General features: G+C 34.3%; 59 protein-coding genes, 2 tRNA genes and 1 pseudogene (1 of these 62 only partly in view). 38 read left to right on the top strand and 24 right to left on the bottom strand.

The features are described from left to right. The first annotated feature begins 74 nt into the window (after nt 1-74). Together ACMV0E_RS03760 and ACMV0E_RS03765 are read left to right on the top strand one after the other, a co-directional pair. Nucleotides 75-785 (top strand): hypothetical protein, encoded by a 711-nt coding sequence (locus tag ACMV0E_RS03760; RefSeq protein ID WP_416085036.1) that lies wholly within the window; start codon nt 75-77, stop codon nt 783-785. A gap of 59 nt (nt 786-844) precedes the next feature. Further along, nucleotides 845-997 carry a helix-turn-helix domain-containing protein gene (locus ACMV0E_RS03765; RefSeq protein ID WP_416085153.1) on the top strand — a complete coding sequence of 51 codons (153 nt, stop codon included), beginning with the start codon at nt 845-847 and terminating at the stop codon, nt 995-997. A 762-nt stretch (nt 998-1759) separates the two neighbouring features. Here the strand turns inward: ACMV0E_RS03765 and ACMV0E_RS03770 are convergent. The 5 genes from ACMV0E_RS03770 to modA are packed head-to-tail and all read right to left on the bottom strand — an operon-like array spanning nt 1760 to nt 6099. Beyond that, entirely contained in the window at nt 1760-2494 is a 735-nt protein-coding gene (locus tag ACMV0E_RS03770; protein ID WP_416085037.1) for a Rossmann-like domain-containing protein, read from the bottom strand. 25 nt (nt 2495-2519) lie between these two features. Beyond that, the gene (locus ACMV0E_RS03775) at nt 2520-3518 is read right to left on the bottom strand and encodes a molybdopterin-binding protein (RefSeq protein WP_416085038.1); all 999 of its coding nucleotides are present in this window, start codon (nt 3516-3518) and stop codon (nt 2520-2522) included. Continuing rightward, nucleotides 3511-4563, bottom strand: coding sequence for an ABC transporter ATP-binding protein (locus tag ACMV0E_RS03780; RefSeq protein WP_416085154.1), 1053 nt, complete (start codon nt 4561-4563; stop codon nt 3511-3513). Before ACMV0E_RS03780 ends, ACMV0E_RS03775 begins: the two co-directional genes overlap by 8 nt. Then, nucleotides 4550-5329 (bottom strand): ABC transporter permease, encoded by a 780-nt coding sequence (locus ACMV0E_RS03785; RefSeq protein WP_416085039.1) that lies wholly within the window; start codon nt 5327-5329, stop codon nt 4550-4552. Before ACMV0E_RS03785 ends, ACMV0E_RS03780 begins: the two co-directional genes overlap by 14 nt. Next, nucleotides 5326-6099, bottom strand: coding sequence for a molybdate ABC transporter substrate-binding protein (modA, locus tag ACMV0E_RS03790; protein WP_416085040.1), 774 nt, complete (start codon nt 6097-6099; stop codon nt 5326-5328). Before modA ends, ACMV0E_RS03785 begins: the two co-directional genes overlap by 4 nt. Before the next feature lie 609 nt (nt 6100-6708). Here modA and ACMV0E_RS03795 point away from each other — a divergent pair. The 3 genes from ACMV0E_RS03795 to ACMV0E_RS03805 all read left to right on the top strand — a co-directional run bounded on the left by ACMV0E_RS03795 (nt 6709) and on the right by ACMV0E_RS03805 (nt 8297). Then, entirely contained in the window at nt 6709-6906 is a 198-nt protein-coding gene (locus ACMV0E_RS03795) for an SdpI family protein (protein WP_416085155.1), read from the top strand. A gap of 10 nt (nt 6907-6916) precedes the next feature. After that, entirely contained in the window at nt 6917-7840 is a 924-nt protein-coding gene (gene fba, locus ACMV0E_RS03800) for a class II fructose-1,6-bisphosphate aldolase (protein WP_416085041.1), read from the top strand. A 247-nt stretch (nt 7841-8087) separates the two neighbouring features. Further along, a complete protein-coding gene (locus tag ACMV0E_RS03805; RefSeq protein WP_416085042.1) occupies nt 8088-8297 on the top strand; it encodes a cold-shock protein in 210 nt (69 codons plus the stop codon). Nucleotides 8298-9282: 985 nt separating this feature from the next. Here ACMV0E_RS03805 and hutH read toward each other — a convergent pair. From hutH to ileS, 6 genes are all read right to left on the bottom strand, one after another. Next, complete coding sequence (hutH, locus tag ACMV0E_RS03810) at nt 9283-10785, bottom strand: histidine ammonia-lyase (RefSeq protein WP_416085043.1); 1503 nt, start codon at nt 10783-10785, stop codon at nt 9283-9285. Next, on the bottom strand, nt 10769-11488 hold the full coding sequence (locus ACMV0E_RS03815; RefSeq protein WP_416085044.1) for an HAD family hydrolase: 720 nt from the start codon (nt 11486-11488) through the stop codon (nt 10769-10771). The genes hutH and ACMV0E_RS03815 overlap by 17 nt, the downstream gene beginning before the upstream one ends. Continuing rightward, complete coding sequence (locus ACMV0E_RS03820) at nt 11485-12144, bottom strand: potassium channel family protein (protein WP_416085045.1); 660 nt, start codon at nt 12142-12144, stop codon at nt 11485-11487. Before ACMV0E_RS03820 ends, ACMV0E_RS03815 begins: the two co-directional genes overlap by 4 nt. Before the next feature lie 10 nt (nt 12145-12154). Beyond that, nucleotides 12155-12931 carry a potassium transporter TrkG gene (locus ACMV0E_RS03825; protein ID WP_416085046.1) on the bottom strand — a complete coding sequence of 259 codons (777 nt, stop codon included), beginning with the start codon at nt 12929-12931 and terminating at the stop codon, nt 12155-12157. Between the two features lie 157 nt (nt 12932-13088). Further along, a complete protein-coding gene (locus tag ACMV0E_RS03830) occupies nt 13089-13253 on the bottom strand; it encodes a hypothetical protein (RefSeq protein ID WP_416085047.1) in 165 nt (54 codons plus the stop codon). Between the two features lie 74 nt (nt 13254-13327). After that, nucleotides 13328-16474 carry an isoleucine--tRNA ligase gene (gene ileS, locus ACMV0E_RS03835; protein ID WP_416085048.1) on the bottom strand — a complete coding sequence of 1049 codons (3147 nt, stop codon included), beginning with the start codon at nt 16472-16474 and terminating at the stop codon, nt 13328-13330. Nucleotides 16475-16597: 123 nt separating this feature from the next. On the opposite strand from ileS, the gene ACMV0E_RS03840 reads away from it, so the two are divergent. Continuing rightward, complete coding sequence (locus tag ACMV0E_RS03840; protein ID WP_416085049.1) at nt 16598-17476, top strand: MBL fold metallo-hydrolase; 879 nt, start codon at nt 16598-16600, stop codon at nt 17474-17476. Between the two features lie 48 nt (nt 17477-17524). On the opposite strand, the gene ACMV0E_RS03845 is transcribed toward ACMV0E_RS03840, so the two are convergent. The 5 genes from ACMV0E_RS03845 to ACMV0E_RS03865 form a co-directional block, all read right to left on the bottom strand. Then, nucleotides 17525-17947, bottom strand: a complete 423-nt coding sequence (locus ACMV0E_RS03845; RefSeq protein ID WP_416085050.1) for an OsmC family protein — start codon at nt 17945-17947, stop codon at nt 17525-17527. Nucleotides 17948-18027: 80 nt separating this feature from the next. After that, the gene (locus ACMV0E_RS03850; RefSeq protein ID WP_416085051.1) at nt 18028-19503 is read right to left on the bottom strand and encodes a PLP-dependent cysteine synthase family protein; all 1476 of its coding nucleotides are present in this window, start codon (nt 19501-19503) and stop codon (nt 18028-18030) included. A gap of 9 nt (nt 19504-19512) precedes the next feature. After that, nucleotides 19513-20340: a histidinol-phosphatase HisJ family protein gene (locus ACMV0E_RS03855; RefSeq protein WP_416085052.1), complete on the bottom strand. Its 828-nt coding sequence runs from the start codon at nt 20338-20340 to the stop codon at nt 19513-19515. A gap of 11 nt (nt 20341-20351) precedes the next feature. Continuing rightward, nucleotides 20352-20630 (bottom strand): hypothetical protein, encoded by a 279-nt coding sequence (locus tag ACMV0E_RS03860; RefSeq protein WP_416085053.1) that lies wholly within the window; start codon nt 20628-20630, stop codon nt 20352-20354. Next, on the bottom strand, nt 20627-20893 hold the full coding sequence (locus tag ACMV0E_RS03865; protein ID WP_416085054.1) for a hypothetical protein: 267 nt from the start codon (nt 20891-20893) through the stop codon (nt 20627-20629). The genes ACMV0E_RS03860 and ACMV0E_RS03865 overlap by 4 nt, the downstream gene beginning before the upstream one ends. Before the next feature lie 110 nt (nt 20894-21003). Between ACMV0E_RS03865 and pepV the strand changes: the two genes are divergently transcribed. The 11 genes from pepV to ACMV0E_RS03920 all read left to right on the top strand — a co-directional run bounded on the left by pepV (nt 21004) and on the right by ACMV0E_RS03920 (nt 29038). Continuing rightward, entirely contained in the window at nt 21004-22332 is a 1329-nt protein-coding gene (gene pepV / locus ACMV0E_RS03870) for a dipeptidase PepV (RefSeq protein ID WP_416085055.1), read from the top strand. Further along, nucleotides 22301-23170, top strand: a complete 870-nt coding sequence (locus ACMV0E_RS03875) for a DNA-3-methyladenine glycosylase 2 (protein WP_416085056.1) — start codon at nt 22301-22303, stop codon at nt 23168-23170. The genes pepV and ACMV0E_RS03875 overlap by 32 nt, the downstream gene beginning before the upstream one ends. 225 nt (nt 23171-23395) lie before the next feature. Further along, a complete protein-coding gene (locus ACMV0E_RS03880; protein WP_416085057.1) occupies nt 23396-23800 on the top strand; it encodes a DUF948 domain-containing protein in 405 nt (134 codons plus the stop codon). Next, nucleotides 23781-24050, top strand: coding sequence for a YtxH domain-containing protein (locus ACMV0E_RS03885; RefSeq protein ID WP_416085058.1), 270 nt, complete (start codon nt 23781-23783; stop codon nt 24048-24050). Before ACMV0E_RS03880 ends, ACMV0E_RS03885 begins: the two co-directional genes overlap by 20 nt. Nucleotides 24051-24094: 44 nt before the next feature. Continuing rightward, nucleotides 24095-24168, top strand: a tRNA-Gln gene (locus tag ACMV0E_RS03890). Between the two features lie 3 nt (nt 24169-24171). Then, nucleotides 24172-24246, top strand: a tRNA-Glu gene (locus tag ACMV0E_RS03895). A gap of 35 nt (nt 24247-24281) precedes the next feature. Continuing rightward, nucleotides 24282-25328: a DUF933 domain-containing protein gene (locus ACMV0E_RS03900; protein ID WP_416085059.1), complete on the top strand. Its 1047-nt coding sequence runs from the start codon at nt 24282-24284 to the stop codon at nt 25326-25328. Beyond that, nucleotides 25325-26548 carry an HD domain-containing phosphohydrolase gene (locus ACMV0E_RS03905; protein WP_416085060.1) on the top strand — a complete coding sequence of 408 codons (1224 nt, stop codon included), beginning with the start codon at nt 25325-25327 and terminating at the stop codon, nt 26546-26548. The genes ACMV0E_RS03900 and ACMV0E_RS03905 overlap by 4 nt, the downstream gene beginning before the upstream one ends. A 64-nt stretch (nt 26549-26612) precedes the next feature. Next, complete coding sequence (locus ACMV0E_RS03910) at nt 26613-26870, top strand: hypothetical protein (RefSeq protein WP_416085061.1); 258 nt, start codon at nt 26613-26615, stop codon at nt 26868-26870. A gap of 133 nt (nt 26871-27003) precedes the next feature. Beyond that, entirely contained in the window at nt 27004-28074 is a 1071-nt protein-coding gene (locus tag ACMV0E_RS03915) for a sensor domain-containing diguanylate cyclase (protein ID WP_416085062.1), read from the top strand. Further along, on the top strand, nt 28064-29038 hold the full coding sequence (locus ACMV0E_RS03920) for a sensor domain-containing diguanylate cyclase (protein ID WP_416085063.1): 975 nt from the start codon (nt 28064-28066) through the stop codon (nt 29036-29038). The genes ACMV0E_RS03915 and ACMV0E_RS03920 overlap by 11 nt, the downstream gene beginning before the upstream one ends. Here ACMV0E_RS03920 and ACMV0E_RS03925 read toward each other — a convergent pair. Genes ACMV0E_RS03925 through ACMV0E_RS03935 form a run of 3 tightly spaced genes read right to left on the bottom strand, consistent with a single transcriptional unit; the run spans nt 29035 to nt 32676 of the window. After that, nucleotides 29035-30681 (bottom strand): stalk domain-containing protein, encoded by a 1647-nt coding sequence (locus ACMV0E_RS03925; protein ID WP_416085064.1) that lies wholly within the window; start codon nt 30679-30681, stop codon nt 29035-29037. The genes ACMV0E_RS03920 and ACMV0E_RS03925 overlap by 4 nt on opposite strands. A gap of 1 nt (nt 30682) precedes the next feature. Beyond that, nucleotides 30683-31960 (bottom strand): ABC transporter permease, encoded by a 1278-nt coding sequence (locus ACMV0E_RS03930; protein ID WP_416085065.1) that lies wholly within the window; start codon nt 31958-31960, stop codon nt 30683-30685. Further along, nucleotides 31957-32676, bottom strand: coding sequence for an ABC transporter ATP-binding protein (locus tag ACMV0E_RS03935; protein ID WP_416085066.1), 720 nt, complete (start codon nt 32674-32676; stop codon nt 31957-31959). Before ACMV0E_RS03935 ends, ACMV0E_RS03930 begins: the two co-directional genes overlap by 4 nt. A gap of 91 nt (nt 32677-32767) precedes the next feature. Between ACMV0E_RS03935 and ACMV0E_RS03940 the strand changes: the two genes are divergently transcribed. Genes ACMV0E_RS03940 through ACMV0E_RS03960 form a run of 5 tightly spaced genes read left to right on the top strand, consistent with a single transcriptional unit; the run spans nt 32768 to nt 38671 of the window. Further along, entirely contained in the window at nt 32768-33499 is a 732-nt protein-coding gene (locus ACMV0E_RS03940) for a hypothetical protein (RefSeq protein WP_416085067.1), read from the top strand. After that, on the top strand, nt 33493-34746 hold the full coding sequence (locus tag ACMV0E_RS03945; protein WP_416085068.1) for a glycosyltransferase family 2 protein: 1254 nt from the start codon (nt 33493-33495) through the stop codon (nt 34744-34746). The genes ACMV0E_RS03940 and ACMV0E_RS03945 overlap by 7 nt, the downstream gene beginning before the upstream one ends. Continuing rightward, nucleotides 34743-35624, top strand: coding sequence for a bactofilin family protein (locus ACMV0E_RS03950; RefSeq protein ID WP_416085069.1), 882 nt, complete (start codon nt 34743-34745; stop codon nt 35622-35624). The genes ACMV0E_RS03945 and ACMV0E_RS03950 overlap by 4 nt, the downstream gene beginning before the upstream one ends. After that, nucleotides 35621-37426, top strand: a complete 1806-nt coding sequence (locus tag ACMV0E_RS03955) for a polysaccharide deacetylase family protein (RefSeq protein WP_416085070.1) — start codon at nt 35621-35623, stop codon at nt 37424-37426. The genes ACMV0E_RS03950 and ACMV0E_RS03955 overlap by 4 nt, the downstream gene beginning before the upstream one ends. A 45-nt stretch (nt 37427-37471) precedes the next feature. Further along, a complete protein-coding gene (locus tag ACMV0E_RS03960; RefSeq protein ID WP_416085071.1) occupies nt 37472-38671 on the top strand; it encodes an aminotransferase class I/II-fold pyridoxal phosphate-dependent enzyme in 1200 nt (399 codons plus the stop codon). A gap of 646 nt (nt 38672-39317) precedes the next feature. Here the strand turns inward: ACMV0E_RS03960 and lpdA are convergent. From lpdA to ACMV0E_RS03980, 4 genes and pseudogenes are all read right to left on the bottom strand, one after another. Then, on the bottom strand, nt 39318-40709 hold the full coding sequence (lpdA, locus tag ACMV0E_RS03965; protein ID WP_416085072.1) for a dihydrolipoyl dehydrogenase: 1392 nt from the start codon (nt 40707-40709) through the stop codon (nt 39318-39320). A 55-nt stretch (nt 40710-40764) separates the two neighbouring features. Further along, nucleotides 40765-41010, bottom strand: a pseudogene (gene tusB, locus ACMV0E_RS03970) (sulfurtransferase complex subunit TusB); the annotation flags it as partial. Nucleotides 41011-41142: 132 nt separating this feature from the next. Next, the gene (locus tag ACMV0E_RS03975) at nt 41143-41481 is read right to left on the bottom strand and encodes a carboxymuconolactone decarboxylase family protein (RefSeq protein WP_416085073.1); all 339 of its coding nucleotides are present in this window, start codon (nt 41479-41481) and stop codon (nt 41143-41145) included. Nucleotides 41482-41508: 27 nt separating this feature from the next. Then, entirely contained in the window at nt 41509-41634 is a 126-nt protein-coding gene (locus ACMV0E_RS03980) for a hypothetical protein (protein WP_416085074.1), read from the bottom strand. 270 nt (nt 41635-41904) lie between these two features. On the opposite strand from ACMV0E_RS03980, the gene ACMV0E_RS03985 reads away from it, so the two are divergent. From ACMV0E_RS03985 to ACMV0E_RS04050, 14 genes are read left to right on the top strand one after another with little or no spacing between them, the layout of a single operon-like run. Beyond that, nucleotides 41905-42411 (top strand): Na+/H+ antiporter subunit E, encoded by a 507-nt coding sequence (locus ACMV0E_RS03985; RefSeq protein WP_416085075.1) that lies wholly within the window; start codon nt 41905-41907, stop codon nt 42409-42411. Then, complete coding sequence (locus ACMV0E_RS03990) at nt 42408-42665, top strand: MrpF/PhaF family protein (RefSeq protein WP_416085076.1); 258 nt, start codon at nt 42408-42410, stop codon at nt 42663-42665. Before ACMV0E_RS03985 ends, ACMV0E_RS03990 begins: the two co-directional genes overlap by 4 nt. 1 nt (nt 42666) lies before the next feature. Then, nucleotides 42667-42996, top strand: coding sequence for a monovalent cation/H(+) antiporter subunit G (mnhG, locus tag ACMV0E_RS03995; protein ID WP_416085077.1), 330 nt, complete (start codon nt 42667-42669; stop codon nt 42994-42996). Between the two features lie 2 nt (nt 42997-42998). Beyond that, on the top strand, nt 42999-43256 hold the full coding sequence (locus ACMV0E_RS04000) for a hydrogenase subunit MbhD domain-containing protein (RefSeq protein WP_416085078.1): 258 nt from the start codon (nt 42999-43001) through the stop codon (nt 43254-43256). Beyond that, nucleotides 43249-43959, top strand: coding sequence for a Na(+)/H(+) antiporter subunit B (locus ACMV0E_RS04005; protein WP_416085079.1), 711 nt, complete (start codon nt 43249-43251; stop codon nt 43957-43959). Before ACMV0E_RS04000 ends, ACMV0E_RS04005 begins: the two co-directional genes overlap by 8 nt. Then, nucleotides 43956-44297: a sodium:proton antiporter gene (locus ACMV0E_RS04010; RefSeq protein ID WP_416085080.1), complete on the top strand. Its 342-nt coding sequence runs from the start codon at nt 43956-43958 to the stop codon at nt 44295-44297. The genes ACMV0E_RS04005 and ACMV0E_RS04010 overlap by 4 nt, the downstream gene beginning before the upstream one ends. Further along, nucleotides 44291-45772, top strand: a complete 1482-nt coding sequence (locus tag ACMV0E_RS04015) for a complex I subunit 5 family protein (protein WP_416085081.1) — start codon at nt 44291-44293, stop codon at nt 45770-45772. The genes ACMV0E_RS04010 and ACMV0E_RS04015 overlap by 7 nt, the downstream gene beginning before the upstream one ends. Beyond that, entirely contained in the window at nt 45769-47649 is a 1881-nt protein-coding gene (locus tag ACMV0E_RS04020; RefSeq protein ID WP_416085082.1) for a proton-conducting transporter transmembrane domain-containing protein, read from the top strand. Before ACMV0E_RS04015 ends, ACMV0E_RS04020 begins: the two co-directional genes overlap by 4 nt. Continuing rightward, entirely contained in the window at nt 47643-48533 is an 891-nt protein-coding gene (locus ACMV0E_RS04025) for a respiratory chain complex I subunit 1 family protein (protein WP_416085083.1), read from the top strand. Before ACMV0E_RS04020 ends, ACMV0E_RS04025 begins: the two co-directional genes overlap by 7 nt. Next, entirely contained in the window at nt 48533-49054 is a 522-nt protein-coding gene (locus ACMV0E_RS04030) for an NADH-quinone oxidoreductase subunit B (protein WP_416085084.1), read from the top strand. The genes ACMV0E_RS04025 and ACMV0E_RS04030 overlap by 1 nt, the downstream gene beginning before the upstream one ends. Next, nucleotides 49048-49521, top strand: a complete 474-nt coding sequence (locus ACMV0E_RS04035; protein ID WP_416085085.1) for an NADH-quinone oxidoreductase subunit C — start codon at nt 49048-49050, stop codon at nt 49519-49521. Before ACMV0E_RS04030 ends, ACMV0E_RS04035 begins: the two co-directional genes overlap by 7 nt. Next, a complete protein-coding gene (locus tag ACMV0E_RS04040) occupies nt 49514-50614 on the top strand; it encodes an NADH-quinone oxidoreductase subunit D (RefSeq protein WP_416085086.1) in 1101 nt (366 codons plus the stop codon). Before ACMV0E_RS04035 ends, ACMV0E_RS04040 begins: the two co-directional genes overlap by 8 nt. 11 nt (nt 50615-50625) lie before the next feature. Next, complete coding sequence (locus tag ACMV0E_RS04045; RefSeq protein ID WP_416085087.1) at nt 50626-52458, top strand: FAD-dependent oxidoreductase; 1833 nt, start codon at nt 50626-50628, stop codon at nt 52456-52458. After that, nucleotides 52451-53008, top strand: a complete 558-nt coding sequence (locus tag ACMV0E_RS04050) for a Hint domain-containing protein (protein ID WP_416085088.1) — start codon at nt 52451-52453, stop codon at nt 53006-53008. Before ACMV0E_RS04045 ends, ACMV0E_RS04050 begins: the two co-directional genes overlap by 8 nt. Nucleotides 53009-53037: 29 nt before the next feature. On the opposite strand, the gene ACMV0E_RS04055 is transcribed toward ACMV0E_RS04050, so the two are convergent. Next, nucleotides 53038-53457 (bottom strand): 23S rRNA (pseudouridine(1915)-N(3))-methyltransferase RlmH, encoded by a 420-nt coding sequence (locus tag ACMV0E_RS04055; RefSeq protein WP_416085089.1) that lies wholly within the window; start codon nt 53455-53457, stop codon nt 53038-53040. 44 nt (nt 53458-53501) lie between these two features. Between ACMV0E_RS04055 and folP the strand changes: the two genes are divergently transcribed. Further along, nucleotides 53502-54698, top strand: a complete 1197-nt coding sequence (folP, locus tag ACMV0E_RS04060) for a dihydropteroate synthase (RefSeq protein WP_416085090.1) — start codon at nt 53502-53504, stop codon at nt 54696-54698. A gap of 3 nt (nt 54699-54701) precedes the next feature. Further along, a protein-coding gene (locus ACMV0E_RS04065; protein WP_416085091.1) for a DUF2207 domain-containing protein crosses the window boundary here: on the top strand, nt 54702-56370 show its 5' portion. The gene runs 140 nt beyond the window's last position; the window shows 1669 of its 1809 coding nt (coding positions 1-1669); it begins with the start codon at nt 54702-54704; its stop codon lies off the right edge, out of view.

Genomic DNA, 56370 nt, shown 5'->3' on the forward strand with positions numbered 1-56370 from the left:
GGGATTGGAGGTAATACATTGAAGTGAAGGCAAGGCCCCGAAAGTAAAAAAGGGGGAAAGCGGGAAAAGAGGGGATGAAAAGGAATATTTTTATAAAGAATATTGATAAATTTTTAAAAAGTGCTACAATGTTTTTGATTGGAGGTGTAGCAAAAACGAAAAAAGTAATCATTTTGACACTAATTGGCATGCTTTTGTTAACATTATTGGGAGTCGTTCCCCAATCAAATCAAAATACTTTAGCTTCTAATCAGTCTCCTGCACTTGCAAGTGATGTTATAACACCATACATTAGCGAGGGTGATCTTTCCATGTTAGAAAGCGCAGCAAAAGTTTACGAAGAATTATTAACAAGCTCGCAAAACAAGACATTTGATTCATTATTGAACGTCCTTTCTAATGAGAGCAAGACATTTAACGAACTTATTAGCGGTAAAACTGTTATTGTAAATGTGCCTCAAGGAAATAAGCCCCCAATTAAACCTGAATGGCACATTTACATTCCAATCAGTGGCTCCGTCCCTAAGCACAGTCAACGGGACTACGGGCCATATTCAAACGCAGATTGGATAAATATATCGTTAAATTACTGGCCAAACTACACAATCACTTTGTATATAACTGACATAACCAACAACACCATTGTAGCAAGGGTAACAACTGCAAATGGAAGCGTCAGTTTATCATCTAATTTGAACCGTGAGCACAGTTATGATGTCCACATATTCAACGCTGGAAGCGGAGATGTTTCTTACTCTGGACAAATAACTCTATCAATTAAGTAGCGATATCAGTATGCAAAAGAGATAGAAGCAGCTAGTTCTAACGAGCCTTCCTTGTATATATAGTTGAAGTACGAAATAAAAGGAATGTGTCACAGAAAGAATTCATGAAGAAAATAAGAACAAGTCAATCTGCTATAGCAAGATTCAAGAGGAGCAAGATTAATTCCACATTGGAGTACGTTTTATGGCTTGCAGATGCTTTTAATACTTGACTCAAAAAATATTTAAAAGAGCAAAATATCGCCTTCTCAAAACAACAGATTATTCCAACACTTGAAGTGCGTAATTTATATCACTCACAGTTTGGTAAGCACGGATTTCGAATCGTATTTCCCCAAAAACCTTTCTTTTTACAACTATACAATCGGAAAAAACACTCCTTATGCTCTTAACTTTAATTTCTTTTTATTTTAATACCTATATAGTGAAACAGAAAATAGAAAAAAATATCTATACTTATGAAGTAGTTTGTTACTAAGACAAGAAAAAGAAACAGCCAAGACAGAGAAAAATTTGCCTTGGCAGAGTTAATCCTGAAACGAAGCAGTAAAGACAGATAGAATGATCTTAAATCTCTACTCTTTTCATAACTATGCTGGTGTAGGTATGTTGTTTCCCTTCCTCTTATCCTCTTTGTTTTAACAAAACTATTTGTTTCAATGTCAATTCTTCCAAGATACTTCCTCTCTTGCCTTGGCTCTTTATCCCAATGGTTTATTGCCTCATAAATGTAATGTGGTTTCCTACTTTTTGCCTCACAGTATAGCTAATAACCATAAAACGAAAAAGTCAAAAGAACTATGATAGATTTTTAAAAAGATTTACATAAGTTTACTCAATACATGGTTAAGAAGAAAAAGGAATTTTGGGAAATCCAACCTTCATAAAATTTTCTGCTTATACTTGAAGTCCATAAAATTAAAAGTACTGAAAAGAAAGGCGAATTAAAGGTAGTTCATCACATAATAATGGACTTAGCGTGAGCATGGGCAAAATCTTTTTAACCCAAAAAGAGCACATACAGAAGCTCCAGTTACACCAAAGAAAATAAAGGGCTTTTTCCCGATAAATTTCACTATACTACCATTTACGGAAGTTGAACCAGTTGCTATAATCAAATCGCTCCAGGCAAGTGCTTTGTCAGTTTTTTCTGGGCCTAAAATTTTTACTCCAGATTTTTCTTTCCCAATGTTGTCGTGGTCAAGGTCAATCACTTTAATCTCAAACAATTGAGAGAGCCTACTAACCATTGCAGGTTGATAACCAATGAATGCTATTTTAGGATTAACAAAATTAGCTTCAATATGTTTTGAAAGTCTTTCCGCACAAATTTCTGGTTCGTCATTCTTGCAATGAACTGTGTTTGTAATGTAGCCAAAATGACGCATAATTGCATTTAGACTTGCAATAAATATAGCTCTTTCAGAATTATTCAAAAGCGACATTTCAAGCAAATCAAAAACTGTGCCTTCAAAATTTGAGGGACTATCTGTAAAAGCTTGCCCTTTGCTTTGCCTGAAAGTTGCTTCAATCATAAATTCCTTTCCTTTAAGTAATGGAAAATCCTTCCGCATTGGCTCTCCTATAGCCTCTTTAGGGAGAAGCGGTCTTGCAAAAATAACACTCAATTTATCATTTTCTATATTATGTTTCTTAACTATCTCTTTAAATTTAATTTTTAACTCTTCATAGAAATTTACACCGTCCATAATGACCTCCTACTTGTTAAATAATTTAATCTTGCCTTAGAATTCCTCCAAGTCCCCAAGAGGCTATTTCTCTTTTTGTAATTTTTTCTTTTACCAAAATTCTTGGAAGGATAAAATCCAAAAAAGACTTTTTAAAACTTATGAATCCTGCTGATATACCAAGGAGAGGAATATCTCCAATTGAAGCAATTAGGCTCATTGAAGCAGGATTTACAGGCACACCATATCTCAAAATCTTCCCACCTGCCTCCTTTATACTCGATGCAGTTGCATCATCAGGGTCAGGTCCCATTCCACCAGTTAAAATAATTGCTTCTACCTTTCTTTGGATTGCCTCGTCAATTGCTTTTTTAATCTCCGTTTTATCATCTCTTACAATTTTATTAAAAACAACTTGAGCGCCGTAAGATTTGAGTTTCTCAATTACCTTTTCTGTTGCCGCATCTTCTACCAATCCGTAATAAACTTCAGAACCGGTTACAATGACACCGAACCTTTTGATCATTGGTTTTACAACTCGTAAAGCGCTTTTATTATCTTTTTTGAGATCCTTTCCTATACTTTCTATTTTATCTAACAATCTTTCATTTGTTTCAATAGAGGTTATCTTACACTTCGCAACTTGCTGATTTTCCGAAACTAAAGAGTAATTTTCTATTGTTGTGAGAATTGTCCTATTAAAACCATTTATTTTCTTTGCTATTTTATCGTCTCCCAAAAAGATTCCGCTTTCTTTAGCTTTTATGATAGCCCACCCTTCGCTTGGCCCTGAAACATAAAGACTTTCGTCAATTAGTGAGTTCGCAATTCTTAACGAGGCTTCATCCTGATGAATAAATCCTTCTTGTTTTTCATAAATCCAAACATATTCTTTTCCAATCATTCTAAGCATATCAAGATCCTTCTTACTTATCACATGCCCTGTTCTAAATAGAGGACCTTTGTATTTTTGTGGTATAATTTGCGTCACATCTGCACCAAGCGGAAGACCAACTGCATCTTCGATTTTAACCTTTTTAATCATTTTCAACACCTTCTTTGTTTAAGTTTTTGTCATAAGGAATTAAGTGAATGTTCTTTGGTTCTATTTCTAATGTCACACTATCTCCTGCCCTAAGATTAAGTTCCTCAAAATCTTTTGCTGACATTAAAGAAACAATATTTACTCCAATATCTATATCAAACCTAACAAAAAATCCCTTTTCTAAAATTTTGACAACTGTACCCTCAAACTCGTTAATTTTATTCTCCTTATATTTTTTAAGTACCACATTTTCTGGTCTTATTGAAAGATACACTTTCCCCTCTGCTTTTTCATAGGTAAAAAAATTTAATTCTTGGTTAATAGAAACAAAAGAGCCTTTTTTATCCAATGTTCCAATGCCTTCGAAAATGTTTTCTATTCCTGTAAGTTCTGCAACAAATTTTGACCGAGGAAATGTAAAAATCTCTTTAGGAGTTCCAATTTGTTCAATTGTTCCATTCTTCATCACTGCAATTCTATCGGAGAGGAAAAGTGCTTCTTCAAAATCATGGGTCACATGTATAACAGTTAATAAGAATTTCTTCTTTATCCTATCCAAATTTTTCCAAACAACTCTTTTAATGCTTGCATCCAGAGAAGATGTAGGTTCATCAAGCAGAAGTAGTTTTGGATTTCTAATTAAAGCCCTTGCAAGTGCTACCCTTTGCTTTTCACCTTGAGAAAGCGTAGAAGGATGTCTATTTAATAGGTGTTTTATGTTAAGAAATTCTATGACTTCTTCGTCTAATTGAACTTTGCCTAAGGTAATATTTTCGTAGACTGTAAGATGTGGAAGCAAAAGATAATCTTGTGGAACATAGCCAATTCCTCTGTCTTTAGGGTGGATATTTGTAATTTCTGTATTATTTAAAATAATCTTTCCGTTACTAACTCTGTATCTTCCTGCAATCGTTTCAAGGAGAAGAGTTTTTCCTGAACCTGTTGTTCCCAAGACTGTGAAATATTCGCCTTTTTGAACGGAGAGATTTATATCTTTTAGAGAAAAATTTCCGAACTTAATACTTAGGTTTTCAATAACTAACATTTCTTTCAAAAGCACCTCTTACCATGAAAAGAATCAAAAAAGAGATTATAATCATTAATACTCCTGTACTTACTGCAAAATCCATATCACCAGAGGCAATTCCTAAGAATATAGCAATTGGGAAAGTTTCTGTCCTCATTTTGGTTGCCCCTGCTATCATAAGAGTTGCACCAAACTCTGCAATAGCCCTGCTCCATCCTGTAATTAAACCAGTGAAAATTCCATCTTTTGCTAAGGGAATAATAATTTTTTTAAAAACCTCAAAGTCGGAGAGTCCCATTGACTTTCCAATAAATTCGTATCTTTTACTTATTTTTGAAAACACAACCTCTATATTTCTTTCAACATATGGAGTTATCACAATGAACTGTGCAAAGACAACACCAAGTGGCGAAAAAAGAAATTGAATACCTATTTTCTCAAACAATGAACCAACTTTCCCGCCAAAGAGAATCAAATATGCAAGTCCCAAAACAAGAGGAGGAAGAAAAATTGGAATATCCATTATATCCTTTATTATTTCCTTTCCCAAAAAATCGTTTTTAGAAAGAACATAGGCAATAGGAATTGAAAATAAAAGTGATATTAAAAGCGAGATTGAAGAAGTTAGCAAAGAAAACTTTAAGGAAAATAGAAATTCCTTTGACTTAAAAGTTTTTAACAAAATGTAAGGATTAACTCTTAAAAAGAGCGAAGAAACGCCAGATACAACAATGATAACAAAAACTATCAAAAATATTTGTGCTATTGAATCAAATTTCCTCATTTATTTATAACTTCGTAACCATATTTCTTGAATATGTTGATACCTTCGTCTGAAAGGACGAAATTCATAAATTTTTCCGCCCCCTCTTTATTCTCTGAAAACTTCAATATTGAAATTGGCACTTTTTCTACAATAAGATATTGTTTCTCAATTGGGATTGCCTCTACATTTTTACCAAATTGTGATTCGGCAGTTTTCCAAACGATTGATGCGTCAATATCAGTTGTATCAACATCGAGAACCAGCTTGTTGACAGTACCTTCTCTTACAACAACATTTTTTAAAACCTCATTGTATATTCCCGCCTTCTCAAACATCTTTTTGGTGATTGGTCCAATTGACAGTGATGTTTCATCACCCAAAGCAAGCTTTAAGCCTGGAGATTTTAAATCAAGAAGACCTCTTATATTCTTAGGGTTTCCTTTTTTAACAACTATTACAGGCTCGTGATATACAAACTCTACACCCTTTTCTATAAAGCCTTTTTCTTCGGCCTTTTTGTAGTGATCTAAGCCTCCCGGCATAAAGATGTCGCCCTTTTTCGTGTTTTCAATTTGAGCAAGCAAAGTTCCGCTTCCTCCATAAATCACATTTACGGTAATACCAGTCTTCTTGTTATAGATATCAACAATTTCATCGACAGGTCCTTTTAATCCAGCTCCAGCATACATAAGAATAGGTAATTTTGATTCCTTTTTGCAGGAAGCAAAACCAACAAGCGCAATAAGTGTTGACATTGCTAAAAGAATCTTTCTAAGCGTTTTTCCCATTTTTATCTCCTTATAGCATTTTCTTGGTAATAATTATATCTATAAAGTTGCCAAAGTCAAGACATTTTTCAATTCTACAATTTAGAACCTTGCTAAACAAAATGAAGGAAATTGAATACTTTGTAATGATTTTTGGTGACCTTCAATAAAAGTTTGTGTTTCCTATGAATATTGGTGATTGACATTTTAAAACATTACAAGGAGGATTCTTATATTTCTTGCAAAAGAAGGGTAAAATTTTTTGCAAAAAGATTGTTTTATAAGGCAAAAATCACTTCAATAATTATAATACTATAATACTTTGGATTAAATTAATTTTAAAGTTGAATAACTCAAAGAGATTTTAGTCGAAGATAGAGTTTTGTGTAAAAGCATTACAAGAATAGTTTTAATTGTGTAAAAATGCAATTTTTTAAAATATAATTTAAAACACTTCAATTATTATTATCCTGTAAAGGTTTATCTTAAACACTCAGTAAGAAAGAAATAGTGTTTAACTTATTTTTCTTAATTTTTTTACTTATTCTTTCATTTTGTAATCTCGGCTTAAATTTTTCCGTTAATATAGTTGTTAACACGTTAAGTGAAATGCTGTATTACTCAATAGGTATGGTTCTTCATAAAGCCAAGAGAAATTGGTTTATAGGAATAAGAACGCCTTGGATACTTTCACCCGATACGGTTTGGGAAAAAACTCATAAACAAGGGGGCATTACTAACAAGGGTGCATTACTTTTTAAGATATTTAGTAATTTTCCTATTTCGAATATAGCAAAGAACAGAAAAATGCTATATAATGAAGCATAGGAGGTGAATTATGCCGTTAGTAAGAACTGATGAACTATTTAAAAAGGCATACGGAAAGTATGCAATTGGTGCATTTAACGTAAATAATATGGAGATTCTTCAAGGTGTAATTGAAGCAGCAAAGGAAGAAAGATCTCCTGTAATTCTTCAAATCTCAAAGGGTGCAAGAAATTATGCAAAGCTTGTCTATCTTATGAAACTCATTGAGGCAGCTACAATTGATGCACCTGAAATTCCCATTGCAGTACATCTTGATCATGGCGATTCGTTTGAACTTTGCAAAGAAGTTATTGATGCAGGATTTACATCTGTTATGATCGATGGATCTCATCTGCCATTTGAGGAAAATGTCGCCCTTACTAAGAAGGTTGTTGATTATGCACATTCAAAAGGTGTAGTTGTAGAGGGTGAATTAGGAAAACTCCAGGGAATTGAGGAGCATGTCGTTTCGGATGAGGCTGTTTATACAGATCCCGATAAGGCAGTTGAATTTGTTGAAAGGACTGGCGTTGATTCTCTCGCAATTGCAATTGGAACTTCACATGGTGCATATAAATTCAAAGGGGAACCAAAACTTGATTTTGAAAGACTTCAAGAAATTGCAAAGAGACTTCCAGGATTCCCATTGGTATTACATGGTGCTTCATCTGTGCTTCCTCAGTATGTTGAAAAAATTAATAAGTATGGTGGAAAAATTGGAGATGCAAAAGGAGTACCTGAAGATATGTTAAGGAAAGCAACCACAATGGGAATTACAAAGATAAACATTGATACAGACCTTAGACTTGCGATGACTGCAACAATAAGAGAAATCTTTGCACTCCATCCAGAAGAATTTGATCCACGAAAGTATCTTGGACCAGCAAGAGATGAGATAAAGAATCTTGTGAAACACAAGATTAGAGATGTATTAGGTTCATCGAATACGATTTAGATCAAATCGTAGATTTGAAATTTGAATAAAGGGGGCTATTCGGCCCTCTTTAGTTTTATTCAAAATGGCCTATATTATTTAAGTTAAGAAAAATTAATAAAAATAAGTTAGAGCGTTTATAAATCAAAAGCTAAGAAAGATATGTTTTTGGTAAGAGCGAATTTATCATTGCAAATTTCTGAAATAGGTGTATTATAGGTTACTATCGTAAAAAGATAGAATTTTTTAAGAAGGTTGGTAAGTAAGAATGGAAAGATTCAGAGGAACAGTCAAGTGGTTTAACGCTCAGAAAGGATTTGGTTTCATTGTCCCAGATGATGGAAGCAAAGACTTATTTGTCCACTACTCTTCAATTAAGGCTAATGGTTTTAGATCCTTAAAAGAAGGCGACAAGGTCGAGTACGAAGTAGAAAAAACTGATAAAGGTGCAAAAGCTGTCAACGTTACAATTATATAGTTTGACCGATTGACTAAAAAGTTGCCCGGGTTTTCCCGGGCAATAATTATTTTAGAAGAAAAAAATCCTAAATTCTAACATAATTTTTATTATTGTAAGAAACTTATAGAAGGAGGAGTATCTTTTCTAAATAGTTCAAGGAGACCTTTGTCTTTTGATTAACTTCGGAGATTCCTCGTGGCTTCGCCACTTCGGAATGACAACCATTTTGAGGGGGCAACAAACCGCCCCCTCAATGCTCCCCCAAAAACGCAGTCATTTCGACGAACGTAGTGAGGAGAAATCTCCTCTTTTGGGAAAGTTCAAAAGGGGGATGTGCCCCCTTCCATCGATTGTCATTTCGAAGGAGCGTAAGCGACTGAGAAATCTCCTCTTTTGGGAAAGTTCGAATGGGGACTTTTAACCCCTTCGAATAATAAGAAATCTCCTCTTTTTGGGAAAGTTGGAAGGGGGACTTTTACTTCCTCCAATTGTAAACAGAGGAGATATCTTGCTTCGCTCGATATGACAACCATTTTGAGGGGGCAACAACCCCCCTCAAAACTCCCCAAAAACGCAGTCATTTCGACGAACGTAGTGAGGAGAAATCTCCTCCTTTTGGGGTAGTTCGAAGGGGACTTTTACCCCTTCGATTAAAAGGGAGAGTTTCCTCTTTTTACAGGTGGAGTAGTAAAAGCATTTTTATTCTTAAAAACCTTTAAGATTCTTTTTTAAGGCACTCCTTTAGTTTTAGTAAAATAATATCTTTTTGATTATTCCTTAAATTTTTAAAATTAACAAAATTTAATAATTTCATAAATAACTTAGATTATATAAATAATTTTTAGCAATAATATGGTTATTTTATGGGTTGTTTTCTTCACAATTTTATCACATTTTTGCTATAATATATAGCGACGATAGATCAATCAAAGTCTATCAATCAAATTGGTCAGCAAAGGCCTGCGTTTCCCTCCTCCTTTTCGCAGGCTTTTGCTTTTTTAATTTAAAGAGAATGATTTTTCAACGCACTTTCTACCAATTCAATGTCGATTGAAAAAATTCTATCTGTATTTGCAAATTCGACTAAGGAACGGACTTTTTCGAATATCTCTTTTGTGCCTGAGCCCATAATATTGTAATTATTTTCCTCTTTTAAAACCATCTCAAGCGCCTGTGTTCCAACAATTAACTCTATTGCAATTACTTTTCTTAAATTATCAAGTACTTTTCGAGCCTTTATAACGGCGTTCATCCCCATGCTAACAAAATCTTCTTGATCAGCTGAAACAGGTATTGAATCAACACTTGCAGGGTGTGATAGTACTTTGTTTTCAGAAACAAGAGATGCTGCCGTATATTGTAAAATCATCATCCCAGACTCAACGCCAGGGTTATTTGCTAAAAATGGTTTAAGACCACTCAAAGTAGGATTCAAAGCTCTGTTAATTTGTCTTTCAATCATAGATGAGAGGCTTGTCAAAATGATCGAGAATAGATCCATCAAGAAAGAGAGAGGTTGTGCATGAAAATTTCCACCAGAGATGACTGTTCCGTCTTCAAAAATAAGAGGATTATCAGTTGATGCGTTAATTTCTCTTTGAAGAAAGCTTTCTATGTAAGAAATATTTTCAAAAACTGCCCCGTAAACCTGAGGTATGCAGCGCAAGGTATATGCATCCTGCACCTTAGAGGAAGTATTGACGAGTTTGCTTTCTTTTATGACTTCAAGGAACTTTTCGCTCACAAGTTTTTGGGACTTGGAATTTCGTACTTCATGAATCCTATGGTCAAAAGCAGAAGTTAACCCGCGTAAGGCTTCAAAAACTGTAGCAACTGACTTAATTGCAACATTAAAAAGGTAATTTGCTTCATAAACAAGCAAAGTTGATACACCTGCCTCAAATGAAGTTCCATTAATTAGAGCAAGACCCTCCTTTGGCGAAAAATTTTTCAGGGGTTTAAAACCATAAAATGAATAAACTTCGCTAAAATTTTCAATTCTTCTATCTTTTAAAACACGACCCTTACCTAAAAGCAGGAGTGCAATATGAGCAAGAGGCGCAAGATCACCTGAGGCACCAACTGATCCATATAGCGGAACATAGGGATAAATTCTCTTGTTAAGTATCTCTATTAATTTTTCCAAAGTTTCTTTTCTTATCCCAGAATATCCCTTGGAAAGAGAATTTGCCCGTACTAAAATTGCAGCCCTTACTTCATTTTCATTAAAAGGCTCACCAATTCCTGAAGAATGACTTAAAATTAGGTTTTCTTGAAGTTGAGAAAGCTCATCTTGTCCTATTGTAACTTCTGCGAGTTTTCCAAATCCTGTATTTATGCCATAAACAGGGCGATTTTCTTTTACAATTCTTTCTACAATTTCAGAAGATTTTTCTACTCGCTTTAACGCATCTTTTTTTATTGAAACTTCATAGAAATCGTTTGAAACTTTAACAACATCGCCAATGGTAAGATTATGTCCATCAATACTAATTGAATTTTTCATCGAGAATACTCTCCAATTCTTCAAAAGATCTAATGTATGGTTCTACTTGAACGTTATCTTTTCCTTTTGCATATAGAATTGCGTTAAAACCATAAGATTTTGCACCCATAAAATCAAGGTTAAAAGAATCGCCAATATGAACAATAGCTTCTTTTTCGAGATTTAACAAATTTCTTGCATGCTCAAAAACCCTTGGATCTGGTTTTCGCGCTCGGATTTCATCAGAAAAAATAAAATGAGAAAAGTAATCCCTTATACCGTATATTTCAAGGATATTTAAAAGGACACTTCCGGGAGTTCTTCCTGTGTTTGAGATAAGAGCAAGAGTATACCTTTTGCTTAATCTCATAAGTACTTTGGGAATGGATTGCTCCGTTAGAACTGGTGGATTTTCAAGAATTACAGTTTTGTAGTATTCAACTATTTTTTCAAATTGCGATCCTGTGTATGGAACCTTTAGATAGTTTTCAAGAAGCATCTTCACTTGATCTTCAGGAAGAATTGACCATGAATTTTCAGGTGATGGGTGCTTAAAGGCTTCTGTTAGATCTGTAAAGAAATGCATAATTTCATCAATTTTATCTTCGTTGAGTTTCAATTCCTCGATAATAAATTTTGCACGTTTTTTATCTCTATCAATTTCGTTTGAATCTCTATCCTCTATAAGTGTTTCCCAAAGGTCAATTGTTAGTGCTTTAATCACTTTTCCAAAGCCTCCTTAAATGCAAAAGAATTTTCTGTTCTACCTATTATAAATATTACGTCGCCTTCAAGAAATTTTTCTTGTGCGCTATGCGAAACAATTAAGTCTTCGCCTCTCCTTGTTGCAATAACGGACACACCAAATCTTTTTCTCAAAGCAAGTTCTAATAGCGTTTTTCTTATGAGATCCTTATGAATGACCTTATACTCAAGGATATCAATCTCAGGGGAATTTTCTATATAATCAAGGATATTTGCTGAAGTAATTCTATTTGCAGTTCGAACTCCCATCTCTTTCTCTGGAGTCACAACTTCCTTTACGCCAATTTTCCTTAAAACTCGTCCATGTATTTGAGAGTTTGCCTTTGCTATAATATGATTTATCCCTAATTCCTCAAGGACAAGTGCAATAAGTACGCTTGATTCTACATCACCAACTGCAATTATTACTGTATCGCAGTTCTTAATTCCAGTTTCTTCAAGTGCTTCAGGATTTGTTGCGTCAACAATTTCAGCAAAAGATACCTTGTCTTTTATTGCATCGATTACAGTCTCATCATAATCAATAGCAAGGACTGGATATCCCAAACTTTCAAGGCTTAATGCAACGGCAGTGCCAAATTTTCCAAGTCCTATAACTCCAAATTGCTTTTTCATAACTGTCTTCCTATCCTACAGCAATATCCTCTTCTGGGTATTGAGGTATTGCATGAGTTTTTCTAAAACCGAAACTCACCATCATGGTTAATTGTCCAACTCTCCCTATAAACATTATAAGAATAATTACCAATCCTGCAAATGTTGATAAATGAGGTGCGATTCCTGTTGTAAGCCCTACTGTTCCAAAGGCGGAGGTTACTTCAAATAAAACCTTTAGGAAAGAAGATTCATTCCCTTGATTAAAAAGAATGAGGAATATCGAAATAAGAATTAGTGTTAAAGCAAAACAAAATATGAAAACCGCCTTTCTAATCGTTTTTAGCGGTATTGTCCTTCGGGAAATTACGATCGGGGTAAGTTCTCTATAAGCATTTACCATAAGGAATACAAGGATCATAAATGTTGTTGTCTTTATTCCTCCTACAGTTCCTCTGAGAGAACCACCTATAAGCATAAGAACGGTAAGAAGCAAAATGGTTGGTTGATTTAGACTTGCAATATCAATCGTGTTAGACCCTACTGTCCTTGGAGTAATCGACTTAAAGAAATTTGCATGGATCTTTCCATAAAGTTGAAGTTTTCCAAGTGTGCTTGGATTTTTATATTCAATAAGTAGCATTTTCGTAATTTTGACAGCCGGGTCATTAACAAATGGAATTAGACTTTTAAAGTTGCTCATTAGATCAAAACCGGCGTTGCAAAATACAGAAACTGAACGGAATATGGAAGCACCAATCGCTCTATAAAGTGGAAACATTCTTATAAACCTTAAAAACAGGACCAAAGCAGTAAGCCCCTCCATTGTAATAACCGTGCAAAAAACAGCTTCAGCAAAAAGTATTATTTTCGTAAGCGTGGAACATTAAGCCCTTCCATTAAAACTACTTATTCCCTCGATGCGGCTCTTCTTCGCAACCCGAATAATACAAATGTTGCAATGGTCATGTATCCAAGTAACCAACCTGAATAATAAGAATTATTAATTGTCCTAAAAACGACCAGTAATTGGACGTATCAACAACAAGTCCTGTTACAAATGATGCAGTAAATAACGCAGTAATTGGATTTGTAAACGTGTGGGATCTGCTTGCAAAAGGTAATGTCAAAAGTACTGCCTACGTTAGTATCACCCCTCCAAAACTTGCAAGAACGAACTGTAAAAGGGTCGGTTTCATTTTTTTCATATTTTTTTCAGTTTAATTGTATACGTTTTTTCATTTGCCTCAAGCGAATTTGAAATATCAAATTCTTCAAGATCTTCTTTTATTTCAGTTGATAACGTCTCTTCCTTAATGTAGTCTTCGAATTCTTTGATAATATCATCTTTTGGTGATATTGCAGTTATTATCCTATCTGCAATATCGTAGTTTGCTTCTTTTCTCATATTTTGAATTGTATGGATAATTTCACGTGATATTCCTTCTTTAATAAGATCATCCGTTAATGTCGTATCAAGAAAAACAAAATTGCCATTTTCAAAAGCACCAATATAGTTGTTTTTCCCTTTAACTTCAACGAAGACATCGCCCATTGTAAGTCTTAAAGGTTCATTATCAACTTCAATTTGCGCAAAACCTTCTTTTAAAAGTGCATTAATAACTTTTTGGTCTGAAAGATTCTGAACTATCTTAGGTAATTTGTTCCCGTAAGTTTGTCCAAGCACTGGAAGATTTGGCTTAAGATTTACTTCGCCATAAAGTTCTATTGAATTATCCAGTACAATTTCTTTTACATTCAACTCTTCCGCTATTACAGGTATATTCTCAATTACAAATTCCTTATGGACATCGCTATTAAGAACAACTACGAGCTTTGAAAGGGGTTGCCTTACCTTTATTTTAGAGTCTTTTCTGAGGCTTCTTCCCATTGAAGTAATTTCAATAACAAGTTCCATGTTCTCAATGAGGTTTTGATCGATTAAGGTTTCGTTTGGCTTTGGATAATCAGTTAAGTGAACGCTTTCAGGCATTTCAGGGTAAATTGTTCTAACGAGTCTTTGATAGAGGGATTCAGACAAGAATGGCGTGAAAGGTGCAAGGATATATGAAAGTTTTACAAGCACTTCATAAAGTGTAAGATAAGCAGAAATTTTGTCTTCATCATTTTCTGATTTCCAGAATCGCCTTCGCGAACGTCTCACATACCAGTTAGAAAGGTCATCTACAAATTTTTGAATATCCTTTGTAAGAGGTGTAATTTCAAATTTGTCAAACCTATCCCAAACCTCTTTGTTTATCTCCTCAACTCGTGCAATTATCCATTTATCGAGTATATGTCTTTCATTAACTGGAACATATTTAACATCTCTTGGATTAAACTTATCAAGATTTGCATACATTGAAAAGAAAGAATATACATTTCTCAAGGGAATTATAAATTCTTTCATTGCATCATTTACAACATTTGGGCCAAATCTTCTTGGAAGCCACGGAGGAGATGCAGTATAAATTGCCCACCTAAAGGCATCTGCGCCTTGCACATTGAGTATTGTCCATGGATCAATAACGTTGCCCTTGGATTTACTCATCTTTTGCCCTTTTTCGTCAAGAATGAGTTCAAGACACATTACAGTCTTGTATGGAGCAACACCTTTAACAAGTGTTGATATTGCAAGAAGAGAGTAAAACCAACCCCGCGTTTGGTCAATTGCTTCGGTTATGAAGTCTGCAGGGAAATTTTGTTCAAATTCCAGAACATTTTCAAATGGATAGTGAAGTTGTGCAAATGGCATTGCGCCAGAATCAAACCACACATCGATAACTTCGGGTACTCTTGACATTGTGCTACCACACTTAGGGCACTTTAAGTGAATTCTATCAACATATGGCTTGTGGAGTTCTATATCATCGGGCACTTCTTCTATCGCCTTTTCTTGCAATTCCTTTATACTTCCAATTGATTCAACATGACCACAATTTTCACACTTCCAGATGTTAAGTGGTGTTCCCCAGTATCGTTCCCTTGAGAGCGCCCAATCGTTAATATTTGCAAGCCAATTACCAAAGCGGCCGTATTTAATTGACTCAGGGAACCAATTAACGGTTTCATTGTTTTTGACAAGTTCCTCTCGTAGGGCTGACATCTTTATGAACCATGAGCCTTTTGCATAATAGAGAAGTGGTGTCCCACAACGCCAACAGAAGGGGTAATCGTGCTCATAGAGTTCTTTCTTGAATAAAAGTCCTCTTTTTTTCAAGTCTTCAATGAGTAATGGGTCTGCATCTTTTACAAATTTTCCTTTATAGGGTCCTTCGATTAATTTGCCTTCAAGATCAACAAGTTGAATCATCGGAAGATTATATGCTTTTCCAACATTTAGGTCGTCTTCACCAAAGGCAGGTGCAATATGGACAATTCCAGAGCCATCCTCATTTGTAACAAAGTCTGCAAGAACAACCCTAAATGCCTTCCCTTCGTCTTCATTATTTAACTCAATATATCTAAAAGGTGGTTCGTATTTTATGCCCTCAAGGTCTCTTCCTTTGAATTCATCTATTAATTTATAGTCAACACCCTCATGACCTAGTATTGCGTGTGCCCTTGTCTTTTCAAGGATAACTTTCTTTCCATCAAACTCAACTAAAATGTATGTAAATTCAGGATTTACAGCAGCGGCAACATTAGAGGGAAGAGTCCATGGAGTTGTAGTCCAAACAAGAAGATTTGTATCAGGGAATCTTTCGTCAACAACAGGGAAGAATACATAAATTGAAGGGTCTTTTACCTTTTTGTAACCAAGCGCAACTTCATGCGATGAGAGGGTTGTGCCGCATCTTGGGCAGTATGGAACAACCTTATGCCCTTCATAAAGGAGCCCTTTATTAAAAACTTCTTTCAAAATCCACCAAATTGTTTCAAGGTAATAATTTTCATAAGTCTTATAGGCATTTTTCATATCAAGCCAGAAACCAATTCGTTCTGTCATCTTTTCCCAATCATCAACATATTTCATAACAGATTCTTTACAAAGCTGATTGAACTTTTCAATGCCAAATTCTTCAATTTCTCTTTTTGTATGGATTCCAAGCATCTTTTCAACTTCGATTTCAACAGGTAATCCTTGGGTGTCCCATCCTCCTCGGCGTGGCACGTAATATCCAGTTAAAGATTTAAATCTTAAAACGGTATCCTTATAAATCCTTGAAAGCCCATGGTGGACACCTGGTTTTCCGTTTGCTGTAGGTGGTCCCTCATAAAAAACAAAACGAGGCTTGCCTTCCCTTATTTTAAGACTCTTCTCGAAAATTTTGTTTTCTCTCCAAAACTCAATTAGTTTTTCTTCTTCCTGAGGTATGTTTTTAACATCTTCCAATTTTTCAAATGGCATAGATAACCTCCACTTTATCAAATTAAATAATTATACTAAAAAAGAGTGCTAATTCAAAAAGTGATTTTTAAGACTATTCCGTTTTAATATTTTGTAATTTTGGAATATCTGTAAAATATATAAATGGAACTTAAAGAAATAAAGGAGCAAATTTTTTACATTGAAGATACAACAAACATAGGCTTGGTTGAACTTGGTAATGAATTCTTACTCATTGATGCAGGAATTGATAAGGATAAGGGAAAGAAAATCAAAAAAATTTTAGAGGAAAAAGGTATAAAACCTAAATACCTAATACTTACACATCACCATGCAGACCATACTGGTGGAGCAAGATTTTTAAAAGATTATTTTGGAATTACTGCTATATCAAGTAAATTGGAAAAGATCTTTATTGAGAACCCCATACTTGAGCCCATATATTTGTCTTTGGGGAGTAGTCCCAACAAAAATTTTCTTTCTAAATGGATAAGAAGTAGTGAAGTAGAAATCGATGTTGAGGCCGAAAACTTAAACCAAGATTCTTTCAAAAATCTTAAAATTCTCAATCTATCGGGACATTCAATTGGGATGATTGGCATATCTCTTGAAAATGTAGTGTTTTCTTCAGATGCTTTCTTCTCTAAGGAAGTGCTTGAAAAATATATAATTCCATATTTTCACGACTTAGAACAATTTGAGAATTCGATGAAGTCCTTAATATCTATGGATTATGAATACATTTTGCCTTCTCATGGGGTTCTTTACACGAAAAGTGAGGGCGATAAAATTATCAAACATAACCTAAAGCATGTTGAAGAAATTAAAGATAATATCCTAGACATGATTTCTGTTCCAAGGACAGTTGAAGAAATCTTTAAAGAGCTTCAAATTACCTTGCACGATCCCGTTGTTTACACTCTTATAGAAAGTTCCATAAGAGCAATACTCAATTATTTCATAAATAGAGATGAAGCTAACCAATTTGTAGAGAAAGAAAAGCTACTATACAAAAGAAAATAGGAAAGGCAATACACCTTTCCTATTCAAATTAGGCTAAGTCAAACACTATTATTTTATTATTTCGTAAGAAGTTGTTATTTCTGCTGCCTTTGATAGCATTACTTGTGCAGAGCAATATTTAGTTTTTGATAATTCAATTGCTGTAACAAATTTATCTTCTGGCACATCTCCATAAACAATGTATTTAATATGAATCTTTGTGTATACCTTTGGATGTTCGTCTGCTCTATCTGCCTCGATTTCAATTCTAAAATCCCTATAGGGGACTTTCATTTTATCGAGGATTGAAATGACATCTTGTCCCGTGCAACCTGCAAGTCCCATTAGAAGAAGTTCCATAGGTCTTGGTCCTGCTTCGTGCCCATTGAATTTTTCAGGTCCATCCATAACAACCCAAGCATTTGAATTTGCCCTTGCAATTACAGTAAGTCCGTATGCTTGCTTTAATTCAACTTTTACTTTTTCTCCCATTTTTGCCTCCCAAAATTATTACTTTCAAGATTATAAATAAAAATAGAGGGAGTGTCAAGCACTCCCCTTTACAGTAATAACTAACGATATTTCTTTATAAGCCCAACTTTCTCGTTAAATTCCTTAATATACTCATCCCACTTTTTATAAGATTCGAGTCTTTCAATGAAGTAGTTTTCGTTATACCACTGCTCATTTAATTCTTCAACAGTTTTTCCTTGTTGTTCTACCCAGGTAAAATACTTGAGGTTATGCATTCTTTTCTTGTCGTAATAATTCATTTCAATCATCCAATCGGTTGTTATACCCATCAAGTATCTTTCAAAGTCTTTTGCTGCCTCGATTTCATTGTATTCTCCGTATTGCTCTCTTAACTCTTGGATTCTTGATTGATAAAGTTCCATAGAGTCAGTTGCAACAGTAAATATTACATCGTGCTCTGTCATTTCGTAGTACTTTGCCATTTTTATTGCACCGACAATATTTGCAATGGAAGAAATTCCAAGAAGATCAAGTTTATCAACGAATTCTTCTGCTAAGAACTTTTTTAGATATTTTCTTCCTTCAGGTTCATTAAATAGTCTCAAAAGATGCATCGTATATTCATCGTCAATATCAACTACCATATCGAGGTTTTTTACATCGATTATCCAAGGAACATGCTTATCGCCTATACCTTCAATCCTGTGACCACCGTATCCGTTGTAAAGAAGAGTTGGGCACTGAAGGGCTTCTCCTGCTCCGATTTTAATTTTTGGGAACTTTTGTCTTAAGTAATTCCCTGAGCCAAGCGTTCCACCAGACCCTTGAGTAAGGAATAATGCCGTAAATTTATCTCCTTCTCGTTTATTTTTCTCAAATACTTCTTCCATTGCAGGTCCTGTAATAGCATAGTGCCAAACAGGATTTCCAAACTCCTCAAACTGGTTAAGGACAACAACTTCATCAGGATATTTTTGTTTTAACTCTTTTGATTTGTCAAAAACTTCTTTTACGTTGCTTTCGACACCAGGTGTTGCATAAACCTCTGCGCCAATACTCTTAAGCCACTCAAATCTCTCTTTTGACATACCCTCAGGTAGTACGGCAATTGCCTTACAACCAAGAAGTGCTGAGTTAAATGCACCGCCTCTGCAGTAGTTTCCAGTTGATGGCCAGAGTGCCTTTTGTCTTGTTGGGTCAAATTCGCCACGAACAAGTTTCTCAACAAGAGGTCCAAATGTTGCACCAACTTTATGAGATCCAGTGGGGAAGAACTTACCCAAAAGTATAAAAATTCTTGCTTTAACACCTGTAAGTTCTTTTGGCAATTCAAGGTAATTTACACCATCAAAGCCACCACCAAACTTAACAGGCTCGTTTTTCCATGTAATCCTAAAGAGATTTCTCGGATGTAAGTCCCATAATCCTATGTTTTTTAGTTCCTGTTTTATTCCTTCGGGTATCTTCTCTGGATTTCTCATCTCTTCGTAGGTTGGGATAATAATGTTCTTTTCTCTTGCCCTCTCAATGGTCCTTTGAAGGACTTCTTCATTTACAACAAAATCCTTATCCATCTTTACCTCCTATTTTATTAGATTACTTAATTTAGAAACTTTTCTCTTATTTCTCATTTTATATGAAACTATCTCAAAATCAAAAACACTTTTTGCAAAAAGGATTGTCTCTTCTAAGTATGCGTTGAACTGTTTTGCTGAGTGTGAATCTGAACCTAAAACTACTTCTCTCCCACCTAAATTAACGTAGAGCTCAAGAATCTCTTTTGATGGATATGGCATAGAAAAACCTTGCCTAAATGCAGATGCATTGATTTCAATTACTTTTCCTTTTTCAATTACTCTTTTTAGGATCTCTGTAATTATGTCAATATACTTATCAATATGAAATTCGCCGTAATAGTTTTTACCATATCTTTTAATAACATCTAAGTGGCCTACGATATCGTAGTAATCTGTTTCAACAAGGCGTAAAACCTCTTCAAAATAACGCATGTAGGCTGTGTATTCATCAATATCTTTAAAATAATCGACTCCGTGAGGACCTGATATTGTGTATCCATCAATCCTATGCACAGAGCCGATTATGTAGTCAAATGGTTTAGTTAAAACCTCATTTTCTATTGAAGAATGTAGATTACTCTGATATGTTAATTCAGATGCAAAAAGAAGTTCAAACTTGTTATCTACAAAATCCTTTAATCTTTTATACTCTTCATAAGTCTCATTAAACTTATAATATCCAAAATCCTTATCAAATGGATCAAGGTCTATATGCTCGGAAAAGCCAAGATATGAGATATCTCGATCCATTGCCAAATTCACATAGTTTATAGGCTCTTCTTTTGAGTCCTTAGAAAACTTTGTGTGCACATGCAAATCTTCAACTATTTTCATAACTTTATATTTTATTCAAAATCACCAATTCTAAAAAATTTTTCGTTTATTCTTCTTACACCGTCTTCTCCAATCATTTCAATAATTAACTTTCTCAATTTCTCTTCAAGTTTCTTTTTCCTTGAAATATAGGTTGTACGAGGAATTCCTAATTCTCTTGCGATATTTGTAGGACTATCGTAGGGCATTCTCTTATACCTTAAATACCAATAGATTTCGTATTCTTTTGCATCTAATTTAAGAGATACTCTATCAAAAATTAAACCTAATTCGTTGTCTAATTGTTTCACATTTCCTCCAAATCGCTTATGCTAACCTCTTTTGCCCTTCTTTTAATTTCCTCTTTTACCAACCTATACATAGCCCTATTAACAATCCTTTTCATAACAAGAACAAACTCTTTCTCTTTAAGGCCTTTATAGTGCTTAAGGTTCTCATAATAGGCAAGAAAACCTTCCTGAAAGAGGTCTTCAATAGGAACACCAAAATTCTTACCATAGTAAATAGCAAGCATCCTTACATAATCCTTCAGTAAATCGAATTTATCGCTCATCCATCTAATACCTCCTATAAATTATACGAAAATATTTTCGCATTATATACTATGGCAAACGTGTCGAAAAATTTCAAAAAAATGTTAAAATAACCTGAAGGAGGCGTATTATGGAAAAATTCATAGAAGAAAACAAGAAAAAACTCATTGAAATCACTCAGCAGATTATAAGGGTGCCAAGTGTTGAAGGAACACATACAAGCGATGCACCATTTGGAGAAAATGTAAAAAAAGCACTTCTACTTGCACTTGAGATTTCTGAAGATCTCGGTTTTAGAACAGTTAATATTGACAATATCGTTGGATATGCAGAATTTGGTGACGGGAAAGATGTAATTAGTGTTCTTGGCCATCTTGATGTTGTGCCAGAGGGAAGTAATTGGATTTATCCACCATATGGTGCAGAAATCCACGACGGAAAAATTTATGGAAGGGGAGCCATAGATGATAAAGGCCCTACAATGGCAGCACTTTTTGGTGCTTATGCGCTAAAAGAAACTGGAGTAAAGTTGTCGAAAAGAGTAAGAATTGTTTTTGGAACAAACGAGGAAACAGGTTGGAAATGTATGGAACATTTTAAAAAAGTAGTGCATGATCCACTTATAGGCTTTACCCCTGATGCAGAATTTCCACTTATCAATAGGGAAAAGGGAATTTTAAATATAACACTTAGAAGAGATTTTGAAACCAAAAATGAAGAAGTAAAAATCATTGGTGGAAATCGACCAAACATGGTGCCAGATTATGCGAAAGCGGAATTTAAAGATGCCTTAAAGTTATTGAACCTTGATGAAGGAATTGAAGTAAAAGGAAATATTGTAGAAGCTCATGGGAAATCTGCACATGGAGCACTTCCAGAACAGGGAATAAATGCAATTGTAAAACTTGCAAATTCGATTTTGAGTGAAGTTAAACACAGAGAAACAAAAGAAGTACTTAACTTCATTGTAAATAAAGTTGGGAATGATGTATACGGCGGGCTTATGGGGATTGCAAATGAGGACACGCTTTCAGGAAAATTAACAATGAATTTAGGTGTAATAGAAATAAATGAATCTTTTGCAGAGTTAACTTTCAACATTAGATATCCAATCACTGATAACTTTGAAAGGATAGTTAACGGCTTTAATGAAGCAGGAAAAGATTACGGATTAAGGGTTTCCCAGTATAAAAATCAAAATCCTCTATATGTAAAAGAAGATTCAGAATTAGTTCAAACGCTTCTTAAAGTTTTCGAAGAAACTACTGGGAGAAAGGGTTATACCCTTGCCATAGGTGGTGGAACTTACGCAAGAGCAATGGATATGGGCGTTGCTTTTGGGCCTACATTTGAAGAAATGGAAAAGGTAGAACATATGGCAAACGAATATATTGAAATTGACAATTTAGTCAATTTAGCAAAAATTTATGGAAAAGCAATCTTTGAACTTGCAAAATAGCTTTGAAACAAAAGTAAAAGACTTTTCATTGGAAAAAACACTTAAATGTGGACAAACTTTCAGATTTTTCTTTGAAAATGGTTCTTATTACTATCCGTATAAGGAGAGCTTAATAAAGATAAGAGAAGAAATTTTTAAAGATGTAACAAAACTTAAAGTTGAAGTCTTTGGGAAGTACTTATCAGAGGAAGATTTTTATTCTATTTTTGGACTTTCACACGACGTAACTCGTATAAATCAGGAAATTATTAAAATTGCGCCAAATTTGAAAGAAGTAGTTGAATTTTCAAAAGGCATAAGGCTTATGAAAATGGAACCTTATGAAACCACAATTTCTTTTATATTTTCAATACAATCTCAGATACCAGTAATTACCTCAAGACTTAATAAACTTGCATATCTAACAAATAAGTCAATTGAAGTAGATGGCTTGATATTTTACCTCTTTCCAAGAAGAATGGATATGCTTGAACTTCCCTTAGATGCGATTAGTTCTTTAAGGCTGGGTTTCAGGGAAAAATTTTTCTTAAATCTAATTAAAAACTATACAGAAGAAGATCTTTATAAAATAAAAGATTTACCTTACGAAGAAAAAAAGAAATTTCTAGAATCAATTTTGGGAATTGGCGACAAGGTATCTGAATGCATAATACTTTTTGGCTATGGTGATTTAAGTGCCTTTCCTGTTGATACTTGGATAGTGAAGGGGCTTGAAAAATTTTTTGGAATCAAGGGTTCAATAAGAAAACTTACAGGATTCGGAAGAACAACCTTTGGAAATCTTTCAGGTTATGCGCAGCAATATATTTATTACTATATGCGTACTTTAATGCGGTAGTTGAAAATATTTAATATTGTAGTAAAATATAATTGGAACTCTGGGAGGTTCGTGTTAAACTTAGCGGATTGGGGCCAACACAATAGTCTTGGGGGTGGATGCACCAGAAGGTTTGAAGCCTTCGGGCTTCCCAGAAAAGTGCTTAAGCCCCCACTTGTCCTTCGGGACTCCAGAATCTGCTAAGTCACGGCCTACCTGGGGTTCCCTATATAAGGAGGTTATGGAATGAGTCTCACAATAGCAGTTTGGATTATTGCAATTTCCCTTCTTCTTGGTGTAGCAGGAACTTTCATATTTCTTCTTAATTTTCAAAGAGATTTAACAAGAACTCTTACAGAGGTTGAGATGACCCTAAAGACTATTGAAAGAAATATTGATATGCTTTCTGAAGAACTTAAAAAGACGCTTAGAAATACAACAGGCATAACTCAGGAGACAAAAAGTCTAATTAGAAACATAAACATGATAACTACTCTAAATGGATTTTTGCAACCTTTAGCTCAAATAGGCAAACAACAAAGCTTTCTAAGTCAAATTTTAAATATTGGAAAAATCGCTTTAGGTGTGATACAGGGTTATAATATGTACAAAAAATTTTTAGGAGGTAGAAATGAGCGAGAACAAAGTTGATTCATTTGTTGGTGGATTTTTAATCGGTGCTTTTGTGGGCTTTGTAGTTGGGTTACTTTATGCTCCCCAATCCGGTGATGAGACTCGAAGAATGATTAAAGAAAAGGGCATTGAAATAACAGAGAAGGCAAAAGAAAAAGGTGAAGAATTAAAGGAAACTGTTGCCCAAAAAGTTGAAGAAGTAAAAGAAAAGGGTAAAGAAATTTTAAAGAAAAAAGGTGTTGAAATTCAAGAAGAAGAAATCAAATAACCCTATTGAAAAATTTTTTGATTTCCTTATAATTTAACTTGCGTTGGGAAGTCGTCTAATGGTAGGACAGGGGACTCTGGATCCTCTAATGATGGTTCGAATCCATCCTTCCCAGCCAGGTGGCGTAGTAGAACAACGGTTAGTTCGGGGGGCTCTCAATCCCCAGATCAGGGTTCGACTCCCTGCTACGCTACCATTTTTTATTTCTAAAGAAAGGAATATAATTTAAATATGAAGGTTGCGATTGTAGGATTACCGCAAAGCGGAAAAACGACTCTCTTTAAAGCACTTGTAGGGCAAGAAATCCCTTTGAGCATTGAAAAAGAAAATATATCAGATGTAAAAATTTTTGATCCAAATATTGTTCTTCTTTCAAGTGTTTTTAAACCAAAGAAAACAACTTTTGCAACAATGACATTTGTGGATTTACCAGGTATTCCGTCAGGTATTGAACAAGCCAAAAGAAGAAATGAAATTCTTTCCTCAATTAGACAATTTGATGCACTTATAACTGTTGTCGATAATTTTAGCAAAGATGATGTTGAAACTGATCTAAAAATCTTTGAAAGCGATTTAATCCTTCTTGATCTTGATGTTGTTGAGAAAAGGCTTGAAAAACTCAAGAAGGAAAAATTAACACCCGATAAAGCTTTAGAACAAAAAACTCTTCAAAAATTTAAGGACGCACTTTACAATGAAGTTCCTTTAAGAAACCTTGATTTAACAGAGGAAGAAAAGTTATCCACAAAGTCTTTTGGACTTTTTACTCTAAAACCTACCTTGTTTGTTATCAATATTAATGAAGAAAAAATTCCAAAAAGAAGCGAAATAAAGGAGAACCTGCGACAGAAATTTAATTACAAAGAAACTGAGTTTGCAGTAATTCCTGTGTTGCTTGAGGAGGAGATTTCTAAATTGAGTAATGAAGATGAAAAAAGGGAATTTCTTAACTCTTATAATCTTGAAAAAGAGGCAATAAATGAAGTTTTAGATTTGACTATAATGAACTTACTTCATTTGAATGTCTTTTATACAGTTGGAGAGGACGAAGTAAGGGCATGGCTTTTTGAGGAGGGATTAAATGCCAAAAAAGTTGCAGGAAAGATACACTCTGATATTGAAAGAGGGTTTATAGCAGCGGAGGTCATCTCTTATGAGGATTTTAAGAGCGTTAATTTTTCCTTTAAGGAGGCAAAGGCGAAAGGGCTATTAAGAATTGAAGGTGCAAATTATATTGTAAAAAACAAAGAGATTGTCCATTTCAGGTTTAACGTATGAATAACATAAATATCTTCCTTTTAATTTCACTTCTGATATCTTTAACTTTTGCTTTTTATTTTTTCTACAGGATAAATGAGTTAAGTAAAAAAATTAAAAGACAAGAAATAATTTTAAACGGTGCTCAAAAACTTTCGCGGATGTTGTACGAACTTGAAGAACAAGAAAATTTTTTAAGAGAGATGTGGGATATACTTAAAACAGTTACAAATGCCGATGAATTCACTTACTTTAAATTTGATGGTATCGATACGCTTATTCCAGAGTATGTAGAGGGAATCTATAGAGATCAAATTTTGAAGACAAGATTGAAGTTAGGTGAAGGGTTCTCAGGTAAAGTTGCATTAGAAAAGACCCCAAAATACTTAAACAGTGCAAACAAAAGTAACATTGCAAAGCATATACCCGGAACACCAAATGAGGACTCTGCACTTCTTGCAGTACCGATAGTGTTTAACGATGAACTCTATGGAGTTATACTTCTTACAAAGCTTGGAAACAAAAAATTTAATGAAGAAGAGCTAAACAGGACAGAAACGCTTGTCAATATGGCAGCATCACTTATAGCAGAAATTCGGTTGGTAAATACAATAAAAAATAGTTTTATTGAGATGCTTAAAGTATTGATTACTGCTGTGGAATTAAAAGACACCTATACCGCAGGACACTCACTGAGAGTTTCAAAAATTGCAGAGATTATTGCAGAAAACATGGGACTGCCAGCCACTGAAATTGCAAGATGTAGAATTGGGGGACTTCTCCACGACATAGGAAAAATTGGTATAAAAGAGGATATTCTTAAAAATGGCACCCCCCTTACACCAGAGCTACGGGAGGATATCATTAAACATCCTGAGTTAGGATACAAATTAATTAAAAAGCTTAAAATACTTGAAAGTGTTGCAGAAACTGTGCTTTATCATCATGAATGGTTTAATGGTAAAGGCTATCCTTTTCGCTTAAAAGACAGTGAAATACCTATCTCAAGTAGAATTGTCCATGTAGCAGATGCAATTGATGCAATGGTATCTGGAAGACCTCATTCCAAAAGAAAAACTCTTAATGAAGCAATGGAAGAACTTATTAGGTTTAGTGGGATTCAATTTGACCCATTGGTTGTTAAAGTTGCGCTACAATCAAAAGAGGAGATTGAAAGTATTTTAAAAGAAGACATTAAAGAATCTATCTTAGATGACGAAAAACTTTTTGAAATTCTATAAGGTCATAGTAAGAGTTTTATCTTTATTTTTGCTACTAACATTAGTTTATATATTTATTGTTTTAATGATTAAAACAAACGAATTAGGATTTGTAAAAAGCTTTGTTGCTTTAGCTTTTTTAATTTCATTTACTTTCTTTGCTTTGCAACACATTTCATTAAAAGAGTTAGAAGGACTTGAATCAAAAGTTGAGAAGATGACAATTGAAAATAAAATTAAGGAAGATCTTCTTAAAAAATCAAACATTGAAGAAGTATTTGCAATTTTGAAAAACTATTTTAAAAATTTGAATTGCGTTCTTGAAGTTTTTATAAAAGATTAAAAATGAAGTCATACCTAAGAAAAATAGTGCGAATAAAAATATCAACCAAAGCGATCTTGAAGATGTTGTTAAATGCAAATTTGGAGATTTAAAGTGCATTTTCATAATTAAGAGTTTATCAAATAAAACGGATATGCATGAAGTAAAAAATAGTTTGGAGAATTTTCTCCCTCTCATTGAAACCTTAATTACATTAAAAGAAAACAGAGAAAATATTGAAAAGCAACAAAATTATTTGCTAAGAATAAACAATCTTATAGAGTATTCAATAAAAATTAGTAATACTTTAGTGCTTGAAGAGACATACATGTGGATTATCAAGGCATCGAGTGTCCTTTTTGGAGCAGATTCTGTAAGTATTCTTGACACTTCAAATGGTAAGGGGCTTTACAGATTCTTGGGTTCAAAAGGTTTGGACTTAGAAAAATTAACGGAAATTGAAAATAAGATAAATTCCCCATATTTTGGGAAGCATATTGATGCAATTGTGAAAACTGGAAAAATAAACTACATTCCAAATACCAATGAATTTCCAGGATGGGCAGTTACAAGCGAGAATTCAAAATCATGGTTGGGAATTCCTCTTTCAGACTTAGAAAATAACGTTTTTATTGTCATTAATATTGGTAAAGATATTCCAAATTATTACACAATAGATGATGTAAAATTTGCTGAAACTTTCCAAAAGACTGTAAACATAGCAATTGCTAAGAACCTGCTACTTGAAAGATACCGTATGGATTCAATAACAGATCCGCTTACAAAACTTTATAACAGAAGGGAATTTGAAAATAGGCTTTTATATGAGATTACACAGGCTCAACGATACCAAACGAAATTTACACTTCTCCTTATGGATCTTGACAGATTTAAAAGTCTAAACGATACATTTGGACATCTTGTTGGTGATACTTTTTTGAGAGAGTTTGCTGATGTTTTGAGAAATTCAATAAGAGCCTCTGATATCGCTTTTCGTATAGGAGGAGATGAGTTTGCAGCTATTTTAACACATGCAGATAAAATAAAAGCAGTACAAATAGCTAAGCGTATTAAAAGCAATCTTTCAAAGATTGACTTGGGAGTTTCTTTTAAACCAAGCGTTTCTATTGGTATTAAAGAATATAACAATGAAAGCCGTGATGAATTAATAATAGAATGCGATAGACTTCTCTATGTAGAAGAATTAAGAAGCCATGGATCATAATCTAATAGGAATATTAAAGGCAATTGCGGAATTAGAGGAGAGGCTTACAATTGAAGAAGCACTTTGGAAAATAACAAATTTAGCGTTCATTGTCTTTAACGCAGAATCAGCAACTATTATTGATGTCTCTCAAAAACCTTACCACTTTGTTGCTTTTAAAAATATTGATAACATTGCTGCAAGTGTACTTGAGAAACATTTGAGCGAAGGAAGCGTTGGCGGACATCTTGAAGTTATTAAAGATACTCAAAAGCCCCTTATAATTCCTGATACATCAAAATACGGTTTTTGGCTAAAAGTTGGTAAATATCCATTATCTTGGATTGGAATACCAATAATATTAGATAATAGAGTCAGTTATATTGTTAATATCGATAGCTATTCTCCAAACACTTACAATGAAGATTTTTGGGAAATTGCTCTTGTTTTTTCTGAATTAATTTCAAGCGCTGTTAAGAAAAATAAACTCGTTGAAGAATTTTTTAGAACTGCAACTCTTGATAAGCTGACTGAGGTGCAAACAAGGCAACAGCTGTATCATATTCTTAATAAAAATATTGATAGATACAGAAGATATGGAAGCAGGTTTTCATGTCTAATGCTTGACCTTGATAAGTTTAAGTATATAAACGATACCTTTGGACACGAAATAGGTGATAAGGCTCTTGTTGCTTTTTCCAAGGCGTTAAAAGAAAACCTAAGACAATATGACTACATCTTTAGATTTGGTGGAGACGAGTTTCTAATAAAACTTGAAGAAGCAGACGGAAAAGAGGCTTTTCAAATCGCAAAAAGACTAAGAGAGGCTATTCTATCCATAAACATTGACGGAAAAATCAATCTTTCAACATCAATTGGGATAAAAGAATACAAGGGAGAATCATTAGAAGATTTTCTTAAAAGCCTTGACAAAGCGCTATATCAAGCAAAGAAAACAGACACTGGTATAATGATTACTAACTAATCCACTCTAATGATTCCTCTTATAGTTATACTTTTAGTAGATTCATCCCAATCAACTTTAAAATTAAATGCCTCCCTAACAAACCTCAAAGGCACAAAAGTTCTTGAGTTTTCTATGAAAGGTGCGGTATCCATCGAAAGTTCATTTCCAAAAGATTTATATATATTACTTCCAATTTTTAAAATTATATTTCCATTGTCCAACAAAACTTCTTTTTTCTTTGGATCATATGAAACTTTAAAACCTACTGCTTCTCCTAAAAATCTAACAGGTACGAATGTTCGTGAATCTCTTATAATTGGGCTAACATCCATTGAATACCTTTCCCCATTTACAAAATATGACAAATCTTCGACTTTAAAAACAAGTGTATAAAATTTATAAAAATGCTTTATAATAACCTCATTTTCTGCGTTTGGTACAAAGTTGTCGTTAAAGATTGTTTTTTCTTTTCTTGTATTCCCAAGATTATTTTTTACAGTATATAAGACTTCCCTGCCTTCTTCCAACGGATTTTCTAAAATTAAATCTCCCATATTAAAGAGAGGATATCTAAATAATACTACACCAGAAGAATAAAGGTAAGCATTGAAAATTTCAAGTTCAGTATCTTTCAAAGAAATACCACTTGGATTTACGCCAACGAATGTTTCAAGATTTCCTTTCGTCAATGATTTAATCTTATTTGTGACAACTGTTACATAGTCTTCTTTCTCTTCAAGGCTTGAAAGGTAAATCATCGGAATCACAAAATCAAGAATTCCATTAAAGGTATCCCCAAAATAAGAGAAATTAACCTTTTGATATGCATATGTTTTTTTAATTGATGGAGAAGTTTCTATTGAGTCATACCTGTAGCCTCGTGAAACAAGAAATGCACCAAATTTGAGATTTGTCCTTTTTTGTGAGGCATAATTTTTTAACTCTATTGCTACATCTTTAAGAACACGTTCCCTCAAATTTACCCAATTTACAATATCCTTATCTTTTTTCTCATAAAGTATAAACATTGTTTTCCAATCAGCAGGTTTTATAAAGGTTTTGTAGGCAACACTTTTAACATAATCCATATCAATTCCGTTTGACTTTCCCAAAGACACAAACGAATTTGAGAAATCGTAACTTCCATTTGGGTATCGTATATAATCAAAAACGAGTCCATCGATATCAAATTTGAGGAGTTCTGAAATAAATAATTTTATATAATTCAAATAATTTTTTGAAAGAAGACTAATATAATAAGTATTTTTTTCATAGCCAAGGTTCCCCATTAAATCTTCTGGATGTTTTGTTCCATAATTCTTATCCATCATTACAGGAAAATACGCATAGACTTTTAGATTGTATTTTTGAGCGATTTCAATTATTTGTGGAAGTGTATCGGTTAAAACGGGGAAATTTTTTGACGGAAAAATAACTTGTCCTTCAGGTGTTTTTACTAAAATGAAAATTGTATTATAGCCATACTCACTTATTTCCTTTAGTGATTTTTCAATACCTCTCTTGTTTAAATCATCTGCTCTTATACAAAGTCCTTTTAACTTTGTAAGTGTAAGTACATTGGGAGTAAAAGAATTTGCATTTTTAACCAGAAGCTGCAGGACAATTATTAATATCAAAATTACAATAAAAACTTTTTTCATTCTACCTTCCTAAAAGGTGAAATGTAGCCTTCTTTACTTTAGTTGTGAAGATCCTATCAGAGGAGATAATTTTTGTTGCTATTAAAATCGCAATTGCAGAGAATAGTGTAAGATATAAAACTCCTATATATACAATTGATTTAGATCCAAAAAGTATTTTTTGCGAGGCAATAAATGGATACGAGAATGGTATAAGATAAACAAGAATTTTAAGAGGTATGCTCAAAGTGTCAATGTTGGTAAAAAGTGAAAGGAAATACGGGATCATTATGAGTATCATAAGAGGTGTCAAATACATCTGTGCTGATTTTGTGTCCTCTGCAAACACTGCAAGGATGCTTGCAAGAGCAAGCGAGGATAAAATTGTAAGAAACAGCAAAAGCCCTATGTAAAAATACTGCGTTGGTGTATAAACAAGGTTAAGTGCCTTAAGAATTGAAGAGCTTTGCGCAGTAGAAAATTGACCTTGGGAGATCCCGTTAAAGTAACTTCGCATCCCAACAAGATAAAATGCCGAAATAATCAAAGCCATAATAGAGGATGCAAGCATTTTGGAGAGCACTATATATGGACGTTTTACAGGAACTGTCATTAAAGTTTCCAGAGTCTTGTTTTCCTTTTCGCTTGCAATGAGACTCACGATCATTTGAGATGCAAAAATAATAACAAACGCAAGTATTATTGGAATAAATATTACTTGGGACATAAGTAAATTTGAGACCATTTCAGGCGATGCTTCGCTCTGTTTTCCATTTACTACAACATATTCTTTAAGCGCTATTGGGTTTTTTACTATCCTTGGATCAATATTTGTAAAATTCTTTATGTACATGTCAGAAAGAGTTTCAGAAATAGCAGAAACAACATTTTTTACTCTTGCAGGTTGCGAGACCGACATAACAGAAATTCCTTTAATAACGGAGTAAATCTTTATTTCAGGTTGTTTGAACGACTTAATATTTGATTCAAAACCTTGTGGAATTTCAATTATCACATCAATCTTCTTTGAGGTTGCATAGTTAATTGGATCGACAATACCTCCATAATATACTTCTGGTAATGCAACAGATTTTAAATTCTCAATAAATTGATTTGAAATAACGCTTTTATCGTAATCTACTACAAGCACGGGTTCAGGGTTTGTTGCCTTCTTAGTTTCTGTTTGTACAACGTTTCCTATCAAACCATAGAAAATTACGACTATCACCAATGGGACTAATAATTGTGGGGTAAGTATTTCTCGTATATCCTTCTTCAAAAGATTAAGAAGATTTTTCATTTTACAACCTCCATAAACACTTCTTCAAGGTTGGAAGCGTTGTATTTTTCTTTGAGTTGTTTTGAAGAGCCTATATCAAGTATTTTTCCTTTATCAATCAAAGCAACTCTATCAGAAAGATATTCAACTTCAAGCATATTGTGAGATGAGAGCAACACCGTTATACCATTTTTTACGAAGTCTTTTATTATGTTTCTTACCTCTATTGAATTTATCACATCAAGTCCAGATGTTGGTTCATCAAGAATTGCAAGCTTTGGGAGATGCATCAATGCTCTTGCTAAAAGAAGTTTCCTCGTCATACCTTTGCTGTATGTAGATACCTTATCTTTAATTCTATCACCAAGACTTGCAATACTTATACCTCTCTCTAAAATTTCGTCAAATTCTTTCTTATCACTTGCATAGAAACCTGCCATGAATTGAAGATACCCAAAACCTGTAAGCGTTTTGTAGGCACCTGCTTCCTCTGGAAGATAACTTATGATAGTTCTGATTTTTTCGTCATCTTTTCCCAACTCGTAACCAAAAATTTTTACATCTCCTGCATTTTTTCTTATAATCGTTGAAAGAATTCTTAAGGTAGTTGTTTTACCAGCACCATTTGGTCCAATAAGGCCGAATATTTCTCCTTCGTGGACTTCGAAACTGATGCCGTCAACTGCTTTAACATCTCCATAGTACTTTGTGAGATTTTGCACAGCAATAGCTTCCATAAATTACCTCCTTAAAAGCACTTATCTATTATAACATTTTTTTGCAAATTAAAAAACTTGTAATCCAAAAAATTTTTTTTATAATAATGCGATGGTTGAAAAATTTACACCTCACCGCGCCATAAGAAAAGTAAAAATAGACAGAAGCGAGATTATATTTGTAGCTATTTATACAATTATTTTGGAAATTTTATTTTACCTTTTAGTCCCTAAAATAACATATTTTTGGGGAAATTATACAAAAACCATACTAAATTTAAATTATTCGAGTATCATTGGAACGGAATATTTCAATTTATATGTTCTTGATACGATAGGCACATTTCCAAAATTCAGTTTCTCTTTCTTCAGTTTACTTATATCTACTGCCATACTTTTTGTGCTTCTTATTCAAAGACCACATATGATGAAGTATTTCCTTATTTATATTGACTCCGTAATTATTGTGTCTTCATTCTACTTCTTAATTTTCAAACAATTTTTTCCGTACACGCTTACAAAACTACTAGAGATGTTAACTTATATGCAGGCTTCAAATCTCATTCTATTTCCTATAGTTAGTGCTCTGTCTATAATATTCTTCAAAACAAAAATTTACAAAAAGATATTATTTATTACTTTTGTAGTTCTGTATGCCTTTTTGGTCGATACTGTAAGATATATAGTGTTTGTGTTTATAACAAAAAATCTCAGTTATATTTTCTCTCCTCTCTTCTTTTTTATTCTTGGACCATACTTTGACAGTTTATATTTTGTATCGTTTTTCTCCTTTTTTGTTTCATTGTCTTCAAAAGATAGCAATGGGGAGATGTTCGAATGGTAAACATAATAATCTTTATAAGTAAGGTTTATGCTTATGTTTTAATGTTCATACTTCTAATATACACGGTAAGGCATTACATCTTTAGCCTCAATAGAGTATTTGGTAAGCAAAGGATTAGCTATGGAGATATTATTGATTCCGATTTACCATTTGTTTCAGTTCTTATTCCAATGCATAACGAAGAGAAAGTAGCAAAAGATATATTAATTTCCCTAACTCTTTCGTCATATCCTAAGGACAAACTTGAAATTATCCCAATAGATGACAGTTCGGAAGATAATACAGCACGTATTCTTAAAGAGTTTGAGAGTAAATATGATTACATAAGACCACTTTACCGCAACTCCAATAGGAAAGGGAAAGCAGAAGCATTAAATGATGCTTTACGCTTTGCAACTGGTGATATAATTGTCGTTTTTGACGCAGATTATATACCAGGAAAAGGACTCATAAGAGAACTTGTAATAAACTTTATTGATCCTTCAGTTGGTGCAGTTATGGGAAGAGTTATACCACTAAATATATCTAAAAACATACTTACTAGATTAATAGACCTTGAGCGAATTGGTGGGTATCAGACAGACCAACAATCAAGATTTAATCTAAAGCTTATTCCTCAATATGGTGGCACAACTGGTGCATTTAGAAAAGAACCTGTAGTCCTTACTGGTGGTTTTAAAAACGAAATTCTTGCAGAAGACACAGAATTAACATTCAGACTATATCTCATGGGGTATAAAGTGATATACTCAAACAGAGCAGAATGCTATGAAGAGGTCCCAGAAAGTTGGATCGTGAGAGCAAGGCAAATAAGAAGATGGTCTTGTGGGCATAACCAAGTGATGTTTTTGTATGTTCCGAAGATCATCTTTTCGAATAAACTAACCATAAAAGAAAAGGTCGATGGTCTGCTTCTTTTGGGTGTGTATTTTCTCCCATTGCTACTTCTCATAGGTATTGTTAACTCTTTTATACTTTTCTTTTCGGGTGCTTATTTTCAATTCATCTTACAAAGTGTGGCTTCGGTTTCTATATTCCAGAGTTTTGGGAATTTTGCGCCATTTTTTGAAATCGCAGTTGGCACATATTTAGATGGAGTAACTCACAGAGTAAAATTACTACCTATTTTGGGAATCAATTTCTTCTTTGAAATGTGGTTTTCTTCTTTAGGATTTTTAGATGCTTTGAAATATATTATAAGTAAGAGAGAAATACATTGGCAAAAGACGGAGAGGTTTAGGGAATGATTTTTATAACGATTTTTATGATTTTAGTCTTCATCCCATTTTTAATTCCAATTTCAGAAATTGTAAGTAAAAGGGATATCTTACCAATAAATATAAATTTTTCATTTGTAAGAGACCCTCGATATTTTGGAAAATCGTTCCGTCACAAAATTGAATCACTTATTAGTAATGAAATATTAGAAGAACTAATAAAAGAAAACAAAAGACTATACCTTAAAAATGACGCAATTGAATTTTTTGAATCTCTTGAAACTCATGAAAATTTTGAAACAGAAAATATTATCTTCACCTTAAAAGATTTGTGTATTCAAAAAAATTCAAAACTTGGGGAAGTATACTCAAAAGGTCCAGTATATGTCGGTAAGAATTCAACTATAAGAGCTCTTGCGTCTGATTCAGATATTTTTCTTGAAGAAAGTGTTATCATAAAACGATGGATTGACTCTTTAAAAAGTATATTTGTTTCTAAAAACTGTAATTTAGGAGTAAGTGCAAGCGCAGAGGATACAATTTTATTATCTAACAACGTGCAGTTTGAAAGGCTTTATGCCAAAAATATATCGTCTTACAATACAAAAAGTGAAGAAGTTGAAAGAGAATCCTACATAATAGGGACGATAAAAGCAGATGAAGATATTGAAATAAAAGGGAGTATAGAAATTGTTGGCAATTTAATAGGTGAGGGAAAAATAAAACTCCACGACAATGTATCAGTAAAAGGAAATGTATTTTCACAAGATTCAATAGAAATGCAACGTGGTGTAAGGATAGGAGGCAAAAACAAAATTAAATCTGTAGTTGCAAATGGAGAAATCTATTTAGGTGAAGATGTAATAATCCATGGATATGTATCTTCAAAAAAAGGAAAAACAGTATGAGGAAGATTGCTGTAACTTTAATAATCATTGCAATATTGTTTGGCTTTGTTGGATTCAAAATATACCAATCTAAAGGAAAAAATGCCTACTACTCAATCATATTAGCATACAATCCAAAAGAAAGTTCCTATATAATTGATGCTTACAAAAGTGTGCTTGAAGAATTAAAAGTTCCATATTTACTTGAAAGTACTTATGACTTGTCTTCAGAAAATGGAAAAGAATTTGTTAAAATTCATAAAGCTATCATCTTTATGGATGGCGTTAATAAATACCTTCCCGAGGAGATTATTCCTTTTCTTAAAGATTTTATTAGAAATGGTGGCTCGGTTTTTGCATCATTTGATATAGGTGTAAAAACGATTGACGGTGTTTATAAAGATAAAGGAACACTTTCTTCGATTCTTGGAGTAAATAATATAAATTTTGGAAAGTACAAAGAAAAATCTTTTACAGAAGGGAATCTTATTATAAAGTCGCAAGAATCAGCAAAATTTTTGAATATTCCATCTTATAAATTGGAAAATGGTAAGTTTATTTCAGGGTATATGTACGGAAAGCTCACCTATCAGTGTCCAACTGTTGAAAAAGATGGAATAAATGATAGCGAAATTTTAGCCTATATTCAAACTTATGATGGAAAATTGCTTCCATCTATTACCTTAAGAAAATTGGGCGGCTATGTTATGTATGTTTCAATTCCTTTAGGATATTTGAAGGCATATTCTGATGATTTTCCGTTAAGAACATTTATTTCATTTTTCCTTTTCAAAATTGTTAAAGCACCACACATTTTAGGTACTCCTTATGGTATTCCTGGACTTATTGTAAATTTGCATATAGATTCAAATATTGACTATAAATCTATCCCATATCTTGAAGAAAAAGGTTTTTTAAATAAAGAAATTGAATATTCAATACATATTTGTGCTGGTGATTTTAGAGATTATCCTCAAGATAATTTAGGTTTCGATGCATGTGGAAAAGGAAGGGATTTAGTTATAAAGCTTTCAAAGTATGGAGTAATTGGAGATCACGGTGGATTTGCTCACAATTACTTTTCCTCTCTTCTTAACCAAAATTTGCTCACAAAAGATGAAATTAAAAACTTTATCGATAAAAATACTCAATGTCTTGAAAGCATTGTAAAGTACAAAATTAGGGAATACTCTGCGCCTAATGGGGTTCATCCCAGAGTTGTAACGAGCATTCTTGAGGAAGAAGGTTTTAACTCTTATTATTATACAGGTGACAATTCGTCGGTTCCAAATAGAACATTTCTTGCTGGATCAATGGTTTCAAAACAAGTCATCGCTTTTCCAATAACATCTTATAAGGAATATGCTTCTTTATACGAAATGTATAAAGGGAGAGTTCCAGAGACTGAAGTTGAAAACTTTTTAAAAGATTTGGTAAATTATGCTATACAAACTAAGACAATAAGACTCTTTTATTCACATCCTTATGATTTTCCACTGTATGAAAATGCCTTACTAAGTTTTACAAAATATGCAATTTCGCTTTCCAAAAGTAAAGAAATACAAATCAAACCTATGAGTTATTTTGCAGATTTCCTTCTAAATCTTTTTAATGCAAAGTTTGAGATTAATGTGGGGAAAAATTTAATCTATTTGAGTGGAAATTCTTTAAAAGGATTCGTTGTTGCATTGCCGAAAGAATTTATTATTAAAGGTGTTATAAGTGGTGTAAAAATTGAAAATGACGAAGATTATACATATATAAAAGTCTTAGATAGTTATAAAAGCCAAAAATTAGTAATACCTTTTGAATTCAAAAATTAATTTGCAAAAAATACCAAAAAATATAAAATTGTTTGAGGTGATAAAATGGATTTATTTGATAAATGTTATAACCCGAAAGAAAATAGCGCACTTTACGATGCAAAGGTTGCAGAAGAAAAGGGTCTTTATCCATACTTCTTACCCTTTGAAGGAACAGAAGGCACTGAAGTGCTATATAAAGGAAGAAAAATAATTATGCTTGGCTCAAATAACTATCTTGGACTCACGCACCATCCTAAGGTAAAAGAAGCCGCAAAAAAGGCCATTGATGAATATGGGACATCTGCAACTGGATCCAGATTCATGAATGGCACTTTGAAAATTCATAGGGATTTGGAAGATGCACTTTCAGAATTTTTAAATAAGGAAGCAGTGATAGTTTTCTCAACAGGATATCAAACAAATCTAGGTACAATCTCTGCACTTCTTTCCCCGAAAGACTATGCAATAATGGACAAAGAAGATCACGCTTCAATTGTTGATGGATGGAGTATGTCTCATGCAAAATTTGCAAGATTCAACCATAATGATGTTAAAAGTCTTGAGAATGTTTTATCAAAAATTCCAGATGATGCAGGAAAACTAATTGTTGTCGATGGTGTTTATTCAATGGCAGGAGATATTGCACCATTGCCAGAAATTGTTGAATTAAAAAATAAATATGGAGCCCGTTTAATGGTTGATGACGCACACTCGATTGGTGTATTAGGAAGAAATGGGCGTGGTACTGCAAACCACTTTAATCTTGGGAATGAAGTAGATCTTATAATGGGAACTTTTAGTAAATCATTTGCAAGTTTGGGTGGATTTATCGCAGGCGATAGAGAAGTCATTAATTATATTAAACATTATGCGAGACCTTTTATCTTTTCGGCAGCAATGACTCCTGCATCAGCTGCCGCAGCACTTGCAGCGCTTCAAATAATGCAGGAAGAACCAGAGCGTATTGAACATCTTTGGAATATTGCAAATAGGATGAGAAAAGGTCTTAAAGAGTTGGGGTTTGATATAGGCGCAAGCAATACACCGATAATTCCTGTTTATATAAGGGACAAATGGAAAACTGTTATGATGTGGAAGGAATTATTTGAACTTGGTGTTTATACAAATCCGGTTTTTCCTCCCGCAGTGCAACCAAACGACTCACTTCTTAGGACAAGCTATATTGCAACACATACAGAAGAACAAATTGACAAGGCACTTTCAATCTTTGAGAAAGCAGGTAAGAAGTTAGGGATAATATAAAAAGTAGAATAAACATCTAAAACTCTATTAATATAGAAGCATTTCTATTAATTTGATGTGTAAAAGCTTCTTTAAATCATAAGAAGGGGGCACCTTTTTTCACTTACCCCAAAATCAAAATCAATATTGGGGGAAGAATTGCGGGGGCGTTTTGGTCCCCCTCAAAATGGTTGTCATATCGAGCGAAGCGAGATATCTCCTCTGTTTATATTGGAGAGATTTACAAGTCTCCCCTTAAACTTCTCCAAAAGAGGAGATTTCTCAGTCGCTTGCGCTCCTTCGAAATGACAATTATTGAAAGAGAACAAATCCCCCATCAACCATTAGAAAGGTGGGTGCCCCCTTTCTAACTTACCCCCAAATCAAAGTTATTATTTGGGGGAGTATTGAGGGGGCGTTTTGGTGTCCCCTCAAAATATGGAGATTTCTCCTCACTACGTTCGTCGAAATGACTTTTTGTGTCATTCAGAAGCTAATTCTCATTTGTCATTCCGAAGTGGCAAAGCCACGAGGAATCTCCGAATTTCAATGAATTGATATACTTTTCTTTTTAAGCTCCTTAAAAAGAGATATTCTGCTAATTCCGTAGCGACAAATCAGTGGGATTAGAGGGGAAAACTTCCCCTCTCTGTTGTGATTTTATTTTTTATTTTCTTACAACTATATGAACAGCTTCTCCTAATGGGACTTTCACTGCTTCCATTACTGCTTCTGGAAGTGTTGGATGCGTGTGAATTGTATCTGCAACATCCTTCAACGTTAATTTATTCTTTATTGCCAAGGCAAGTTCTGATATCATTACTGAAGCTTCGGGTCCTATGATTTGTGCACCAATAATTTCCTTTGTGTCACTTCTTGCAACAACCTTAACAGTACCATCTGTTGCGTTCATTGAAACTGCTTTTCCATTTGCTGTAAACGGAAATTCTCCTGTTACAACATCAATTCCATGTGCCTTTGCCTCTTCTTCTGTTAAACCTACGGAAGCAATTTCTGGTGTTGTAAATATTGCCCAAGGCACAACTCGATAGTCCATCTTTGTATCATGTCCTGCAATAATTTCTGCAACGACTTCTCCTTCTTTCATTGCCTTATGAGCAAGAAGAAGACCACCTACAACATCTCCAATTGCGTAATGGTGTTCAATATTTGTTCTTAAATATTCATTAACTATTATTCTTCCTTTTTCGGTTTGAATGCCAACTTTTTCAAGGCCGATATTATCGGAATTAAGCTTCCTACCTATTGATACAAGTACCTTTTCTGTTTCAAGCACTTCGCCATTCCCCAGTGTTAGATAAACTTTATTATCTTTTACATCAATACTTTCAATCTTTTGTCCTAATTTAAACTCTATGCCTCTCTTTTGATATATCCTCTGTATCAGTGTTGTAAGTTTTTTATCCTTAAGAGTTGGAACAACCGTTTCCATCATTTCTACAACTGTTACTTGTGTTCCAAATGAGTTAAAGAATGTTGCAAATTCCATTCCTATTGCCCCAGCACCAACAATTATCATTTTTTTAGGATATTCAGTAAGCTCAAGTGCATCATCTGAAGTGAGAACATTTACATGGTCAATTTTAAAAGTAGGAATCATAGCAGGCTCAGAGCCTGTTGCGATAACTATATCTTTACCTTTATAAATTTCTTTGCCCTGTGCTGTTTCAATTTCAACGGTATTTCCGTCAATAAGATAGCCTCTTCCGTATTTAATTTCGACTTTTCTTGCTTTAAGAAGAAAGTCTACTCCTGAAACAAGTTTTTTAACAACCGTTTCTTTCCACACCTTTATTCCTTTTGGATCGAATGAAACGTGATTTACTGTAATGCCGAAGATTTTTGATTCATGTGCTTCCCTATATATATCGGAAGCTTTGAGTATCGCCTTTGTTGGGATGCACCCTCTATTGAGACATGTACCACCCAAGACTCTATTTTCTACTATCAAAACCTTTTTTCCTAAGTCTCCAAGCCTTATTGCTGATACATATCCTGCAGAGCCTGATCCAATTACAATAACATCAAATTCTTCCATTTTTCACCTCCAATAAATTATAATGGAAGGAAAGGAATTTCCTCTCCAAGTTTTTCTAAGAAATGATTTTTGGCTCCTTTTCTACAATTTCCGCAAACTCATCGTAAGTTAAAAGAGGAACTAAACTTTCGCTCTCATCAAATCCACGTGCAATAAAATCGTCCTTTAATGCGTAAAGTTCAACCTCGTCTTTAACCAAGGTTTTTATATCTTTTTCAACGGCAAACAGGATGCCATCTTGAATAAAAACTACTTTATCTTGAGGAAGAGCAATTTCTAACAATAAATGTGCAACTTGATAATCTGGAGATTTTTTATAACCCTTTCATCAAGCGTGTAGTTTGGTTTTAATTCAGCCATTTCTAAATACCTCCTTTTGTAAATATTTTTAACAAAAGGGGGCAAAAGCCCCCTTATTTAAGAATTTCAAAAACTACTTTGCGCCAAATTGCTCTAAAGCATCAAGGACTAGTCTGATGTAAGCAATTGATGGACCGCCGCCCATAAGACCTGCAACTTCTGCTGCCTCAAGGATCTCAGCCCTTGTTGCACCTGCCTCAATTGCATTTTTCACATGGAGAGCAATGCAGTAGGCACAGTGTGCTGCAATACCAAGTGCAATAGAAATAAGTTCTTTCTCTTTGGTTGAAAGTGCCCCTGGTTTCTCTGCTTCCTTGATAAGTCCCATTACAGCGTCAATGTAACCCTTGTCAAACTCTCCGAGTTGTTTAGCGGTTTTCATAAAATCTTCAACCATTTGTTTTGCGTCCATACGCAACCTCCCTTTAAAAATTTTTATTTATAATGTTTTCTTCCGTCGGGAAGAAAACCAGTAAAATTGTCTATCAGAAATATTTGTTCTAAATTCTTCTGTGCTAAAAAGCACCAATTCATTAAATTGTTCGTACTTAATCATTCTATTCACACTTATCATTATATACATATTTTAAAATTTTGCAATACTTTTTGAGTAAAATTTCACTAATATCATTATGAAATTATCAATATAGTGTTTAAGCCATGTAATTTGAATGGTAAATAACAAAGTTGACTCTAAAAATTAAGAAAGAACTTTATTTTACCAAGCATTTGCTTTTTCACAATTTCACAAAAGGTAAGACGTTTGCTTGACTAATATAAAAAAAATTTTAAAATAGTTGAGGTAGGCATAAAATTAGGTGAAAGGTGGTGAAAAATGGAAAAAGCAAACTACCTAAGTAAGGTTATCTTTGAAACGATTGTTTTATTCCTTACATGGATTTTACTTACTGAAAGTTTTGCAACCTCAGAATTAATTTTTGGATTCCTTATTGCGTTTGTCATTTCAATTGGCACGGCAGATCTCTTTACAGAACACGGTCTTGCTCATTTAAATCCAAAAAAGCTATTTTATCTTATTATTTACATTCCTTACTATCTCTATCAAGTTGTTAAGGCGAATGTTCAGGTTGCAATGATTGTCCTTAATCCATCTCTTCCTATAAAACCTGGAATTGTTAAAGTTAAGACAAAATTAAAAACAGATGCAGGTAAACTTGCCCTTGCAAATTCAATTACACTTACACCAGGGACTATTACTATGGATGTTGTGGGGGATGAACTTTTTATCCATTGGATTACTGTGGACGATGAAAGCGTTGAAGGCGCAACTGAAAGTATTGTTTCGCCTTTTGAAAAATTTTTGAAGGAGATTTTCTCATGAAAGTGGTAGATTTGATTTATTTGGGCTTGCTTGCAGTTTCAACGATTCTTATGATTGTGCGACTCGTAAAAGGACCTGACACGGCAAATCGTGCAATGGCATTGGATACTCTTACAACACTTTTTGTTGCACTTTTTGTATTCTTTGCATTGGTCTTTGGAAGGTCATTTTATATGGATGTGGCTGTAGTTTATGCAATTATTTCTTTTGTTGGCGTTCTTGTTGTTGCTCGCTTTATTGAAAGGGGGCTTTGAGATGGGTATTAACGTTATCATCGGCTATACTCTCATGTTTATCGGTGCGTTTTTCTTTCTCCTCTCTGCAATTGGCCTTTTGAGACTTCCTGATCTATACACAAGAATGCAGGCTGCAACAAAAGCAACTACGCTTGGAGCAATTTCCTCAATTATTGGAATAGGACTTATGAAGGAGGATATTCTTATAAAATCAATAATTCTTGCAACATTTATTATTCTTACTGCACCTATTTCGGGTTCAGCACTCATTCGTGCAGGATACAAGGCAAAATCCCCAATGACTGACAAAACTGTGGTTGATAAGTTCAAAGAGAAAGAAGGTGAATGACGATGAATATTTATATTCTAATTTTCTCTTACCTTCTTCTTGTACTTACGATAATTCTCTCCATTCTTGCAATACACGTTAAGGATCTTCTTGCAGCAGTTATATTTATGGGCGGTGGAAGTCTTCTTGTATCTTTGGTATTTTTGCTTCTGCAGGCACCTGATGTAGCAATGTCTGAAGCCGCAATTGGTGCGGCACTTACTATGGCAATTTACATTGTTGCCGTAAAAAAGACGGAGCGGGAGGATAATGATGATTAGAAAAATTGTTTATGGTGTATTTATCCTCATAATTATTGCAGCAATTGCGATTTTTATGTCAAACTACAAATTTGGTGTAGATAAGATGGATGTTGGAAAATACTATCTTGATAATACAGTTCCTCAAACAGGTGCTGCAAATGTCGTTACATCGGTTACGCTTTTCTACAGAGGCTTTGATACCCTTGGTGAAGTAACAGTCCTTTTCACGGCTGCCTTAGGTGTTGCTGTGCTTTACTTTATGGGTGAAAAGAAAAGAAAACAAAAACTTCAAGAATCAAATTTCGTAACAAAAATTGGAACACGTGTTGTGTTTCCCTTTAGCCTCCTTACAGGCGCTTATATCTTCATGCATGGACATTTAACCCCGGGTGGAGGTTTCCAGGGTGGAGCTCTTATTGCAACAGGATTTCTACTTCTCTACCTTGCATATGAGGAAACTTCAATTGATAGAAAAAAATTCTATCTTGTTGAAGGATTAGGTGGTCTTACGTATGTAATTATAGGACTATTAGGATTTTTTATGAAAGGTTCCTTCCTTGCAAATGTATTACCTAACGGAACTTTATTTGATCTACTTTCTGGTGGTATAATGCTTCCAATTTATATAGGTGTTGGCTTAAAGGTAGGTTCAGAGTTATCCAATATTATTGATGATCTTATGTGTGAAGTGAAGTGCGAAGAAGCTGGAGGTGAAGAATGATTTTCTATATTTCTGCACTTCTCATAATTGGTATTGGCATTTATGCTCTTATTATAAAAAAGAACCTCATAAAGATAATTATAGGGCTTGACCTCATTGAAACAGGTATTAATCTTCTTATTGTTTCAATTGGGTATGTAAACGGAAAAACAGCACCGATATTTTCGAAAGATGTAATGAATGCAAGTCTTATGGTTGATCCTGTGCCTCAGGCTCTTACTCTTACCTCCATTGTTATTGGTGCCTCTGAACTTGCACTTGCTGCGGCATTTGTCGTGCTTCTCTATAGGAAGTACGGCACATTGGATATAAGAAAGATAAGGAGTCTAAGATGGTAAACTTGGCTAATCCAACATTATTGGTAGTTATTCCTCTTTTCTTTGCTTTTCTTTCGATTATCATTTCTCCATTTTTAAAGAAACTCATTAAATTTGTTCCACTCATTGTAAGTGCACTTAATCTTGTTGTCATCTATTTTATTGGAGTAAAAGTTTTGTATGGCTCTATTGTTTTAAGCACAACCGCAGGACTAAACCCCCCATACGTAATAATCCTTGCTGTCGACAAATTGAATTTTATTATTGTCCTTATGGTAAATGTCCTTGGGTTTCTTATTTCTTTTTACAATATCTTCTATATGAAGGAGGAGCCAACAGATAAATTCCACATTCTTTTTACTCTCCTTATCATGGCATCAAGTTGGATAAGTATAACAGGTGACCTTTTTAATGTGTTTGTTGCCTTTGAAGTGCTTTCTCTATCTTCCTTCGGGCTTGTTGGGTATATGCGTAGCAAGGATTCTATTGAAGCAGGTTTTAAATATGTTGTTCAGGGCATTCTTGCAGGTTCCTTACTTCTTATTGGTATTGTTCTTATCTATGCGCAAACAGGAACGCTTAACATGGCACATATTGCTACAAAACTTGATTATGTCGGAAGCCTTGAAAAACTTGTTCCTTATGTATTAATATTCTTTGGACTTGCAGTTGAAGGAGCGCTTTTCCCCTTGAACTCCTGGCTTCCTGATGCACACCCTGCTGCTCCATCAGGTATATCTGCAATGCTTTCGGGTATTGTCACAACAACTGCAATATATGCAATAATAAGGGTTACTGTTACTGTATTTAATTATTCTGCATTTATTCCATATCTTTTCATCATTGCACTTCTTACTCTCTTCTTTGGTGAGATTGCTGCATTCTTCCAGAAGGATCTAAAGAGAATGCTTGCATATTCAACAATTGGGCAAACAGGGTTGTTTGTACTTGCTTTTTCTGTTGGAACTCAAGCTTCAATCTCTGCTTCAGTTGCACAGATGGTAAACCATTCATTTTCAAAAGCGGTATTGTTCTTAGTTGCAGGCATCATGATTGAAGCTCAAGGTTCAAGAAATATTGATGACCTTAAAGGCTTTGGAAGAGTAAATATTTTAACATCGATCCTTTTTGTTTTTGCTGCGCTTTCTCTTATTGGAGTTCCTCCGTTCTTTGGGTTCTTCACAAAATTAGCAATTCTTCAGACTTTACTTGATTTTCCAGGTTTTCTTGGATATTTATCCTTTGCACTTGTGCTTTTTGCAGCAATTATAGAAGGCGTTTATTTCTATAGAGTATTTAAGATTCTTTTTGAGAAGAGTGACAAGAATTTCCAAGCAGAAAATCCATGGCTTGTCATTTCGCCATTTATTCTTGTGCTAATATTAGTTATTCTTAGCTCAAGGCCTATGAATGTCCTTAATTTTACTAATGATATAGCAAATCAATTAATACAAAGAACAATTTATCTAACCTCAGTTTTGGGAGGTTTAAAATGAACTTTTCACTTTTGATGATTTTACTTACGCCAATTTTTGGTGGACTTCTTGCCTATGCTGGTTCTGCATTACATAAAGCGGTGAGAAATATTTTCTTCTTGATATTCCTTATACTTCCATTTTTTGAACTATATCAGTATGCGAATAAAACAATCGATAACTTTTATTATCTCACTGTTCTTGGACAGAGTCTATCATTGGGAATAAATGCTTTATCATTTATGTTATCACTTCTTTTCTCATTAATCTTTCTTCTTGCTGGCATTTTTCTTCTTTTCGAATTTGATAAGTTGGAAGATTCTGATTTAGCTATTCTTGAGTTCTCATTTTTAGAGGGTGCAGTTTTCGGAGTACTTTTTGCAAGAGACATCTTGTCTTTCTTTATTTTCTTTGAAATTATTGCATTAATTATCTTCTTTCTTATCGGTAAAGGTTATGAAGAATCACATAATGCACAACTTAAATATATTACCTGGGCTCTTATTGGTGCCAATTCAATGCTTGCAGCAGTTGTGTTTTTATTCTTTAAAGCGGGAAGTTTTGGTTATGCAGAGATTTCAGGCTATCTTTCAACTGCACCAACCCCAATTGTTTTAATAACGTTCGTCTTATTTGTAATCGGCTTTCTTATCGAAGCTTCGATCATGCCTCTTCATGTATGGGCACCAATTACCTATGCAGAAGCGCCTGATTCTGTTTCTGTTTTGCTTTCCTCAGTTGTGAAGAAGGTGGGTCTTTACTTATTTACAATATTTGTATTCTCGATTTTTGGACTTAATCTCTTTTCAAAAATAATGCCAAGAGTTTTCGAAGCTCCTCTTATTATGTATGTTCTTCAGTGGATTGGTGCATTAACAATCATCATAGGAACATTTGTTGCGATTGTGCAGGAGGATGCGAAGAAAATTCTTGCCTGGTCTTCAATTGCACAGAGTGGTTATATACTTCTCGGTTTGTCGCTTGGAACACCTCTTGGTGTTGCAGGTGGGTTATTACACATTGTAAATCACTCAATTTTTAAAGGAATTCTATTCTTTGTCGTGGGTGGTGTTATATACAGAACTGGCACAAAAAATCTTTCAGAACTTGGTGGACTCATTAAGAAGATGCCAATTTCTTTTATTGCAATGCTTCTTGCAATTATTGCAACTGCGGGTATTCCGCCATTAAATGGATTTGTCTCGAAGTATCTCATTTATGAAGCTTTAATACAAAATAAAGAACCACTACTTCTAACTATTGCACTTCTGGGTGGGACAGGATCATTTATGTATGTTTATAGGTTAATACATTCAATATTCCTTGGACAGCTTCCGAAGAAATATGAGGGTGTTAAGGAAGTGCCAATTCTTATGCAAGTACCAATGCTTGTGCTTTCTCTTCTTGCGCTTCTATTTGGAGTTTTGCCGGGAATTCCTATGTATTTTGTTTCTAAAGCTGAGGCATTCCTTGGTTTTGATCCTATAAAATACACTCTTACAGGCTTTCCAGAACAACCAGGACTTCATGCTTTAAACGTTCCTATTATTTCAGCTGCACTCATGGGTGGTTTTGTAGTTGCAGCACTTATCTTCTACCTTCTTCCAAAAACAAGAAGCGTCCATCAACTTGATAATTACTATGCAGGCGAAATTCTAACTGAAGATGTAAAATACAACTATAGTTTTGGCTTCTACAGTTTCTTTGATGACATTATAAAACCCTTCAATGAGTGGAGCATAGATAGAATTTACGAAAACTTTGTAGGTTTTGTAAAAACTGTGGGGGACTATATAAGGAGAATATATACTGGAAATCTTGAAACCTATGTGAGCCTTGGAATCATAATTCTTACGATTTTCTCCCTCATTTACATAATAGGAGGCGTATTATGGTAGAAAAACTTGTTTTAATTTTAACGCCTATTTTTGCCTTTTTTGTAGGTATCTTTCTTGAAGGCTTCAAAAGAAAAATGGTTGCGCGCATTCATAGGCGATACGGTCCGCCATTGCATCAGCCTTTACTTGATATCATCAAACTTCTTTCAAAAAAAGAGAATATCTCTCACGGTGTGATGTTTGATCTTGGACCAGTTATTTTTGTCGGTGCTTCAATTTTGACTGTGCTATTCCTTCCCCTTCCTCACTTTAAGCAACTTACACCTTACGGGGATCTTATTGCATTTCTTTATATTATGGTAATTGGATCTCTTGGTATGGCGCTTGGTGCAGGTGAGTCCGGAAACCCAAATGCATCCATTGGTATTGCAAGGGCATTGACGCTTATGCTCGGATATGAGCTTCCTCTAGTCATTGCAGGAAATACACTTGTTGTAAGATACGGGACAACCGATCTCTATAAATTTATGACACTCCAATCTGGATTCAATTGGAATTTGTTTTTACTTCCATTGACTGCAATTGCTGGATTTATTGCAACTTATGGTGCAATGGGAGAACACCCATTCGATACGGTTGTTGCGCCACAAGAAGTTGCAACAGGACCTATGGTTGAATATGGCGGGAAACATCTTGGACTTCTTATGATAGGTCATGCAATCCAGGTCTATATTGAGACTGCATTTTTCACAATTCTTTTCCTTGGAGGCGCTTCAAACATTTTTACATTTATTCTTAAGCAACTTGGAGTAATTATAGTAATGACATTGTTTGATACGGTTTTTCCTCGATTTAGAATCGAAAATGCTGTTAGATATTTTTGGAGATGGCCTACTTTAATTGCCCTTTTAGGTCTTTTGATAGTCTATATAGGAGGTAAGTAATGGAACTACAGGAAACATTGGAAGAGGGTTATGTTGAAATACTTGATCATTTGAGAAAGCGTTCTCTTTGGATGCTTCACTATTGCACTGCTTGTGGTGCAGTAGAACTACCTCCCACAATTACTTCTCGTTTTGATGCGGAAAGGTTTGGTATAGCCCCATTTGTAACCTCAAGGCAATCAGATATTCTCCTTGTAACAGGTTACATAAACATAAAAACTCTTAAAAGACTTGTAACTGTTTATGAGCAGATGCTTCCACCAAAATATGTAATTGGTTTTGGTTCTTGTACTATAAATGGAGGCATATACTGGGACTCTTATGCAGTAGTTAAAAGGTTAGATTTGTATTTGCCTGTTGATGTGTATATTGCAGGCTGTATGCCAACCCCTATGGCTGTACTTGAAGGATTTAGGACACTTATGAAACTCATTGATGAAGGAAAGGCTAACGGTTGGAGAAAGTATATTGAAAATTATGATTACTATAAGGCAAATCAAAGGAAGGTGCTCAAATGGTAGAAGAGATTAAGAAAGTTATAAAGGGTGAGATCTTAGAAAAAAGCCCTCAAAGGATTATTATTAAGGTAAAGAACGATTCCTTTTCTTCTACGCTCAATGCTTTAAAAGGCCTCTCCTTCAAGAGACTTACGCTTTTTACAGCAGTTGATTTTGTTAAGGACAATCAATTCGAACTTGTTGCACTTGTCTATTCCAATGAAAACAAGATTCTTGCTATAGTGAAGACGCGAATTCCAAAGGAAAATCCTGAAATTGAAACTATAACAAATATTTATCCAAATGCTTTCAAGTACGAGGTTGAGCTTGGAGAGATGTTTGGGATTAAGGTTATAGGAAATCCAGACTCAATGAAGCCATTTCTCCTTGAAGGGTGGGAGGATTTACCGCCTTTGAGAAAAGATTTCGATTCAATTAAGTACGCAACTGAGCACTATGAGGCAAGGAATGTGGAGGTAAAGTATGATTAAGGAATATGAACTGAATATAGGTCCAAACCATCCAGGGATCCATGGTAATTTCTCAGTCCACCTAAAACTTGAGGGAGACACAATAGTTGAGGCAAAAGGTAATTCTGGATATCTACACAGAGCATTTGAAAAATTAATGGAGCAAAGGACATACCTTCAAAACCTTGCTCTTATACCAAGAATTTGTGTTCCAGAGCCTGACATAAATGAGGCTGTTTATTCAATGGCAATTGAAGAACTCATGGGAGTTGAAATTCCGGAACGCGCAAAATTTATAAGAACTATTGTACTCGAAGCGGCACGTGTGAATGCTTTGCTTTTCCATTTTGGAGGCACAGCTGCTATGCTTGGTAACTACACTGTTAACTACTGGGCAGTTGCAGACAGAGACCTTATGCTTGATATATTTTTAAAGCTTTCTGGAGCAAGAGTTTATCATATGTATATTTGGCCAGGTGGAGTAAGAAGGGATACTTATCCAGGCTTTGAGGACGATGTTTTAGGTTTTGTTAAGTATATGAAAGACCGCCTCATTGAGTACGATAACCTCTTCTTTAAAAATCCAATGTTTATGCACAGGGCAAAGGGACTTGCAAAGATTACAAAGGAAACCGCACTTCAAATGGGTGTCACTGGACCAAATTTAAAAGCAACAGGCGTTAAGGTTGATGTAAGAAAGGATGAGCCATATGCTGCTTATCCATATCTTGATTTTGATATACCCGTTCTTGATGATGGTGATGCTTGGGCAAGAGAAATTCAAAGAAGACTTGAGCTTGAATTATCTTTAAATCTAATCGAGCAAGCTGTAAAGAAGATGCCAAAAGGCGATGTATGGAAAAAGATGCCAAATCCATTCAAATGGGTAATACCAGAAGGTGAGGCATACGCAAGGGTTGAATCTTCAAGAGGCGAATACGGATTCTACTTTGTCTCAGATGGGACAGATAAGCCATACAGAGTTTCTGTAAGAGGTGTTTCTATGCCTCATATGTATCCTCTTGCAGAGGAGTTATTGGTTGGGCAGAAGTTATCCGATGCTCCATTTATTTTGGAAACACTTGATATTTGCCCGCCTGAAATTGATAGATGAGGGGTGTTGCGATGGAAAACAAAGAATATTTTGAAAAAACAAGTTATATTGGTGCTTTAACCTCAACAAAGTATATCTTTAAGAAACCCGTTACTGTGCAGTACCCTAAAGAAAAGCTCAACCTTCCGGAGCGTTATCGAGGTTTTCATGTAAATGATCTTGATAAATGTATTGGCTGTGGAAACTGCATGAGCATCTGTCCATGTCAAGCAATCACAATGGATGATCCTAAGGCATTTCATCTTGTAAATCCAAAAGAAGGTTCAACACATTTAAGACCGAGAATTGATTACGGAAGGTGCTCTTACTGTGGTTTGTGCGTTGAGGTCTGTCCTACGGGATCTTTAAAAATGGAAAGAAACCTTATATTTACTTCCCAAGATGGCGATGCGTTTGTTTGGTTTCCAGCAGAGGAGAGAAGAACCGCAGAAAATGGTTTCACACAATTGAACGAGATTACACCTCTTGAACTTGAAAAAGTTCCAATGCCTGAGCTTGAACCATATGTAAGGAAGAAGACCTTCGAAGAACTCATCCTCGGATTCTCAGAAGAAGCCGCAATAAAAGAAGCAGAGCGTTGCCTTGGCTGTGGTATCTGTATGCAAGGATGCCCTGCACATATGAAAATTCCTGAATACATCGATGCGATTTTTAAGAAAGAATACGAGATTTCTGTTAAATACATGCTTGAGGATAATGCGCTTCCTGGTATTTGCGGAAGAATTTGTACCCACAAGTGTCAGGATGATTGTGTCTACAATTACCGTGGCGATGCAGTTCAAATTATGTGGCTTAAGCGATTTGCAACTGATATGGTGAAAGACTATAAAGTTTCAGATCCATACATGTTCCCAAAAACTGGAAAGAAAGTCGCAGTAATTGGTTCAGGTCCATCGGGACTTTCTGCCGCATACTATTTGACACTTATGGGGCATTCTGTCACAGTGTTTGAAAAGCGTTCTGTTCCTGGTGGCGCTTTGGGACTTGGTATTCCTATGTACAGGCTTCCTGTCTATGAAATTGATAAAGAAGTGGGACACTTAAAAGACCTCGGTGTAGAATTTAAATTCAATACTGAAGTTGGGAAAGATGTTCTTTTTGAAGATCTTATGAGAGATTATGACGCAGTTTATATTGGTGTTGGTCTTTCTTATGGAAGGGCGATAAATCTTAACGGAGAGGATACGCCATTTATAATTCAGGCAATTGACTTCCTCAGACAAGTTAAGGTTGAAGGCAGAAGAGATGTTCCCAAGAAGGTTATTGTTATTGGTGGTGGAAATGTTGCAATGGATGTTGCAAGAACAGTTGTAAGGTTGCATGAGATTAACTACGGTGGCATCGATACAAAGGTACAAACTGTTTCTCTTGAAGACTGGGATATTATGCCTGCATCAAAAGAGGAAATTGAAGGTGCACTTGAAGAAGGTGTCATATTTAACCCAGGATGGGGTCCAAAAGAGGCAGTTTTTGAGAATGGAAAATTAAAGGGCCTCATTGTTAAGAAGGTAAAGTCTGTTTTCGATGAGCAGAGAAGGTTTAATCCAACATTCTATGAAGATCAAACACTATTCCTTGAAGGAGATTACATTATTGAAGCAGTAGGTCAAACAACAAACCTATCCTTCATTCCAGAACATCTTATGCAACAACTTAAGTTTACACCACGTAGGCGTATCTGGGTTGATGAGTTTGGTGAAACTTCAATTTCAGGTGTATTCGCAGGCGGAGATCTTGTTGAAACTTCGCTTGGAAATGCAATTTCAGCTATTGCAAATGGTCACAGGGCGGCAATTGGTATTGATTTCTACTTAAGGAATGTCAAAGGAGGAAAAAATGATTAACCTCAAAGATCAAATTACTTTTGGAGAACCAGTACTCGATAGGTTTTTTAATGGTTATTCACCACACGAATATCTCCTTGTGAGATTTGCAAATAAGGTTGGATTTATAACTGTATCAAATCTTTTTACTGTTGTTACTAAGGCTTCTGTTCCTAATGCAACAGAGCGAATGCTTTCAAAAGCAGAGGATATCTGGATTAAAGATATACAAGATGAAATGTTTGTCTATTCCTTCAATAGTTTCTCAAGAGTACTTAAAATAGTGAGAAGAAGAATTTATGAGTCTATTTATAAAGTGAAAACTGAAAGGTATGAGACAATTGTTTCTAAGAGTCATAAATTTGTAAAGCTTATTGAGGAAGAAGAATATTTGGTTAAAGCATCTGATCTTAAAGAAGGAGATAAGTTATATGTTCATTCTCTTTCTGGTGCAAAGGTAGAGAAGGTTCTTCAAGTACAGCAAATCGAACCAAACTTTTTACATGTTTACGGTGTTTTGACAGAGGACTTTGGAGCCTTCGTAAATGGAATTTTTGGAAAGTCTTACTAATTTTTTAAAAAGGGGGCTTTTGCCCCCTTTTATTTGTGGTACTTCTCATTATTTATTATTGTAAATGCGCGGTAAATTTGTTCTAAAAGTATTACCCTTACAAGTTCGTGAGGAAAAGTAAGTTTTGAAAGGCTTAAAGTAAAATCAGCTTTTCCTTTTATTTCATTTGAGAATCCTTCTGATCCACCAATAAAAAATGCTATATCCTTATTTTGACTTGAAAGTAATTTTTGTATTAATTGTGACAATTCGGTAGATGTGAGCTCTTTACCCTTTTCATCAAGAACGATATTGTAATGTTCTTTTGAAATTAGTTTTTTAAGCTTTTCCTCTGTTACTTCATAAACTTCTATTGGAATGTAATACTTTATCCTTTCAAGATAATCAAGTGTCCCAAGTTTATTGTATTCTTTTTTCAGTTTATCTACTGCATATATCTTAATTTTCATATTTTAAGTATAATTGAATGTGAAAAATAAGAAAGGAGATCCATTTGATTTTAAGAAAGATTGATTTTTCTTATTTGGAAAATGAGCTTGAAAATGTAAAGGTTGACCGTGCTGTTTTTAACCTATTTAAAGAAAAAAGCCAAATTCTATTGTTTAAAATTTATAACCTTGATGCAAGAGGTGCAAATATCCTTAAACAAGAGTTTCTTAGCGCAGGCGGTGATGTTGCAATCTCAAGAGAGGTTGCAAGCTTTAGAACAGAAAAATCAGATGCAATACTAATTGGAACAAAAAGAGTATATAAGAGAATCATTGAAAAACTTTCTTATATGCCCTATTTTGGGTTAAAGGATGTAAGGATGTCGTTAGAAAAGTATTTAGAAAATACTCCACTTCCTATTTTTGAAATAAGAGGAAAAACATTTGATTTTAACAGTGACAAATTTGTAATGGGAATTTTGAATGTGACTCCTGACTCCTTTTCTGATGGTGGAAAATTTCTGAATGTTGAGGACGCCTTGAAACATGCAGAAAAAATGGTTGCTGAAGGTGTGGACATCGTTGATGTAGGTGGTGAATCTACTCGTCCTTACTCTGAAAGCGTTTCTGTTGATGAAGAATTGAGGCGAGTAATTCCGGTAATTGAAGCCATAAGAAAAGAATTTCCAAGCATCCCTATATCCATAGACACTTATAAATCAAAGGTTGCAGAAGAATCTATAAATGTTGGTGCAGATATAATTAATGATATAAGCGGTTTGAGATTTGATCCTTTAATGATCGATGTTGCGAAAAGATACAATGTGCCTGTTATTACAATGCACATAAAAGGCACTCCCAAAGATATGCAAAGAAATCCTCATTATGATGATCTTATGAAGGAACTTCTTGAATATTTTGAGGAAAGGATAAATTTCCTAAGTTCCTTTGGTATTGATAAGATTATCATTGACCCTGGAATCGGTTTTGGAAAGACAAAAGAACACAACCTTGAAATACTCAATAAACTTCACGAATTTACGATCTTTAATAAACCAATCCTTGTAGGACTTTCAAGGAAGTCTTTTATTGGTTTTACGCTTGATAATAGACCCGTAGATGACAGGCTCTATGGAACGCTTGCATCAAATATGTTTTCACTCATCAAAGGTGCTTCAATTTTGAGGGTACATGATGTTTTGCCCCATAAAGACATGATACGTATGTATAGGGCAATAATAAGCGAGGGGAAAGGGGGATAATAGATGAAAAAGTTTTTTTTGTTTTTTTTGGTTGTTTCAATAATTTTTTCATTCAGGGCAGATGCTTTTGCAAAGGACTATTACTTTCCAAAAGTAAATGTAACAGTGCATATAAATAGTGATGGAAGTTTTGATTTTGAAGAGGCTCGCACGTATAAATTTGATGGTTCTTTTCACTGGGCTACATACACTTTGCCAAAACAAGGATTTGAACGCATTGAAAATTTTTCTATAAGTGATGAAAGTGGTCCCTATAAGCTAACAGTAGGTGAAACGAATACACCAGGAACATACATTTTTCAAGATCAAGGGAATTCGTACTTTGCAAAATTTTTCTACGATGCCAAAAATACAGCAAAGACATTTATATTTAGGTACAAGGTTATTGGTGGAATAAAGGTTTATAAAGATGTTGCAGATTTTTATTGGCAATTAATAGGTTCAGGTTGGGATAAAAAAACTTTAAACTTTGATGGCTTTGTGTATTTACCCAAAACAGTAAACGGGGATGAGATAAAGGTTTTTGGGCACGGTCCTTTAAATGGTGTTGTTGAGCGTATTGATGGATCAGGCGCTCATTTTAACGCAACAAATGTTCCACCCAATACATTTATTGAAGCAAGAGTTTTATTTCCTCCTTACATTCTCACCGATGCAAAAGTTATACCTCAAGAAAAATTAAATAGTATAATGCAGGAAGAACTTGCTGAGGCGGTGCGAACTGAAGCATTAAAATCAAAGATAAGAACAGGTATTATTGTATTCTTTGGCATGTGGGTTTTATTCCTTGTTATATATCTTTTTCTATTTTTTACTTTTGGGAAAGAGCCTGTATCTAAAAAGGATATTATTTATATGAGGGAAATACCTGAGGATTTATCTCCAGCAATTGTTGGCTATCTTTTGCGATTCGAAAACGTTCTTCCTGATGATCTAACTGCTACAATTCTTTACCTTGTTAAAAAGGGGTATATTTCCCTTGAGATAAAAGAAGAGGATAGAAATTTCATATTGTTTAATAAAAAAGAGCCTGTTACTTATTTTTACAAGACCAATAAAGATCCTTCAAATTTAGAAGGGCATCTTTTATTTGCCTATGATTTTCTTTTTAATGTAATTTCTGGAGGAAATAATTTTGTTTCAACAGATATGATTAAGCGATTTTCGAAAACAAGAAGTAAAGTTGCATACGATATGTTTCAAAAATTTAAAGGAATGGTCCAAGAAGAGGGAAGAAAAATGGGCTATTTTGAAAATAGAACAAAGATTATGTTTTTATATTTTGTCATGCTTGGATTTTTTTCATTCTTGTCATTTCTTGTTATTACAAAATTTGAGCTTTATTTCTTAATGTTATTTTTGTATATTTTCCTTTTTGTTTTTGCACTTTTATCTCTTACACTTAAAAAACGTACACAACTTGGCGCTGAGAAATATGCTGAGTGGAATGGACTCAAAAAATTTTTATCAGATTTTTCTAATCTCAAAGAATATGCACCTAATTCCATCGTAATCTGGGAAGATTATCTTGTTTATGCAACAACTTTTGGGATTGCAGAAAAAGTTTTAAAATACATAGAAATGAACATTGATAAGCTTCCACAGGATGAATTATCAAAGAGCTACATATTCAGAGCGGGCTTTACTTCAGCGAATTTGTCTGATCTTTCAT

It is taken from the genome of Caldisericum insulae (genome assembly GCF_047785965.1).
Lineage (GTDB): Bacteria > Caldisericota > Caldisericia > Caldisericales > Caldisericaceae > Caldisericum > Caldisericum exile_A.

Excerpts from the sequence above, each read along its gene's own strand:
- ACMV0E_RS03780 (WP_416085154.1), bottom strand. The coding sequence starts at position 4,563 with ATGTTAGTTATTGAAAACCTAAGTATTAAGTTCGGAAATTTTTCTCTA.
- ACMV0E_RS03785 (WP_416085039.1), bottom strand. The coding sequence starts at position 5,329 with ATGAGGAAATTTGATTCAATAGCACAAATATTTTTGATAGTTTTTGTT.
- ACMV0E_RS04035 (WP_416085085.1), top strand. The coding sequence starts at position 49,048 with ATGGTAGAAGAGATTAAGAAAGTTATAAAGGGTGAGATCTTAGAAAAA.
- ACMV0E_RS03855 (WP_416085052.1), bottom strand. The coding sequence starts at position 20,340 with ATGAAAATAGTTGAAGATTTGCATGTGCACACAAAGTTTTCTAAGGAC.
- ACMV0E_RS03820 (WP_416085045.1), bottom strand. The coding sequence starts at position 12,144 with ATGAAAAAGCAATTTGGAGTTATAGGACTTGGAAAATTTGGCACTGCC.
- ACMV0E_RS03760 (WP_416085036.1), top strand. The coding sequence starts at position 75 with ATGAAAAGGAATATTTTTATAAAGAATATTGATAAATTTTTAAAAAGT.
- ACMV0E_RS03960 (WP_416085071.1), top strand. The coding sequence starts at position 37,472 with ATGGATTTATTTGATAAATGTTATAACCCGAAAGAAAATAGCGCACTT.
- ACMV0E_RS03900 (WP_416085059.1), top strand. The coding sequence starts at position 24,282 with ATGAAGGTTGCGATTGTAGGATTACCGCAAAGCGGAAAAACGACTCTC.
- ACMV0E_RS03925 (WP_416085064.1), bottom strand. The coding sequence starts at position 30,681 with ATGAAAAAAGTTTTTATTGTAATTTTGATATTAATAATTGTCCTGCAG.
- fba (WP_416085041.1), top strand. The coding sequence starts at position 6,917 with ATGCCGTTAGTAAGAACTGATGAACTATTTAAAAAGGCATACGGAAAG.
- modA (WP_416085040.1), bottom strand. The coding sequence starts at position 6,099 with ATGGGAAAAACGCTTAGAAAGATTCTTTTAGCAATGTCAACACTTATT.
- ACMV0E_RS03880 (WP_416085057.1), top strand. The coding sequence starts at position 23,396 with ATGAGTCTCACAATAGCAGTTTGGATTATTGCAATTTCCCTTCTTCTT.
- ACMV0E_RS03975 (WP_416085073.1), bottom strand. The coding sequence starts at position 41,481 with ATGGACGCAAAACAAATGGTTGAAGATTTTATGAAAACCGCTAAACAA.
- ACMV0E_RS04055 (WP_416085089.1), bottom strand. The coding sequence starts at position 53,457 with ATGAAAATTAAGATATATGCAGTAGATAAACTGAAAAAAGAATACAAT.
- mnhG (WP_416085077.1), top strand. The coding sequence starts at position 42,667 with ATGGGTATTAACGTTATCATCGGCTATACTCTCATGTTTATCGGTGCG.
- ACMV0E_RS04030 (WP_416085084.1), top strand. The coding sequence starts at position 48,533 with ATGGAACTACAGGAAACATTGGAAGAGGGTTATGTTGAAATACTTGAT.
- ACMV0E_RS03920 (WP_416085063.1), top strand. The coding sequence starts at position 28,064 with ATGGATCATAATCTAATAGGAATATTAAAGGCAATTGCGGAATTAGAG.
- ACMV0E_RS03850 (WP_416085051.1), bottom strand. The coding sequence starts at position 19,503 with ATGGATAAGGATTTTGTTGTAAATGAAGAAGTCCTTCAAAGGACCATT.
- ACMV0E_RS04000 (WP_416085078.1), top strand. The coding sequence starts at position 42,999 with ATGAATATTTATATTCTAATTTTCTCTTACCTTCTTCTTGTACTTACG.
- ACMV0E_RS03930 (WP_416085065.1), bottom strand. The coding sequence starts at position 31,960 with ATGAAAAATCTTCTTAATCTTTTGAAGAAGGATATACGAGAAATACTT.
- ACMV0E_RS03935 (WP_416085066.1), bottom strand. The coding sequence starts at position 32,676 with ATGGAAGCTATTGCTGTGCAAAATCTCACAAAGTACTATGGAGATGTT.
- ACMV0E_RS03840 (WP_416085049.1), top strand. The coding sequence starts at position 16,598 with ATGGAACTTAAAGAAATAAAGGAGCAAATTTTTTACATTGAAGATACA.
- pepV (WP_416085055.1), top strand. The coding sequence starts at position 21,004 with ATGGAAAAATTCATAGAAGAAAACAAGAAAAAACTCATTGAAATCACT.
- ACMV0E_RS03985 (WP_416085075.1), top strand. The coding sequence starts at position 41,905 with ATGGAAAAAGCAAACTACCTAAGTAAGGTTATCTTTGAAACGATTGTT.
- ACMV0E_RS03845 (WP_416085050.1), bottom strand. The coding sequence starts at position 17,947 with ATGGGAGAAAAAGTAAAAGTTGAATTAAAGCAAGCATACGGACTTACT.
- ACMV0E_RS04025 (WP_416085083.1), top strand. The coding sequence starts at position 47,643 with ATGGTAGAAAAACTTGTTTTAATTTTAACGCCTATTTTTGCCTTTTTT.
- ACMV0E_RS04010 (WP_416085080.1), top strand. The coding sequence starts at position 43,956 with ATGATTTTCTATATTTCTGCACTTCTCATAATTGGTATTGGCATTTAT.
- ACMV0E_RS03795 (WP_416085155.1), top strand. The coding sequence starts at position 6,709 with ATGGTTCTTCATAAAGCCAAGAGAAATTGGTTTATAGGAATAAGAACG.
- ileS (WP_416085048.1), bottom strand. The coding sequence starts at position 16,474 with ATGCCATTTGAAAAATTGGAAGATGTTAAAAACATACCTCAGGAAGAA.
- ACMV0E_RS03955 (WP_416085070.1), top strand. The coding sequence starts at position 35,621 with ATGAGGAAGATTGCTGTAACTTTAATAATCATTGCAATATTGTTTGGC.
- ACMV0E_RS04045 (WP_416085087.1), top strand. The coding sequence starts at position 50,626 with ATGGAAAACAAAGAATATTTTGAAAAAACAAGTTATATTGGTGCTTTA.
- ACMV0E_RS03885 (WP_416085058.1), top strand. The coding sequence starts at position 23,781 with ATGAGCGAGAACAAAGTTGATTCATTTGTTGGTGGATTTTTAATCGGT.
- ACMV0E_RS03905 (WP_416085060.1), top strand. The coding sequence starts at position 25,325 with ATGAATAACATAAATATCTTCCTTTTAATTTCACTTCTGATATCTTTA.
- ACMV0E_RS03865 (WP_416085054.1), bottom strand. The coding sequence starts at position 20,893 with ATGAGCGATAAATTCGATTTACTGAAGGATTATGTAAGGATGCTTGCT.
- ACMV0E_RS03805 (WP_416085042.1), top strand. The coding sequence starts at position 8,088 with ATGGAAAGATTCAGAGGAACAGTCAAGTGGTTTAACGCTCAGAAAGGA.
- ACMV0E_RS04040 (WP_416085086.1), top strand. The coding sequence starts at position 49,514 with ATGATTAAGGAATATGAACTGAATATAGGTCCAAACCATCCAGGGATC.
- ACMV0E_RS03945 (WP_416085068.1), top strand. The coding sequence starts at position 33,493 with ATGGTAAACATAATAATCTTTATAAGTAAGGTTTATGCTTATGTTTTA.
- ACMV0E_RS03775 (WP_416085038.1), bottom strand. The coding sequence starts at position 3,518 with ATGATTAAAAAGGTTAAAATCGAAGATGCAGTTGGTCTTCCGCTTGGT.
- lpdA (WP_416085072.1), bottom strand. The coding sequence starts at position 40,709 with ATGGAAGAATTTGATGTTATTGTAATTGGATCAGGCTCTGCAGGATAT.
- ACMV0E_RS03940 (WP_416085067.1), top strand. The coding sequence starts at position 32,768 with ATGGTTGAAAAATTTACACCTCACCGCGCCATAAGAAAAGTAAAAATA.
- ACMV0E_RS04020 (WP_416085082.1), top strand. The coding sequence starts at position 45,769 with ATGAACTTTTCACTTTTGATGATTTTACTTACGCCAATTTTTGGTGGA.
- ACMV0E_RS03950 (WP_416085069.1), top strand. The coding sequence starts at position 34,743 with ATGATTTTTATAACGATTTTTATGATTTTAGTCTTCATCCCATTTTTA.
- ACMV0E_RS03915 (WP_416085062.1), top strand. The coding sequence starts at position 27,004 with ATGCATGAAGTAAAAAATAGTTTGGAGAATTTTCTCCCTCTCATTGAA.
- hutH (WP_416085043.1), bottom strand. The coding sequence starts at position 10,785 with ATGAAAAATTCAATTAGTATTGATGGACATAATCTTACCATTGGCGAT.
- ACMV0E_RS04050 (WP_416085088.1), top strand. The coding sequence starts at position 52,451 with ATGATTAACCTCAAAGATCAAATTACTTTTGGAGAACCAGTACTCGAT.
- ACMV0E_RS04005 (WP_416085079.1), top strand. The coding sequence starts at position 43,249 with ATGATTAGAAAAATTGTTTATGGTGTATTTATCCTCATAATTATTGCA.
- ACMV0E_RS04015 (WP_416085081.1), top strand. The coding sequence starts at position 44,291 with ATGGTAAACTTGGCTAATCCAACATTATTGGTAGTTATTCCTCTTTTC.
- ACMV0E_RS03770 (WP_416085037.1), bottom strand. The coding sequence starts at position 2,494 with ATGGACGGTGTAAATTTCTATGAAGAGTTAAAAATTAAATTTAAAGAG.
- ACMV0E_RS03990 (WP_416085076.1), top strand. The coding sequence starts at position 42,408 with ATGAAAGTGGTAGATTTGATTTATTTGGGCTTGCTTGCAGTTTCAACG.
- ACMV0E_RS03875 (WP_416085056.1), top strand. The coding sequence starts at position 22,301 with ATGGAAAAGCAATCTTTGAACTTGCAAAATAGCTTTGAAACAAAAGTA.
- ACMV0E_RS03910 (WP_416085061.1), top strand. The coding sequence starts at position 26,613 with ATGATTAAAACAAACGAATTAGGATTTGTAAAAAGCTTTGTTGCTTTA.